This window comes from Streptomyces sp. NPDC107522, from assembly GCF_055657525.1.
This window is the reverse complement of the sequence record NZ_JBVKAU010000010.1, coordinates 53,245-108,918: the sequence shown is the minus strand read 5'-3', so window position 1 is coordinate 108,918 and position 55,674 is coordinate 53,245. Positions and strand designations below refer to the sequence as shown.

The window sequence follows — 55,674 nt, the reverse complement described above, 5'->3', positions numbered from 1 at the left end:
TGGTAGACGTCGCCGGTCAGGGGCAGGGCGTCCCAGACGGCCGCGCAGGTGAGCGGGGCGCGGTCGTCCAGGAGTTTGGCCGTGCAGTGGATTCCCCGCTTGACCAGCGACACCTCGATGAACCGATCAGTCATGCATTCCAGGGTGCATACATCGCATGGTCTCGGGTAGCCGCGCCGCCATGGCTCCACCACTGGAACATGTCGAAACACATGTCGGACACAGATCGGGCACCCCTACACGCCGGTCGCTGCTCGCGGGGGTGGCGGCGCTCGGCGCGCTGGGCGCGGCGGGCTGCTCCCGCGTGGCCACGGCCTCCACGAAGGAGGGTGGCGAGCTGCTCGACCGGCTGCGCGCCGCCGGTGTCGTACGGCTCGGGATCGCCGGTGAGATTCCCTTCGGGTACATCGACAAGAACGGTGAACTCACCGGTGAGGCGCCCGAACTCGCCAAGGTCGTCTTCAAACGCCTCGGGGTGGACCGGGTGCAGCCCGTGCCCACCGAGTTCGGGTCGCTGATACCCGGCCTGAACTCCCAGCAGTTCGACGTCGTCGCCGCCGGGATGTACGTCAATCCCGAGCGCTGTGAGCAGGTCATCTTCTCCGACCCCGACTACCAGATGCTCGACTCCTTCATCGTGCGCAAGGGGAACCCGAAGGGGCTGCACGACTACAAGGACGTCGTCGAGAAGAAGGCCAAGTTCGCCACCGGGACCGGCTATGCGGAGATCCAGTACGCCGTCGAGGCGGGGTACAAGGAGAGCGACATCCTCATCGTGCCGGACCAGGTCGCGGGGCTGAACGCGGTCGAGGCGGGGCGCGTGGACGTCTTCGCCGGGACGGCGCTCACCACTCGCGAGGTCGTGAAGAAGTCCGCCAAGGCGGAGGCCACGAAGGCCTTCGCGCCCCTCGTCGGCGGCAAACCGCATGTCGACGGCGGCGCCTTCGCCTTCCGGCCGACCGAGACCAGGCTGCGGGACGCCTTCAACGTCGAGCTGCACAAGCTCAAGAAGAGCGGCGAGCTGTTCCGCATCCTCAAGCCCTTCGGCTTCACCGAGGCCGAGATGACCGACCTCACCGCGAAGGAGCTGTGCGGAGGGGGGACAGGCTGATGACCTCGGGACTCTGGGAACTCGTACTGCAAGGAATCTGGATCACCGTCCAGCTGCTGGTGCTGAGCGCACTGGTGGCGGCGGCGGTCGCCTTCGGGGTCGGCATGGCCCGCACCCACCGGCTGTGGATCGTCCGCTTCCTCGCGGGCTTCTACACCGAGGTGTTCCGCGGGACCTCCGCCCTGATCATGATCTTCTGGGTGTTCTTCGTGCTGCCGGTCGCCTTCGGCTGGCAACTGGTCCCGCTGTGGGCCGGCACGCTCGCGCTCGGACTGACCTACGGGGCGTACGGCGCCGAGATCGTGCGCGGCGCCCTGAACTCCGTCGACCCGGCGCAGCGCGAGGGCGGGATCGCGCTCAGCTTCACGCCGTGGCAGCGGATGCGGCTGATCCTGCTGCCGCAGGCGGTGCCGGAGATGATCCCCTCCTTCACCAACCTCCTGGTGGAGCTGCTCAAGGGCACGGCGCTGGTGTCCGTCATGGGCATGGGCGACCTGGCCTTCAGCGCCAACCTGGTGCGGCTCGCGCTGCAGGAGAGCGCGGAGATCTACACCTACGTCCTGCTGATCTACTTCGTCATCGCCTTCCTCCTCACGCGGGGAATGCGTGGACTGGAACGCAAGCTCAAGGCCGGTGTCGGCAAGTCCGTCGGGCGCACGCCCGAGCAGGAGCTGCGCCGCCCTGAGACGACCGGCGTGGGCGCGGGAGGTGCTCTCGGATGACCTGGGACTGGGGCGCTGTCGCCGACTTCATGCCACGCTTCTGGGACGGGCTGCTGCTCACCCTGCAGATCCTGGCCCTCGGCTCGCTGATCTCGTTCGCGCTGGGCCTGGTGTGGGCGCTGCTGATGCGGACGCCGACGCGCTGGGTGCGCTGGCCGGTCGGGGTGGTCACGGAGTTCATCCGCAACACCCCGCTGCTGGTGCAGCTGTTCTTCCTCTTCTACGTGCTGCCCGAGTGGGGCGTCACGGCCTCGGCACTGACCACCGGCGTCTTCGCGATCGGGCTGCACTACTCGACGTACACGATGCAGGTCTACCGCGCCGGCATCGAGGCGGTGCCGGCCGGCCAGTGGGAGGCCGCGACGGCACTGAACCTGCCGGTCACCAGGACCTGGCGGGTGGTGATCCTGCCGCAGGCGATCCGCCGGGTCGTGCCGGCGCTCGGCAACTACGTCATCGCGATGCTCAAGGACACCCCGATCCTGATGACGATCACGGTCATGGAGATGCTCGGCGAGGCGCGGCTGTTCGCGCAGGAGAACTTCCAGTTCACCGAGCCCCTGACGGTCATCGGCGTGGCCTTCGTCTTCATCGCCTATCCGGCCTCCCTTCTCGTACGAGCCCTGGAGCGACGCCTTGTCAGCTGACACCCCTCTGATGAAAGAACCCGACGCGAGCGCCAACCCTCCGGTGGACGGCGGCGAACTGATCCGCTTCGACAACGTCACCAAGCGCTTCGGATCCAACACGGTGCTCGACCGGCTCGACTTCTCCGTCGCGTCCGGCAAGCACGTCACCCTGATCGGCCCGTCCGGCTCCGGCAAGACGACGATCCTGCGGCTTCTGATGACCCTGGCCAAGCCCGACGAGGGCACGATCACGGTCGCCGGGGAGCAGCTCTTCCCCGCCCCGGAGAAGCAGGTGCGTGAGGTCCGTAAGAAGATCGGGATGGTGTTCCAGCAGTTCAACCTGTTCCCGAACATGACCGTGCTGCGCAACATCACCGAGGCCCCGGTCACCGTCCTCGGGCTGTCCAAGGACGAGGCGGACGCGCGCGCCCGTGAACTGCTGGAGATGGTGGGCCTCGCCGACAAGTGCGACGCCCGCCCGACCCAGCTGTCCGGCGGCCAGCAGCAGCGGGTGGCGATCGCCCGGGCACTGGCCATGCGGCCGCAGGTGCTGCTGCTCGACGAGGTGACCTCGGCCCTGGACCCCGAGCTGGTCGCGGGCGTCCTGGACGTGCTGCGGGACATCGCCCGCAGCACCGACATCACCATGCTCTGTGTGACCCACGAGATGAACTTCGCCCGGGACATCTCGGACCAGGTCCTGATGTTCGACTCCGGGCGGGTCATCGAGGCCGGCTCGCCGGAGAAGATCTTCAACGACCCCGAGAACGACCGCACCCGGGAGTTTCTCAGCGCGGTGCTGTGACGACCCCTCCCGGAGCATGCTCCTGGCATATGCCAGAGTGCTAGAACCGCAGTTGAGGGCGTCGCAATCTCGTCAACAACCGCTCACTACAAGCCTCTTGCCGGTTATGGTGAAGGGGATTGGCTGACTGCAATCCGGCACTGGAGCGACCGCAGGGGGAACCGTGGCGCTGAAGCACGAGCCGACCGCGCCGTACCACTCGGCCCAGGACGCCCTGCGCGTCCTGGAGACCGTGGTGCGGCACAGCACAGGAATCACCGACGCCGAGCTCGCCCGGCACACCCGCATCGGCCCGGAGCGCCTGACCAGCCTCCTGCGGATGCTGCGCCGCGAGGGCTACGTCGAGCAGGTCGCCGACGGGGCGTACGTCACCGGCGACGCCCTGAACCGACTCGGTTCCGCGCAGGGCCGCGAGCAGGCCCTGCGCGAGAACCTCCAGCGCACCCTGGACCGGCTGCGCGACTCGGTCGGCGCCGCCGTCTACATCAGCCGGTACGTCGACGGAGAGGTCAGGATCGACCAGTACGCGGCCGGCCCGGCCACACCCGTGGTCAACGAGTGGGTCGACTTCCGCTACTCCGCCCACGCCACCGCGATAGGCAAGAGCCTGCTCGGCCAGCTCGACCACAACGGGCGGCGCGACCATCTCTCCCGTCACAAGATGGCCCGCCTCACCTCGCGCACGATCACCAGCGACAGGGTCCTGCTCTCCCGCCTGGAGTCCCAGCCGCCGACCGTCCCCCACCTCGACCTCCAGGAGTACGCGGTGGGCACGGTGTGCGCGGCGGTCCCGATCACGGCCGGATCCTCGGTGGGCTGCCTGGCCCTGTCACTCCCGGTCGAGCACGCCCACCGGCTGCGCCAGGCGGCGGACACCCTGAACCGGAACGCCGCGCCGGTGCTGCTGTCGCTGGCGATCTAGGCACTGACCGAGCTGCTTCTGATCACCGAGCACCGGTGGTCAGAAGCACCCGTCGGGACCAGGTAGTATTTTCTCTGTCGCCAGCCGCGAGAGCACGAACGCGCGGTCGGCGGGAGTCATGCGCCGCTAGCTCAGTTGGTTAGAGCAGCTGACTCTTAATCAGCGGGTCCGGGGTTCGAGTCCCTGGCGGCGCACAGACAGCGAAGGCCTCTCGTGGGAGCGAGGGGCCTTCGCTTTTCGAGCTGAGTCGTGCAGGGGCGGCTGGGGGTCCGGGGGTTATCCCCCGGGAGATGCAGCATCAGCGGGTCCGGGGTTCGAGTCCCTGGCGGCGCACCATGGCGATGGCGAGGCATGTTCGCAGAAAGCGCGAACCACCTCGCCATCTCTGTTATTGCGCGGCTTCGCCGCGCGTTGTGGGGGCTCCGCCACCCACACCCCCGGCGGAAGGGCCTCTCGTGGGAGCGAGGGGCCCTTCGGCATGCGCCTGGACGTCCGCCTCGGTCAGCCTCCGGTACGTCCGCTCCCCCCGTGGCCGCCACCACACCGGATCGGCACACCGCAGTCCCTCCCGCCTGAGCCCCGCCCGGTGGATCTTGTTCGTGGCCGTCACCGGCATCCGCTCCACCACCCGCACGAACCGCGGCGCCATCTTCGTCCCCAGATCGGGCTGGGCGGCCAGAAAGCCGGCGAAGGACAGCGGGTCGAAGGTGCCCGCGATCGTCGCCATGACCTGGTCCCCGGTCACCGGATCCGGCACCGCGTACACGGCGACGGCGGCCGCGCCCTCGTAACGGGCGAGGATGTTCTCGATCATCGCGGCGGACAGGTTCTCGCCGTCCACCCGGAGCCGGTCGTCGCCGCGCCCGGCGAAGTACAGATAGCCGTCGGCGTCCCGGCAGAACAGGTCCCCCGTCCAGTACCAGCCCTCCCGCCGCCGCTCCGCCTCCGCCTCCGGGTTGCGCCAGTACCCCTCGAAGGGGCTCGGCCCCCGGTTGACCAGCTCCCCGATGGCCTCGTCCCCGTTGACCAGCCGCCCGTCCGCGTCGAAGACGGCCGGCGGACACTCCGCACAGGTCTCCGGATCGAGTACGACGAGCCCGGGCGCTCCCCGCCCCACGGCCCCCGCCGGCGTCCCCGGCGACCACTGCACGGCGGCCCCGCCCTCGGACGACCCGTACCCCTCCACCAGCCGCACCCCGAACCGCCGCTCGAAGGCGGCGGCGTCCACTGAGCCCGCCTCCGTGCCGAAGCCGAGCCGCAGCGTGTGGTCCCGGTCGTCGGGGCGCGGCTCGGTGGCGAGGAGGTACTGGATCGCGCGGCCCACGTAGGTGAAGTACGTCGCCCGGTACCGCCGCACGTCCGCCAGGAACCCCGACGCCGAGAACCGCCGCCGCAGCGCCACGCCCGCACCGGCCGCGAGGGCGGGCGCCCAGTCGGCGATGACCGCGTTGCCGTGGAACATCGGCATGCAGACGTAGTGCACGTCGTCGGGGCGGACCAGGAACTGGTCGGCCAGGGAGCGCCCGGCAGCCGCCAGCCGCCCCTGGGTGCAGATGGCGGCCTTGGGGGCGCCGGTCGAGCCGGAGGTGAAGTGAGGAGGAGGCGGTCGTGCGGGGCGGCGCGGGAGGCGTCGGGCACCGTGTCCGCGTACGGCGCGAGCAGGTCGTCGTACTCCGGTGTGCCGGTCAGCAGCAGCCGTACTCCGGGCAGGTCCAGGCCGTCGAGCAGGGGCAGGTGGGACCGTTCGGTGACGAGGATCCGGCACTCGGTGTGCAGGATGTCGCGGGCGAGTTCGGCTCCCCGCCGGGTGGGGTTGATCCCGGCGACGGCGGCCCCCGCGAGGGCGGCCGCGCCCAACCACATCGGGTACTCGGGGGTGTTGTCGAGGAGCACGCCGATGTGCGGCTCGGCGCCGGGTGGCAGCAGGTCGGCCAGCAGCGCCGCCCGGGCAGCGGCCCCGGCCGCCACGTCGTGCTGCGTGCGCGCCCGCCCCTCGAACCACAGCCCCGGCCGGTGGTCGCCCCACCGCGCCGCCACGAGTTCCGCGACCGTGCGCCCCGTAGTGGACTCCATGGAGGCGCACGGTAGTTGACGTACCGTCAGATGTGGAGTGCCGGAGCCCTACGGCTGCAGGAAGTCGTCCGCCGTGGAGAACATCGCGTGCGTCACCACCATGAAGGCGATGGCGCCGAGGATGAACACGCCCAGGAAGGCCAGCACGCACCCCGTGCCCGCCGCGAGCTTCCCGGGCGCCGGGGGCTTGGCCGTGGCCGTCTCCGGGTCGTCCGGCACGTAGTGCACGGTGACGATGTCACCCTCGACGATCGTCCCCGGCCCGCCCCCCTCCTCGAACCGGACGCCACGGCCGTCGCGCGTGGTGAACTCGTACACGTGGTACAGGGTCGTGTGCACCGAACTGTCACCACCGCCGCCGCTCGTCCTGGTGTACGCCCGCAAACAGCGCGCCTCGGCGGTCATACCGCTCTCCCAGGCGCGGCTGACCCGCAGGGAGCGGCGGATCACCGTGACCGCCGCCAGGGAGGCGATCGCGATCATGATGGCGGGCACGATGTAGAAGAAGGCTTCCATGAGGTCCCCCGAAGGCCGTGCACGGCCTTCGTTCGGCCGGCGTGGGAGGAACGTACCCACGCCGGCCGGGGCGCTGACTCAAGGGAACCTCAGAACGTGACGTCCGAGCACGCGTAGAACGCGTTGCCCGTGTCCGCGATCGTCCAGACGGCGAGGATCACGTGGTGGCCGCTCAGCCCGGACGGCAGCCTGCCGCTGTGGGAGAGGGTGGCCGGTGGCCGCTGACCGTTGTAAGGGACGGTCAGGAACGGGGTGAGGTTGAGGTCGGAGCGGGCCAGGTTGTGGTTCTGGTTCCAGCCCGGCTTGGTGACGTAGTACTTGAAGTCGGTCGTGGCGTGCATGGCCGTGAACTGCCAGCGGAACGTATAGCTCTGGCCGCCCGTCACCCGGGTGGTGGGCCAGGCCCCGCCGGACGGCGTCCTCGGGGCGCTGAGCTGGGCGAACTGACCCAGTCCCGCGTTGCATATCTGTCCGTCGGCCGGGCCGGAGCCGGGGAAGCCCTTCGGGCCCTCGACGCTCTGCGGCTCCCACTGGATGGGGCCACAGTTGGTCACGGTGCCGTTCTGGCAGAGCTTCTGCCGGCTGATGGGGAGGTCGGTGTAGCCGTGGCTGCTCGCGCCTCCGGCGGAGAGCACGAGGGCGCCGGCCGTGGTGAGTCCGAGTGCGGCGGCGTACCACTTGGTCTTTCTGCGCATGCTGCTGCTCCTGGGAACGTGGGGGAGGTTCAGTGAGCTTGCAGGTCTAGACCAAGTCCCAGATTATTGCTGACTGTTGAACATGTCCATACCAATCGACGAACACGTTCGACGGGCCGTCAGGCGCCCGTCGGACGCCCGTCAGGTGCCCGCCTCGCCCCGCCCCACACAGAACGCCACCGTCAAGTCCTTGACCAGCGCCTTGCGTTCGTAGTCGTCCAGCTCGACCAGACCCCGCATGGTCAGCCGCGTCACCGTGTCCTCCACCGAGTCCACGACCGAGGTGAGCACGGACGCCCGCTGCTGCGCGTCCAGCGCGGCGATCCGGCGACGGTGCATGGCGGCGGCGAACTCGGGGGCGTACTCCACCCGCACCGGCCGCACCGAGTACACCTCGAGCCCGACCGCCTCCGCGTCCCGCCCCACCAGCCGCGTCAGCGTCTCCCCGGCCGCCTCGACGGCTCCCCGCGAGGTCCCCGGCATCTCCACCGGCACCCGGGCCAGCGCCGCCTCGACACACTCGCGCAGATACGTCTCGTGGTCCTCCACCCCGAGCAGCGCCCGCGCGGTGTCCCGCACCCGCCACACCACGAGTACGACCACCCGCAGCGCGACCCCGCCGGCATCGGCCGCCGCCATCGGCTCGCTCCGCCAGTGCCGCAGCCGTACGTCGACCCGGCGGCGCAGCACCAACGGGTTGACCCACAGCAGGCCGGTGCGCCGCACCGTCCCCCGGTAGCGGCCGAACAGCCCGAGCACCCAGGCCCGCCCGGTCCGCCCCCGCGCCAGCCCGCCGAGGCCGAACAGCCCCAGCGCCCCGGCCCCCGTGTACGCCGCCCACTGCACCGGCCCCAGCCCCGCCCCCGCGGACGCCGGCAGCGCCAGCACCTCCACCGCCGGCGGCGGCAGCACCCCCGCCCACCACGAGGTGGCCAGGCACCCGGCCACCCCGCACGCCCCGGCGAGCACACCCACCGCCCCGGGCAGCACCCGCGCGGGCCGCTCCACCAGGTCGCGGTCCATCTCCGGCACGGAACGCGGCGCCGGCTGCACCGGCTGACGCAGGCGCGGCTGCTCGCCCGTGCCCTGCCGGCGTGCCACGACCGTCGGCCTCAGCGGCACGGAGACCGGGTCGGGGCCGTCGCGGAACAGCAGATGGACGGGGATCTCGGTGGTCGCCTCGTTCTGGATCAGCCGCGGCGGGCGAGGCGCCGCCCCCGAGTCCGGGACGCCCTCCGACTCGGGCGGGTGAGAAGTGGTCGTGGTCAAGGGGTGCCTCCAGCCTCCGCACCGGGGGTGCCGGGTGACGAGAAGAGCCGTCGCCAGGTCTCCGGCCCCGGATAGCCGTCCGCCGCGCCGCCCCGCCAGCCCTGGGCGCGCTGGAAGGCCTCGACGTTTCGCCGGTCCGCCTCGCCCCAGCGCGGCCCCGGCCCGGTCCTGTAGTGCTTGCCGTATCCCTTCTTCACCAGTTGCCTGCCGAGCTGGGTGACGTACTCGTTGCCGGCGCCCGGCCGGAACATCGCCCGCCCCGGATATCCCGGCACCCCGTGCGACGACGGCTGCCCGGCGGCACCCGCCCCGGCCGCCTTCACGTCGTTGCCCTTGCCCGTCACCAGCAGCTCCCACGTCCGCGGTCCCGGCAGCCCGTCCGCGTCCCGTCCCCGCCAGCCCTGCGCCAGCTGGAACGCGCGCGTGGCCCTGCGGTCCGCGTCCGTCCAGCGGGGGCCCGGGCCGGAGGAGTAGTGCCGGCCGGCACCGCGCTCGACGAGCATCCGGCCCAGCTGGGTGACGTACTTGTTGTTGGCTCCGGGGCCGAAATACGCCCGTCCCGGGTACGGCGTCCCGGGCTCGGGGTCCTTGGGCTCGGCGGTGTCCGACTGACCCGTGTCCGACAGGCCGGTGCCCGGTTTCGACCCCTTCGCGCCGCTCACCAGCCCCTTGTAGCGGTACGCGAGGTAGTGGTCGGAGTGGGTCCAGTAGGCGTACGGGGTGACCAGTCGGCGGGCGTGCGGGCGGATCGACTCGTAGGCGACGTAGTAGGTGTGCGTGTGGTCCGTCCAGCCGCCGAAAATGACGACGTGCGAGCCATTCTGGGGGTCCGCCGGATTGTGGAACAGAAGAATGTCGCCGGGCTGCAGATCCTCCTTGGCGATGCGTACGCCGTACTGGTCGAGGCTTCCGGTCCATTCGTTTCCGGGCAGACTCCAGGCCATCGAGACGAAACCCGAGCAGTCCTGCCGGTATCCGTCCGACCAGTACCTGTACATGCTGTACGGCACCTTCTCGGCGACCCATTTCTTGGCCCGTCTGATGATCTCCGCGCGGGTGGTCGTGGGCGTCTTGAGCGTGCCCGGCTTGGCCGGCCGGCCGCCCGGGCCGTGCAGCGGGGCCTTGCCGCCCTGGGGCGACGCGGGCTCGTCACCTGCGGGAACGCCGGGTTGATCGGGAGGATGGGGGGCGGCGAGGGCCGGGGCCGTGTGGCCGACGGCGAGGGTGGCGGAGGCGGCTGCGGCGACGATCAGTGCCCGGTGCAGGGCGGGGTGGCGGGCGGTCGTGGAATGCGGCAGGACGCGTCGCCAGTGAACACATCCGGGGCAGTCGCAGTCACTCTCCGGATCGAATTCCTCGAATACCGGAGTCCGAGTCTCCATGCGATTCCCCTCACACTCCAGATAGAAATGTCCACGCCTGTACACACCGTCAGTTTCACAACTGTCTTCCGGACTCGCATGTTGACGGTCCGAATGGTTTACGGCGGCCCCGAGGGCCTCGCCCACCCCCTTGCCCACGGTCAGGAGCACCCTCGAAGGTCATGTAGAGTTACGCCGTCAGCAGGCGCCGCTAGCTCAGTTGGTTAGAGCAGCTGACTCTTAATCAGCGGGTCCGGGGTTCGAGTCCCTGGCGGCGCACAGACGGTGAAGGCCCCTCGCTAGTGCGGGGGGCCTTCGCTTTTGGGCCGGCCCCCCGGGTCCTGCAGGGGCGGCTGGGGGCCCGGGGGTCATCCCCCGGGAAATGCAGCATCAGCGGGTCCGGGGTTCGAGTCCCTGGCGGCGCACAGACGGTGAAGGCCCCTCGCCAGTGCGGGGGGCCTTCGCTTTTGGGCCGGCCCCCCGGGTCCTGCAGGGGCGGCTGGGGGTCCGGGGGTTACCCCCCGGGAAATGCAGCATCAGCGGGTCCGGGGTTCGAGTCCCTGGCGGCGCACAGACGGTGAAGGCCCCTCGTGCAAGCGAGGGGCTGTTCTCGTGTTTGGCCGGATACCCTCTGGCCATGGCAGCGCGTGACCTTCAGGAGCGGATCAAGAGGCTCATCATCGACCGTCGGCTGCCCTCGGGGGCCCCGCTGCCGACGGAGCCCGAGCTGATGGCGCTTCTGGGTGCCAGCCGGAACTCCGTGCGCGAGGCGCTCAAGGGGCTGCAGGCCATGGGCATCGTCGAGATCCGGCACGGGTTCGGGACCTACGTCGGCTCGATGTCCCTGGCGCCGATGATCGAGGGCCTCGCCTTCCGCACGGTCGCCGGGCACTACCGCGGCGAGGACACCCTGCTCCAGCTGCTGCAGCTTCGGGAGGCCGTGGAGACGGGGCTGGTGTCGCGGCTCGCGGGGCGGGTTCCGGACGCCGACCTCGTTGAACTGGACGCGCTCGTGGACCGTATGGAAGAGCAGGCGGCGCGGGGCGGCGACGGCATCGCCGAGACCGACCGGGCGTTTCACGCCACCCTTTACCGGGGGCTGGACAACGCGCTGCTGGGCGAGGTCATGGAGGCGTTCTGGGACGCCTTCCACCGCGTCCACACCGACCTCGGCGGCGCCCCGCAGGATCCGCTGGTCACCTGCCGGCAGCACCGGGAGATCGTGGACGCGGTGCGGTCGGGCGACGCAATACGGGCGGAGGAGGCCATAAGCGAGCACTTCGGCAACATCCGCGCCCGCGTGTCCACAACGGGTACACAACACCCCCACAGGTGCCACAATGAGCGCGTATGACCGGTAAACACCTCGTTTCGCATCTTGCGATCATGTGAGACGACGTAGAACCTGGTGATTGGTTTTTCAAGATGCTGCGGATTCGCGGCAGTTGGGGGGCAAGGAGCCGGTTGCCGGTTTTTGCCGGGGAGTAGGGGGCCCCGTTCATGACCGCATGCCGAGGGGGGCATGATGCAACCGGAAGGTCGCTGTTCCATGTCTATGGTGGAGAAGATGTGGTGACTGCGGCCCGCCACTGATACGCCTGTGACGGTCGAGGGGGATCGACACAGTCGTAAACGGAACCGAGAGACACGCGGTGACCTGCGTGTGGGGGGATGACTCATGACGTCGACGCCGACGGGCGCCCGGCAGAACTTCGACCCGTCTCAGACCACCCAACTCAGGGTGCCTACGCATCGGACGGGAACGTTCCGCCGGATCAAGAAGACGCTGCCCAAGTACGACTACGAGCACTACAGCCGGCTGGCCGGTCCCCTCACCCAGCCCGACCCGAACAAGCCGTACCGGGTCCAGTACCGCTCGCTGATCTCGCAGGAACCGCACCGGATCAGAGTCGCGCTGATGCTGGCCGCGGCCCCGGTGCTCTCCCTGGTCCTGCTGTTCTGGCTGCTGCAGCCCGAGCACTGGACCGAACGGGACTATCCCGCCTTCGACTTCCTGCCGGCGCTCGACATAGTCATGCTCGTCTCGATCGGCCTGATCGAGTTCTTCCGCTGCATGAACGTGCTGTCCAACGCGCACGCCACCCTGGTCGCCCGCGACCCGATCCCGGTGGTGCCGGAGACCGGCACGAGAGTGGCCTTCCTCACCTCCTTCGTGCCCGGCAAGGAGCCGCTGGAGATGGTGACGAAGACCCTGGAGGCGGCCGTCAAGCTGCGCCACCGGGGTCTGCTGCACGTCTGGCTCCTCGACGAGGGCGACGACCCGGAGGTCAAGGAGGTCTGCGCCCGGCTCGGCGTGCACCACTTCTCCCGCAAGGGCGTCGCGAAGTGGAACCAGGCCAAGGGCCCGCACCGCGCCAAGACCAAGCACGGCAACTACAACGCCTGGCTCGACGCCCACGGCGACGACTACGACTTCTTCGCCTCCGTCGACACCGACCACGTGCCGCTGCCGAACTACCTGGAGCGGATGCTCGGCTTCTTCCGCGACCCGAACGTCGGCTTCGTCATCGGCCCGCAGGTGTACGGCAACTACGACAACTTCGTCACCAAGGCCGCCGAGTCGCAGCAGTTCCTCTTCCACGCCCTCATCCAGCGCGCGGGCAACCGCTACGGCGGGCCGATGTTCGTGGGTACGTCGAACGCCGTACGCATCAAGGCGCTCAAGCAGATCGGCGGTCTGTACGACTCGATCACCGAGGACATGGCGACCGGCTTCGAGATCCACCGCCACAAGAACCCGGCCACGGGCAAGAAGTGGCAGTCGGTCTACACGCCGGACGTGCTCGCCGTCGGTGAGGGCCCGAGCGCCTGGACGGACTTCTTCACCCAGCAGATGCGCTGGTCGCGAGGGACGTACGAGACGATCCTCAAGCAGTACTGGAAGGGCTGGTACTCGCTGCCGCCGAGCAAGCTCTTCAACTACACGATGATGATCATCTTCTACCCGATGTCCGCGCTCAACTGGATCCTGGCCGCGCTGAGCTGCGCGCTGTTCCTGGGCCTGGGCGCCTCGGGTGTGAACATCGACCCGACGATCTGGCTGATGCTCTACGGCAACGCCTCCGCGCTCCAGATCGGCCTGTACGTCTGGAACCGCCGCCACAACGTCTCCCCGCACGAGCCCGAGGGCTCCGGCGGTGTGGCCGGCATGGTGATGTCCGCGCTGTCGGCACCGCTGTACGCGAAGGCGCTGATCGACTCGGTGCTGCGCAAGAAGAGCAAGTTCGTGGTGACGCCGAAGGGCGACTCGGCCAGCCCCGACCGGTGGTTCGGGACCTTCCGGTACCACTGGTACTTCATCGTGATCTTCGGCGCGTCGATCGCCGCCGGATTCGTGTACGGGCACTCGCACCCCGCGATGATCATCTGGGCGACCTTCGCCATGCTGATCACCGCGACACCGATCTTCGCCTGGCGCTACATGCTGCGGCAGGAGAAGAAGAAGCCCGCCGCGCCGGTGCCGGCCCAGCCCGCGCCGTACCAGCCGGAGCCGCAACCGCTGCCCGCGCAGCACGCGTCCCATGCTCCGCACGGGTCCCATGCTCCGCACACGGGGCATGCCCCGCACGCGCCGCAGCACAAGCCGAGTTGGGCCGCGTCCGGCAGTGGTGGTAACGATCAGACGATGCAGATCGCCCTTGGTGGACTTGGGGGACGTAAGGAATGAACGACCGTGCAGGCCGCCGCCGCGCCCGTCGACTCGCGATAGGTACGGCGGTGGTACTCGCGCTGGCCGGGATGAACGGGCCGTGGCTCTATCGCGTCGGCACCGAGAAATACCACCAGTACCAGATCAACAAACCCGAGTACAAAGCCGAGAACGGCAAGTGGGAGATCGTCGAGTTTCCCGAGGAGTACCGCCAGAACACCATCCACGCGGCGCTGTTGCACACCGGCAAGGTGCTGCTGATCGCGGGTTCGGGCAACAATCAGGACAACTTCGACGCGAAGAAGTACGACACCCGGATCTGGGACCCGGTCAAGGGCACGATCAAGAAGGTGCCGACGCCGAACGACCTGTTCTGCACCGGCCACACCCAGCTGGCCAACGGCAACCTGCTGATCGCGGGCGGTACGAAGCGGTACGAGAAGCTCAAGGGTGACGTCACCAAGGCCGGCGGCCTGATGATCGTCCACAACGAGAACCCGGACGAGCCGATCACGCTGCCCGCGGGCACCAAGTTCACCGGCAAGGAGAACGGCAAGACGTTCGTCTCCAAGGACCCGGTGCTGGTGCCGCGCGCGAAGAAGGTCTTCGACAAGGCGACCGGCAAGTTCCTGCGCAACGACCCCGGTCTCGGCCGTATCTACGTCGAGGCGCAGAAGAAGGGCGCCAAATACGAGACCGGCACCCAGGACAACTACCGCATCCAGGGTCTGACCGGCGCCGACGCGCGTAACACTTACGGCATCGCGCAGAAGCTCGCCCTCGACAAGAAGGACTTCCAGGGCATCCGGGACAGCTATGAGTTCGACCCGGTCGCCGAGAAGTACATCAAGGTCGACCCGATGCACGAGGCCCGCTGGTACCCGACGCTCACCACCCTGGGCAACGGCAAGATCCTCAGCGTCTCCGGCCTCGACGACATCGGCCAGCTGGTGCCGGGCAAGAACGAGCTGTACGACCCGAAGACCAAGAAGTGGACGTACACGTCGAAGATCCGGCAGTTCCCGACGTACCCGGCGCTGTTCCCGCTGGAGAACGGCAAGGTCTTCTACTCGGGTTCGAACGCGGGCTACGGCCCCGACGACGTGGGCCGTGATCCGGGCATCTGGGACGTGGCCACCAACAAGTTCACCAAGCTGCCCGGGCTGAGCGACCCCAAGCTGATGGAGACCTCCGGCACGGTGCTGCTGCCGCCGGCGCAGGACGAGAAGTACATGGTGATCGGCGGCGGTGGCGTCGGCGAGTCCAAGGAGTCCAGCAACAAGACGCGGATCATCGATCTCAAGGCGGACGACCCGAAGTTCGTGGACGGGCCGTCGCTGGAGAAGGGCACGCGTTATCCGCAGGCCTCGGTCCTGCCCGACGACACCGTGCTGGTGTCCGGCGGCTCCGAGGACTACCGGGGCCGCGGCGACTCCAACATCCTCCAGGCGCGGATCTACCACCCGGACAAGGGCACCCTGGACCGGGTCGCCGACCCGCTGGTGGGCCGTAACTACCACTCGGGGTCGATCCTGCTGCCCGACGGCCGCGTGATGTTCTTCGGTTCGGACTCGCTGTACGCCGACAAGGCCAACACCAAGCCGGGCAAGTTCGAGCAGCGGATCGAGATCTACACGCCGCCGTATCTGTACCGGGACGCGCAGCCGTCGCTGTCCGGTGGCCCGCAGACCATCAGGCGCGGCGGGACGGGCACGTTCACCTCGCAGCACGCCTCGTCCATCCAGAACGTACGGCTGATCCGGCCGAGCGCGTCCACCCACGTCACGGACGTCGACCAGCGGTCGGTCGCGCTGGACTTCGAGAAGTCCGGGGACAAGATCACGGTGACCGTGCCGACGAACCGGAACCTGGTTCCGTCGGGCTGGTACATGCTGTTCGTGACCGACGACCAGGGGACGCCCAGCAAGGCGCAGTGGGTCAAGGTCCCGTAGCCGTGGATGACTTGGGGGCGCCCTCCGTGACGGAGGGCGCCCCCAAGCTACGTACAAGAAGCTATTCGCTGGCCTTGGCCAGCTTCAGGGCGTACTCCGCCCACCACTCGCCCGCCTTCGGGCCGCCCTTGCACTCGCCGTCCGACTCGCCCGGGCGCTTGACCCACACATACGCGTCCACCAGCGGGTCCGCCGTCTTCGTCGTCGGCGTCTCGCCCAGCGCGCGGCCCGGCGGGTTGCACCAGCGCTCGTCCGGGTCGCCCTCGGTGTAGGGGCCGTTGCCGTTGCGGCTGGTGTCGATCACGAAGGGCTTGTTGCCCACCTTGGCGGAGAGCTCCTTGCCGTACGCGATCGAGTCCTTGGTCGTGTAGAAGTTGGAGACGTTGACCGAGAAGCCGTCGGCCTGGTCGATGCCCGCCCACTTCAGGGGCTCGAAGATCTGGTCGGGGTGACCCCAGCCGGCGTTGCCCGCGTCCACGTAGACCTTGGTGTTCTTCAGGGACTTGAGCTTGGTGATGGCGCCCTTGAGGAGGTCGTAGCGCTCCTCGTGGTACTCGTCCGGAGTGCAGCCGTCGACCAGGTGCAGGAGCGCGTCCGGCTCCAGGATCACCGTCGCGGACCGGTCGCCGATGCCCTTGGCCACCCCGTCGATCCAGGCCCGGTAGGCGTTGCCGTCGGCGGCACCGCCCTGGGAGTACTGGCCGCAGTCGCGGTGCGGGATGTTGTAGAGGACGAGCAGCGCCGTACGGCCCGCCTTGTCGGCGGCCTCCGTGAAACCGCGCGCCTCGTCCTGAGGGTTCTCCGGGCTGATCCACTCGCCCGTCGGCTGCTGCGCGATCTTGCGGATCTGCTCGGCGTCCTCCTTCTTGCCGTCCTTCTGGTAGGCCACGACCTGCTGCGCCGCGTTCCCGTCCGGGTTCACCCAGAACGGGTCGGTGTCCTTGGGCTGCTGGCTGATCCCGGCGTCCGCCTGCGGCTCCTCGCCGTCCCCGGAGGACGAACATCCCGCGACCAGCAGTGCCGCCCCCAGCACCATCGCGGACGTCCGCACTCCGACCCCCCTCTTCGGGTACATCCAACTCCCCCTCGGGTGCACTGTTCCAAGCCTCAATCCTGACATACGCGGCGTGAGGCACACGAGGCCGCCCGAGGCTTGTCGGGGAGCTGTTACAGCCACTGCCGCGACGCCGATGACCGGGGTGGACGCACGCCTGCAAGGGGGCGGGCGACAGGGGAAGGGGAGTACGCGCTCATGCACCCATCCACCCGGGAGATCCGGCTGGCGCAGGCACTGGTGGAGGCGGCGGACACCCTCACCGACGGGTTCGAGTCCGCGCACTACTTACGCCGGGTCGCCGACCACTGTGTGCACTTACTGTCCGCGCGGGCCGCCGGGATCATGCTGATCGAGAACGACCGGGCGGTGTCGCTGACCGCGAGCAGCGCACACGAGGAGATCGCGACCGAGCTGCTTCAGGCCCAGCGCGGCGGCGGACCCTGCCTGGACAGCTACAGCACCGGCCGGCCGGTACCGCCGGTCTCGATCCGCGCGGCCCGCGCGGCCGCCCGTTGGCCGGAGTTCACCGAGCGGGCGCTGGCCCACGACATCGAGGCCGCCCTCGCCGTCCCCCTGCGCCGCCGGCAGCGGCTGCTCGGCGCGCTCAGCGTCTTCTTCCCCACGCTCCCCGACGCCTCCACCGACACCTCCCCCGGCAACTCCGCCGAGCTGCGCCTCGCCCAGGTCATCGCCGACTGCGCGGCCCTCGGACTGCAGAACAACACGACGTACGCCCAATGCCGCACCCTCGCCGGTCAGTTGCAGCAGGCGCTGTCCAGCAGGGTGCGCATCGAGCAGGCCAAGGGCATGCTCGCCGAGCGCTGGGGCGCCCCCGCCGACCACGCCTTCGTCGCCCTGCGCCAGTACGCACGCCGCCACCAACTGCCCCTGGACCGGGTCGCGCAGACGGTCATCGACAGGGTCGCGGACGACGCCGGGCTGCGCCGCGAGGCGGGGCGGGCGGACGACGGGGGACGCGCGTAGCACCCCGCCCCTCCGCTTGTGCGCCCCGGGCCACCTGGCCCTAGGCCCCGGCCGTGTTCCGCTCTACAGTCTTCCCGTACGGCCCCAGCCCCCGGTCGGACAATCCCCCACTGATCACCCAGACCTCCCGCGCCGGTCGCCGGGTTACTCCCGCAGCCCGTGCGCCCGCGGTTGAGGGCCGGCCCGGTCGACGGCTCAGGGGGAGCGGCCGTCGACCGGGCCAGGTGGCAGCGCCGTCCGGAGGTTGGGGCCTGCGCCGCGCGGCCCCGAAGGTGCGGACCGGGGCGGCCGGGCAGGCACCTACAGGCCCGTCCCCGTGAGATACGCCGACACGATCACGTTCGCCGTGTAGCTGCGGGTCGTCCGGTCGAAGGTGCCGCCGCAGGTGATCAGGCGCAGTTCGGCGCGGCCCGAGCGGTGGGTTCCGTAGGCCTGCCGGGCGTCGAAGCGGTCGCGGGTGACGACGTGCACGTCCTCCACGGTGAACTCGGCGACCCTGCCGTCGTCGCGGAGCACCCGCACGGTCGCGCCGGGCCGCAGCGCGCGGAGCCGGTGGAAGACGGCGGGCCGGGTCGCGGTGTCGGCATGCCCCACCATCACCGCGGCACCGGCGGCGCCCGGCTTCACCCCGGCCGCGTACCAGCCGACGGCGCCGGCCTGGCCGTAGGGCGGCGGATCGACCGCGCCCTGCCGATCGAGCCCCCGGGCGACGACCGGTGCCTGCACGTCGAGCCCAGGGATGTCGAGGCGCTGCGGCAATGCGTCCCCCAACGGCCGTACCGCGGGAGGAAGTTGTACCCTCTGGGGCCGTCCGACCGCGGCGACGTCGCCCGACACCGGCGCGGACACGGCCTGCCGGATGTCGGTGACCTCCCGCCCCCACAGCCACAGCCCGAGCAGCAGCACGGCCCAGGCGACGCCCATGAGGAGGCGGCCGCCGTGCGGGGAGCGTTCGTGGTCCGCCATGGTCAGCGCTGCCGTCGGCTCCGACGGCTGCTCCGCAGCGCCACCGCGGTCGCGGCGACGCCCGCGAGGACCAGCCCGGTCACGGTGTGCGCCGTGCCGGGACCGGCCGCGCGGGCGTCCACGACGGCGAGCTGTGCGGCGCCACCGCCGCCGGCCCGGACGGGGGCCACCGGAGAGGCGGGGACCGAAGGCTCCGCCCCGTGCCCCACGGACCGGTCCGCCCCCTGCCGTACGACGGTGACGGCGCCCGTGCCGGACGCGGCGCCGCAGGCGACCTTCACGTCGTACGTCCCCGCCCGGAGCGTCGAGCGGACGCGGCTCTCGCCGACGAGGGTGCCGTCGGCGCCGACGGTGAGGCGTGCGTCGGTGACGAACGCCGGGGAGACTGCCTTGGCGGTCTTCTCCGGGCATCCGCTCACCCGCACCGCGACATCGCTGCCGGGGCGGGCGGACGACGGGCTGACCGAGACACCCCCGTCCGCCGCGTGTGCCGCGTGTGCCGCCGCCGGTGTGACGGCCACCGTCCCGAGGGCGGCGATCGCGCAGAGAGTGACTCGCAGTGATCCCATCGTGAACCTCCAGTTACCTGGAGGCTCCCCCCGGAGCACCGGCCCCGCATCCTCAATGGGGGCCGGACTGCTCCGTACGGGTCGTATTGCGGGTGTACGGGGTTTCGGACGCGCGGTTCTGATGCGCGGTGCCGGATCCGCGGTATCGGATCCGCTGTGTCGGCCCCGCGCTGTCAGACCCGCTCGACGAGGTCCGCGATCGAGTCGACGACCTTCGACGGCCGGTACGGGAAGTTCTCCACGTGCTCGGGCCGGGTCAGGCCGGTGAGCACCAGGAAGGTCTGCATGCCGGCCTCCATACCGGCCAGCACGTCGGTGTCCATGCGGTCGCCGATCATGGCGCTGGTCTCGGAGTGGGCGCCGATGGCGTTCAGGCCGGTGCGCATCATCAGCGGGTTCGGCTTGCCCGCGAAGTACGGCTGCTTGCCGGTCGCCTTGGTGATCAGCGCGGCCACCGCACCGGTCGCGGGGAGCGGGCCCTCGGCGGAGGGGCCGGTCTCGTCTGGGTTGGTGCAGATGAAGCGGGCGCCGTCGTTGATGAGGCGGACCGCCTTGGTCATGGCCTCGAAGGAGTAGGTGCGGGTCTCGCCGAGGACGACGTAGTCCGGCTCGTGGTCGGTGAGGATGTAGCCGATGTCGTGCAGCGCGGTCGTCAGGCCCGCCTCGCCGATGACGTACGCCGAGCCGCCGGGGCGCTGGTCGTCGAGGAACTGCGCGGTGGCCAGCGCCGACGTCCAGATGTTCTCGATCGGCACCTCCAGGCCCATGCGGTTCAGCCGGGCGTGCAGGTCGCGGGGGGTGTAGATCGAGTTGTTGGTGAGGACGAGGAAGGGCTTGCCGGACTCACGCAGCTTCTTGATGAAGGCGTCGGCACCGGGGATCGGGATGCCCTCGTGGATGAGCACACCGTCCATGTCGGTGAGCCATGACTCGATGGGCTTGCGGTCTGCCATGTGCGCGATCTCCTGCCGCCGTGCGTGCTGCGTGCTGCGTGCGCCCCAGCGTAAGCACAGGCCCGATCTTCAGGGAACGGTCGTGCGACCTCAGCGCCGCCTCCGGGCGAACAACAGCCCCGCGCCGACCAGCAGGAGCGCCGCGGTGGCCGCGAGGGCGGCGCCGGAGGAGGAGGTCAGGCCGGTGCGGGCGAGCTCGTCGGCGAGGGTGAGCTGGTTGCGGGAGGTGCCGGGGGTGGCCGAGGCGGTGGGGTCGGGCGGGCGGGCGGAGGCGGCCTGGTCGGCGGGGTGGGTCGGGGCGGCGGTGTGGGTGCCGGTGTCGGGGTCGGCGTCGATGGTGAAGCGGTAGTCGTTGGACTGGCCGACCCAGTCGCCGTCGCCGTCATGGCGTTGGACGACGGCCGCGTTGGCGGTGACCTCGTTCGGCACGGCGTCCGAGGTGATGGCCAGCCGGACCTTCACGGTGAGGGTCGCGCGGGGGCCGACGGTGAAGCCGGGGAAGCCGTCGAAGGCGCCGACGAGTTCTTCCTCGTCGGTGGTCTCGAAGCGGACGGGGCGGGGGCGGGTGGCGTCCGGGCCGCCGGTCGGGGTCGCGTCCGGCGTCGTGCCCGGGGTGCCGTCCCGGTTTCCGCTCGGGCTGCCGTAGAACTCCAGGCGGGGCTGGGACGGCTTGAGGGCGCGTTTGCCGTCGACGAGTACGACGACGGGGTGGATGCCGGTGCAGGTCCGCCCGGTGGTGTTGGTGAGTTCCAGGTACCAGGTGCCGAATCCGCCGCCGGCCGTGTAGGAACCCGGGCCGCCGTGGAGGCGGGTGGTGAGGGGGAAGTCCTGGTCGTCGGTGGCGCAGCTGGGCAGCTCGGCGGGGGATTCCGCGTGCACCGGGGGCGCTGCGGCGAGGAGGGCGGCTGCTGCGAGGCAGAACGGGGCGGGTGTGTGCAGTCGCATAATCAGATGACCATGCCGGGTGGGAGCGGCTTCCCGGCGGTGCCATTCCGTACGGCTCCGCAAGTCCCCTCGATCAGCGCACGTGCACGATCCCCGTCCGCGCGCCCACCCGAGCCGGCCTCACCCGTCGGCCCTCCCGAACAACGGCGCCAGCAGCAGCTGGGCCGCTCCTTCGGCGACCTCGCGCTCACCGTGTCCCGCGCGTTCCCCCCGCTCCCCGCCGGAGGCGACCCGCACCGGCACCGCGTCCCCGCCCGCACGCCGGGCGCGTTCGTCGAGGACGTCGGCGACTCCCCGTACGAAGGTCTCCGGCGCCGCGGCGACCGTGCGGCCGCCCAGCAGGACGAGGTCGACGTCGAGCAGCGCGACCAGGTTGCCGGCCGCGGTACCGAGCACCCGGGCCGCCTCCGTCAGGTCACCGCGCGCCACGGCGGCCAGGCACAGCGCCTCGACGCAGCCACGGTTGCCGCACCCGCAGGGCGGGCCGTCCAGCTGGACGACCTGGTGCCCGAACTCCCCGGCTCCCGTACGGGAACCCCGGTGCACCGCTCCCCCGATCACGAGCCCCCCGCCCAGCCCCGCCCCGAAGTGCAGGTAGGCGAAGGACGTGCCGGACGCGGCCTCGCCGCCGACGGCGAGCCCGAGGGCGGCGGCGTTGGTGTCCTTGTCGACCACGACCGGCAGCGAGAGCCGCCGCGCGAGCACGTCCCGCAGCGGGAAGCCGTTCCACTCCGGGAACCCGGTGACCCGGTGCAGCACACCGCGCCGATGGTCGAGCGGCCCGGGCAGCGCAACGCCCACACCGAGCACGGCACCCGGCCGGCCGCCCCCGGCCACCAGCTCCCCCACCTCCCGCACGGCCCGCTCGATGACCGTCTGCGCACCGGCCCCCAGATCCAGCGGGGCCCGGCGCTGAGCGACCACGGCTCCCGTCAGATCACAGAGCACGGCCGTCAGCTCGTCCCGGTCCAGATGCACGCCCACCGCATGCCCGGCCTCCGGCACGAGCCGCAGCACCGTACGCGGCTTGCCCCCGGTCGACGCCCGGCGCCCGGCCTCCGCCGCGAGCCCGTCCTCGCGCAGCCGGGCGGTGATCTTGCTGACGGCCTGCGGGGTGAGGCCGGTGCGCTCGGCGAGTTCGAGCCGGCTGATGCCCGCCCCTCCTGCCGTACGCAACAGGTCCAGCACCAGCGCGGCGTTGTGGCTGCGCAGGGCGAGCAGATTGGCGCCGCCGTTCGTCCTGTTCACGCCGTCCATTCTCCCTGGCGCTTGCACTTTGGCAACAGCGTTGCGAAAGTGGGTTTCATGAGTGCTACTCCCCTCCGTGTGGGCCTCGTCGGCTACGGCCTGGCCGGCTCCGTCTTCCACGCCCCGCTGATCGCCGCCACCGAGGGCCTCGCCCTGGACACGGTGGTCACGTCGAACCCCGAGCGGCAGCGGCAGGCCCGCGCCGAGCACCCGGACGTCCGCGTCGCCGCCACGCCCGACGACCTGCTCGCCCGCGCCGACGAGCTCGACCTGGTCGTCATCGCGTCCCCCAACAAGACGCACGTCCCGCTCGCCACCGCCGCCCTGAAGGCGGGCCTGCCGGTCGTCGTCGACAAGCCGATCGCGGGTAGGGCGGCCGAGGCGCGCGAGCTGGCGGCGCTGGCCGAGGAGCGCGGACTGCTCCTGTCCGTCTTCCAGAACCGCCGCTGGGACAACGACTTCCTGACGCTCCGCCGGCTCCTGGCCGACGGCGAGCTGGGCGACGTATGGCGCTTCGAGTCCCGCTTCGAACGCTGGCGGCCGCAGACCAAGGGCGGCTGGCGGGAGTCCGGCGACCCGACAGAGATCGGAGGTTTGCTGTACGACCTCGGCAGTCATGTCGTCGACCAGGCGCTGGTCCTCTTCGGCCCGGTCACGCAGGTGTACGCCGAGGCCGACATCCGCCGCCCCGGCGCCGAGACGGACGACGACACCTTCATCGCCCTCACGCACGCGAGCGGCGTCCGCTCCCACCTCTACGTCTCCGCGACGACCGCCCAACTCGGCCCCCGCTTCCGGGTGCTGGGCTCGAAGGCGGGATACGTCAAGTACGGGCTGGATCCGCAGGAGGCGGCGCTGCGGGAGGGGCAGCGCCCGGACACGACTGCCGACTGGGGCACGGAACCCGAGTCGATGTGGGGCCGAGTGGGCTCCGGAGAGTCCCCCCTGACGGGCGGCGGCCGCGTCGAACCCACCCTCCCCGGCGACTACCCCGCCTACTATGCGGCCGTGGCAAAGGCTCTGCTGGACGGCGGCCCCAACCCGGCGACGGCCCTGGAGGCGGCATCCGCCCTCGACGTCCTGGAGGCGGCCCGCCGTTCGGCCCGTGACGGAGTGGTGGTGGCACTGTGACGCACAACCAGTCGCATCAGACGCACAACCCGGAGATCACCCCGAGGTTCCATCCGGAGCTCACCCCGCCCCTGGAGGAGCTGGAGGCCCAGGAACGCCGCCTGGTCTTCCGCCATTTCACGTACGACGACGCCTGGGCCCTCGGCTCCCTGCTGGTCGAGATGGCCCGCGAGCGCCAGGCCCCGGTCGCCATCGACATCCACCGCGCCGGCCAGCAGCTCTTCCACGCGGCCCTGCCCGGCTCCACCCCCGACAACGACGCCTGGATCGCCCGCAAACGCCGGGTGGTGGAGCGCTACGGCGCCTCGTCCTACGTCGTCGGCGCCCGCTTCCGGGCCAAGGGCACGACGTTCGAGGACTCCTCTCGCCTGGACCCCGACACCTACGCGGCACACGGGGGCTCGTTCCCGATCAACGTCGAGGGCGTCGGAGTCATCGGGTCGGTGACGGTGAGCGGGTTGCCGCAGCTCGAGGACCACCGTTTCGTGGTGGAGGCGCTGGAGGAGTTCCTGAGCAAGCAGTAAGGGCAACGCCCCTGATCTTTTAGGGGCGCGGGGAACTGCGCGACCAGCCACACGTACCACCCGCGGCTGACGAACTACCCGCAGTTCCCCGGCTCTCCCAGCGGAGCGCTTACGCGTCTTTGAACTCTTGGCGCTGTCGCCCGAGCCCCTCGATCTCCAGCTCGACAACATCCCCGGCCCGAAGGAACGGCTTCGGCTCAGGCTGCCCCAGAGCCACCCCCGCCGGCGTCCCGGTATTGATCACGTCACCGGGATACAGCGTCATGAACTGGCTGACGTACCGCACGACCTCCGCCACCGAGAAGATCTGCTCGGCCGTCGTCCCGTCCTGCTTCAGCTCACCGTTGACCCACAGCTTCAGCGACAGATTCTGCGGATCCGGCACCTCGTCCGCCGTCACCAGCCAGGGCCCGAGCGGATTGAACGTCTCGCAGTTCTTCCCCTTGTCCCAGGTCCCGCCCCGCTCGATCTGGAACTCCCGCTCGGACACGTCGTGCGCCACCGCGTACCCGGCGACATGCGCGAGCGCCTCCTCGGCCGAGTCCAGATACCGGGCCGTACGCCCGATGACGACCGCGAGCTCGACCTCCCAATCGGTCTTCGTCGACTTACGGGGGACCAGCACCGTGTCGTGAGGACCGACGACCGTGTCCGCGGCCTTGAAGAAGATGACCGGCTCGGCGGGCGGCTCGGCGCCGGTCTCGCGGGCGTGGTCGTGGTAGTTCAGCCCGATGCACACGACCTTGCCGATTCGCGCGAGAGGCGGCCCGACCCGGAGCCCGGTCGCGTCCAGCGCAGGCAGCTCCCCGGCGTCCGCGGCCGTACGGATCCGCTCCAGCGCCGCATCATCGGCAAGCAGCGCTCCGTCGATGTCCGGCACGACACCGGAGAGGTCCCGCAGAACCCCCTCGGCGTCGAGCAGCGCGGGCGTCTCCGCTCCCGCCGTACCGACTCGCAGCAGCTTCATGATCACAATCTCCCTCGATCGCGGGCGCCCGCCGACGGGTGCAGCCATCGGAGGACTGGTCGATCCTCCAAGGTCCACGGCCGCTCCGCAATACCTGGTTCACGTACTGGACCATAAGCGCCTAGCGGTACAGCACTGCCCGCTCCACCGCGCTCCACGTCGTGCTGGTCACCACGTACAGCGCGGCCGCCAGCGGCACCACCGCCACGGTGAAGAGCGTGAAGAAGGACATGAACGGCATGACCTTGCTGACGGCCCCCATCCCCGGCACCGGCTCACCGCCGGCCACCGGCACCGCCGGATTCGCGGCCATCATCCGCTTCGTACGGCGGTAGTTGAACGCCGCGACGCCGGTGACGACCACGAACAACCCGACGTAGACGAGCCCCGCGCCCCCGAAGACGCCCCCGTCGCCGAGCGCGTCCGCCCAGCGGTCGCCGAGGGGCGCGGCGAACAGATGGTGCGTGAGCAGTTCGTTGGCCTCGCCGCCGATCGTCGTGTTCGAGAACAGGTGGTAGAGCAGGAAGAACGCGGGCAGCTGGAACAGGCTGGGCAGGCACCCGGACAGCGGCGACACCTTTTCCTCGGCGTGCAGCTCCAGTACGGCCCGCTGGAGCCTCTCGGGGTTCTTGCCGTGCTTCTTCCTCAGCTCGGCGATCTTCGGCTGAAGCTCGGCCCGCGCCTTCTGCCCGCGCGCGGCCGCCCGGGACAGCGGATGCACGAGCAGCCGTACCAACGCGGTGAACAGGACGATCGCGGCGGCGGCCGCGGAGGCGCCGAACAGCGGGTGGAGCAGGTCGGCGAGTTGCTGAACGAGGTCAGCGAAAACGGACATGGGTGAGCCCTCCGAGGGTCTCGTCGTGCCGGAGTGAGGGGAAATGCCGGGAAGTCGGCATGGCGGCATGACGAACCGGGCGAGGGCAGGCCCGTGGTGCGGTGCGGTGCGGGTGCCCTACGCGACGGTCGCCGGGAGGGCGTGCCCAGGAGCCCGGGGCCGTGGCCGGCCCGAGGCGTCGGGGTCGCGTTGGGGCAGGAAGGCCGTACGGCGGGCCCGGTCACGGATGGCCGTACGCACCCGGGTGGGCGCCACGGCGGGCGCGGCTCGCGAGGCGAGCAGGGAGCAGACGGCGAACGCGGAGCTCGCGGCGGCGGTCGCGGCGAGCGCGACGGTCGCGGAGAGGCTGCCGGTGTCGAGCAGGGCGATCTCGAGGAAGAGCACCACCATCGCGGCGGCGGGCCGCAGACTCGCCCAGCTCCGCATCATCGGCGCCCCTCCCCTCGTACGGCTCGCATCCCGGTCATCGGCCTTTATACAGGCTGCAGCAGCCGCTTGGGGTTGAGCAGTGCCCTGCTGACCGGATCCGCCGGGTCCGGATCGAGTCCGGGTCCCGGCTCCATGAGGACGTCCTCGACCGGTACGACGGTTCCGCACGCCGCGCATTCGCCGTACGGCCCGAGTTCCGTGCCGCACTCGGCGTGCCGGAAGTACCGCAGCCGAGGGCCGCCGAAGTGTTCACGACCCCACAGGGCGAGCGACCGCACCGTGGGCCACAGGGCGATGCCGCGGTCGGTGAGGACGTACTCGTCACGCGGCGGCGACTGCTGGTACCGGCGCTTTTCGAGGATCCCCTCCGTGGTGAGCGTCTGGAGGCGGGCGGCCAGGACGGCGCGCGGGATGCCGAGGTGGACGAGGAAGTCGTTGTAGCGCCGGACGCCGTAGAAGGCGTCGCGGACGACGAGCAGCGTCCACCGCTCGCCGACGATCTCGAGCGCCCGGGCGATCGTGCACTCCTGTGACGCGTAGTCCTTGCCCAGTGCCATGGCGTCCACTGTAGCCCCTTTTCACCTTCATGGTTCAGTGAACGAACTTACCGTGTTACGGTGGCGCACATGCCAAGGTTCAATGAACGAACTCTCGCCGCCGGTCCTCCCACCGCCGGCACGGAGGCCGCCCCCCAGGCCACCCCCGGCACCACCCCCGCCCCGCAGCCGCCCTCACACCCGCGCGCCACCCTCGCCCTCACCAGCGCCGCCACCGCCGTGGCCCTGATGACGTACACCGCGCCGATGGTCACGCTCCCCCAGACCGCCGCCGCCCTGCACACCCCGCTCTCCGCCCAGGCCTGGCTCCTCAACGGCACCCCGCTCGGCCTCGCCGCCCTCCTCCTGGTGGCCGGCAGCCTCGCCGACGACTACGGCCGCCGCCGGATCTTCGTCGCCGGCACCCTCGCGCTGGGCATCACCACCGCCCTGGGCGCCCTGACGACCACGACCTGGCTGTTCACGCTGGCCCGCATCGCCCAGGGCGCGGCCAGCGCGGCCCTCCTCGCCAGCAGCCTCGGCCTGATCGCCCACGCCTTCCCGGACCCGCGGGGCCGACTGCGCGCGACCGGCGTGTGGGGCGCCTTCGTGAGCGGCGGCATCGCCGTGGGCCCGGTCCTCGCCGGCGCGATACCGAGCTGGCGGGTCTCGTACGGCGTCCTGGGCGCGGCCGCGCTGATCGTGGCGGGCCTGTCCGCGCGCAGCACCCTCGCGGAGTCCCGGGCCCCGCGCGGCGGCCGCCCCGACCTCGCCGGGGCGATCACCTTCGGACTGGCCCTGGTCGCCCTGGTGGCGGCGCTGACCCTGGGACGGGACGGCTGGCTGCGGGCTCCCGTGGGCCTGCTGCTCCTGGCGGCCGTAGCCCTGCTCGGGCTCTTCGTCGTGGTGGAGCGGCGCACCACGAAACCGATGATCGACCTGACCCTGCTCCGCCGGCGCCGTTTCCTCGCGTCCTCCTCCGGCGGGCTGTTCACGGGCCTCGCGGTGATCGGGCTGTTCAGCTTCCTGCCTGCGCTGCTCCAGCAGACGCTCGGACTGTCCGCGATGGACACGGCGTGGCTGTTCCTGCTGTGGTCCGGGCTGTCCTTCGCGGTGGCTCTGCAGGCCCGCAGACTGGCGGGCCGGCTGTCGCCGCGTCTCCAGCTCGCCCTCGGTTTCGTGCTCCACGCGGGCGGCGCCCTGGCGATGCTGGGCGCGGTCGACGCGGGTTCCTGGCCCCGGCTGCTGCCCGGCCTGCTGCTGGCCGGCGTGGGCAGCGGCCTGCTGAACGCCGCGCTGCCGCTGCTCGCGGTGGAATCCGTACCGGCCCAGCGGACCGCCATGGGCTCGGGCGCCCAGCAGACGTTCCGGTACATCGGCTCGAGCGCCGGCGTGGCCCTGACCATCGCCCTCGCCACCTCGACGAACGGCGGGCTCGCCCACGGCGCGGACATCGCGATGGTGGTCTCGGCGGGGCTCGCGCTGCTGGCGGCGGTGAGCGTGGTGGTGCTGCGGGAGCGGGGCTGACGCCAGGGCCTGCTGACGCCAGGGCCCGGCTGACGACAGGACCTAGCGGGGCCGCATGGACACCAGCTTGGCCCACACCACCAGCCGGTACCTCGACGTGTACTCCGGTGTGCAGGTGGTGAGGGTGAGGTAGTAGCCGGGGTCCGTGTAGCCGTAGCCCCGCTTGACCGAGGAACGCGGGATCGGCCGGATGACGCTCCCGTCATGGGCGGCGGTCTGCGGCAGGGTCCGGTCGACGGCGTACGTGTACGTCCCGCTCCGCGTCTCGACCCTCACGACGTCCTTGGGCGCGAGCCGGTTGATGTACCGGAAGGGCTCGCCGTGGGTGTTGCGATGCCCGGCGAGGGCGAAGTTGCCCGCCTGGCCCGGCTGTTGGGTGCCCGGGTAGTGGCCGACGTAGCCCTTGTTGAGGACGCCGCTCTTGCTGACGCCCTCGGCGACGGGGACGCGGAGGTGGAGGCGGGGGATGGTGAGGATGGCGTAGGCCCGGGACCAGTCGGGCGCGGGGGCGGCGGCCGGCTGTCGCCGGGTGCCGTCGGACCGCTCGGGTTCGGGCGGGCCGTCGGACGCGGCCGGGGGTGGGGCCGACGCCGCCGGTACGGCCGTACGGGAGCCGCCGTCCGAGCCGTCCCACGCCCGCTCCAGCGCCCGGACCTCCCGCTCGGCGCCCTCCCTGGCCTCCCGGTTGGTCCACCACACCTGATGAACGACCAGCAGCAGAAGCACGACCCCGACGGTGACGAGCACCTCCCCGCCGGCCCACAGCACCCGCCGCCGCCGGGCACGCCGCCGAAGACCGCTGTGCCGCACGACGCGAACCCGCACCATCCGTGAGCCTCCTTCGCCGGGGCCGCCCGCACGATAGGGGCCGTAGCGCGAGGTCTCCAGACCCGTGCGCGCCCGGTGGGTGTCCGCGAGGCGTCCGACCCCCCGAACACTTCCTCCACAGGTTTGAGAAAGGGCTGTCGGAACCCTCGACAACCTCACACGCCACACCCGATGCTTCCTGTCGGCATGAACGGGACGGGCCACGACGCCGGTTCGACGATCGACGTCGACCGACCGTTGACCGACCACTGACCGGCCACCGACCGGCCATTGACCCGACGTTGATCAAAGATGATCGAAGCGGAGAAGTCATGATCCGACGCAGAACACTGCTGGCGGCGACAGGCGGCGCACTCTTCGGCAGCGCCCTGGCGACGGGCACCGCACACGCGGACGCGACGATCGCCGTCAACCCCGGCACGTCGTACGGCACCTGGGAGGGCTGGGGCACCTCCCTCGCCTGGTGGGCCAACGTGTTCGGCGCCCGGGACGACTTCGCCGACCTCTTCTTCACCACCAAGTCGGTGACCTACAACGGCACGGCACTGCCGGGCCTGGGCCTGAACATCGCCCGCTACAACCTCGGCGCCTGCAGCTGGAACACGGTGAACGGCGAGTCGATGGTCAAGTCGCCCAACATCCCCGCCTTCAAGCAGATCGAGGGCTTCTGGCAGGACTGGAACAACGAGGACCCCACCTCCTCGGCCTGGAAATGGACGGCGGACGCCAACCAGCGCGCGATGCTGGTGAAGGCGACGCAGCGGGGCGCGACGACGGAACTGTTCGCCAACTCCCCGATGTGGTGGATGTGCAACAACCACAACCCGTCCGGCGCGGCGGACGGCGGCAACAACCTCCAGACCTGGAACTACCGCCAGCACGCGTCCCACCTGGCCGCGACGGCGTTGTACGCCAGGAACAACTGGGGCGTGAACTTCGCGACGGTCGACCCCTTCAACGAGCCGGCCTCCACCTGGTGGACCGCCACCGGCACCCAGGAGGGCTGCCACATGGACCCGGCGGTCCAGGCGGCCGTACTCCCGTACATGCGCAGCGAGTTGGACAAGCGCGGCCTGACGGGCATCCGCATCTCGGCATCCGACGAGACGAACTACGACACGGCCCGCTCGACGTGGTCGTCCTTCAACTCCTCCACCAAAGCCCTGGTCAGCCAGGTGAACGTGCACGGCTACCAGGGCTCCGGCGGCCGCCGCGACCTCCTCTACACGGACGTGGTGACAACCTCCGGCAAGAAGCTGTGGAACTCGGAGACGGGCGACGGCGACGGCACGGGCCTCACCCTGGCCTCCAACCTCTGCTACGACTTCCGCTGGCTGCACCCGACGGCCTGGTGCTACTGGCAGGTCATGGACCCGACGGCGGGCTGGGCGATGATCGCCTACGACGCGAACACCCTCCAGCCGACCACAGTCCAGACCAAGCACTACGTCATGGCCCAGTTCAGCCGCCACATCCGCCCCGGCATGCGGATCCTCGACACGGGCGTCAGCTACGCGGCGGCGGCCTACGACGCGTCGGCCCGCCGCCTGGTGATCGTCGCCGTGAACACGAGCACCTCCGCCCAGACCTTCACCTTCGACCTGTCCCGTTTCACGACGGTGTCCGGCGGCTCCGGCGGCCTGGTCCCGCGCTGGAACACGGTGACGACGGGCGGGGACCAGTACAAGGCGTACTCGGACCGGTACCTGAGCGGGAAGTCGGTGGCGGTGCCGTTCGCGGCGAAGGCGGTGCAGACGCTGCAGATCGACGGAGTGGTGATCTGACGCAACCGGGGGCAGACCGGGAACGTCCTCCGGCACATGGCGAAATCGGTCGGGCAGGCGAAATCGGTCGGGCAGGCGGAATCAGTCGCAGAGGCGGAATCAGCCGTACAGACGGAAGAAGATGAGCGCGGGCGCCGGCGTGGCCTTCTGGCCCCCGCGCTGGCGAACCTGGCCCTCGGGGTGCCCGCGATCATCCCGCTCTACCTGACGTACTGGCTGCTGACCGACTACATACCCTCGGACTGCGACGCCTTCGCGGCCAGACCGGAACTGTCGAACTGCGACTACCACACGCTCGAAGACGCGCCCATGCTGATGTTCCTGCTGGCAGTGACCGGGGCGATGCTGCTGGCCGCACTGGTGGCGGTGGACGTCCTGCGCCCCCTCCGCCGCGCCACCGACAGCCCCCGCAGATGGCTGGCGACGGCGACACTGATCCCGGTCCCCTTCCTGGTGCTGCCGTGCCTGGCCAAGGCGTGAGACACCGGGCACGCGTCGGCCTCGCCTCGACCTCGCCTCGACCAGGCAATATCTGCGCCAATATCTGCGTCCTCTTCTTCCCTCTGTTCTCTCCTCGGTCAGCCGTGGGCAGTACGGTGTCCCCCATGCGCCCCGACACGCCTGCCGAAAACGTCGACCACACCGCCGAGGCGGCACGCCTGGAGCGAACCGCCGGCCTCTACCCCGAGGACGCCGAGGCCCTGCTCCTGAGGGCCGCGGCCCACCTGGAACTGTCCGGCGACCGCCCCGCCGCGACAGCGCTCTACGACCGCCTGCTCTCCTCGTCCGTCACCTTGGACAACCCGTACCTGGTACGAGCCCTCAAGGCGTCGAACCTGTGGGAGTACGGCCACGAGGCCGAGGCAAGGGCGATCATCGACGGCGTCCGAGCCGCCGCCCCGAGGGACCCGGCCCCCTGGGTGATCGTCGCGGAGGCCTTGGAGGCACACGACGAGCTGGAACAGGCGCAGCAGACCTTCACGGAGGGAGCCCGCCTCCTCCTGACGGACGTGGCGGAGCCGCCGTACTCCACCCACCCCCTGCTCTTCGGCCGCCACAGGGTGAGACGCATGCTGGGCGTCGCCCACGACGAGTGGGACGCCCTGGCGGACACCCTCCACTCGATGCCGGTCTCCCTGGACGAACTCCACGACCCGAAGCGCGTGTGGTCCCTGGGCTCGGACAACCCGGCGGAACTGGAGGCGGAGATCTCCCGCCTCCGAGCAGAACTCGGCGCATACCGCGAGGCCCTGTCCCGCCCCTTCCCCGTAGCGGTCCTCCACTGGACAGCGACCGAGCTGACGGAACTGGTGGCCGCGTACCCGTCCCTCGCCCTGGAGTACCCCTCCCACGAGGAACACCTGGCGACGATAGAGGCCTCGCTGCGGGAACTGTCATCCTCGGGCACCCCGAACCTGGGCATCGTGACGGGCACGGTCCCGTCGTACGAGGCCTTCGCAGCGTCGGAGGGCGCCTCCCCGGAGGACGCGACGCTGCTGCCGCAGTATGCGACGACGCTGGCGGCGAGGGGGCGGGCTGTGGCTTGGCCGCCGCAGCGGGGGGCGGGATGCTGGTGCGGTTCGGGGCAGCCGTACGGCGACTGCCACGGCGCGGAGCGACAGGGCTGACGGAGCCGACGCAGCAGCCGACTGCCTTCACGCGACCCCCAGCCTGGCGGCACTAAGCCCATGCCTGTCAGCCGAGGGGGCGGTTGCCGCTCGGCTCGGCTGCACAGGCGCTGGGCAGTACGCAACTGGCTGGCTCACTCCCGGTAGACGGGTGGCGTGTTGGTGTACGTATGCCCGGTGGGCGCGGTCCAGGTGCTGGTGCCGGTGTGCGCATCCCGGGTGACCTTCCAGCCGGGATGGTGGGTCTTGAGCCGATGATGTCGTCGGCACAGCGGCTGCAGGTTGTCGGGAACGGTCGGCCCACCCCGCTCCGGACGCCGATGATCGAACGGCCGCACATGGTCAAGATCGCAACGGTGCGCAGGCATCCGACAGCTGGGGAAGGCGCAGTACTGATCCCGAGCGATCACATACCGCTCGGTCTCAGCGGTCGGCCGATAGGTGGTGGGGTCGGTCTTGATGAGCAGCCCCGTCTCGGGAGCGGTGAGCAACCGCCGCCAGACGGTACCCGGCGCAAAGGCAAGCGCCCGGGCCTGCGATGCGGTGATGGTCCCGTAGCCCTTCAGCTCGGCGGGCCCGTCCTCGTCCCCGATGAGAATGTCGAAGGGCACGGTCACCTGCACGACAACGCCCGACCGCCCCGCTGTCCCACTCATCCCACCCGTTCCCGCACCGGAACTGCCGAACGCACCGGGCTGGTTGACGACGAGGTCGAAGAGCGCATCGACCCGCTTCTGCTCCAGAGTGCGTCCGTCCTCGACATAGACCCGGGCCCGGCTGTCAACGGCCTGCTCCATGAGCGCGGCCTGCTGCGCGGGCAGCACAGCCCCGAACAGGGCCATGCCGTCTTCCTGCGGATAGCGCTTGATCTCACGCTCCCGCACCCGCTGCTGATGCCGTCGCTCAGCCCCGCCGGGATCGGCTCGCTGAACCTCCTGCCGCAACGCGGCCCGGGTCTGCCCCGCCGCCTGCTTGGGCATCTTCACCGCCATGACCTGCTCAATCTGAGCGGCAACGCTGTCATCAACAACGCGCAGCTGCTCGGCAAGCGTCTACGCCTGGATGTAGCCGCCCAAGCCTCCGCCCGCCGACAGAATGCCGCCGAGCTGCCCCGGCATGCCCCCCATGCGCCCGCCCCCCCACCCACCGACCGCATGCCGCTTAGCTCACCCGGCGTGCCCCCAATACGGGCCCGCGCCCCCAACCCCGGCCACCACACAGCCGACCTCACCGCTACCGACCCAGGCCACCCGCCTTCCCCGGGCCGCCCGCTCGCTTCTCCCCCGTGCTGGAGCGGGCCGGGTCAAGGGTGGCCCGAAGGGCCATCGGCGCAGCCGACGCGGAACGCAGCGCAGCGGAGTGAAGCGCCCTTGACGCGGCCTGCGGAAGCACGACACTGCCAAAGAAGCGGGCGGCCCCAACAGTGAGGGTGAACTCCGCCATCTCTACCCGCTGGCAGAATGCCTTCGTGGCTGGTGCCGTTCCGTCCTCCCCCTCTGTCTCTGCCCGCATCAGCCGGCAAAACTCTCGTGACACGGCCCCCGAGGTCGCTGTCCGAAGACTCCTCTATGCCGCTGGCCTGCGTTACCGGGTGAACATGCTGGTCCCCAGCGTGCCCCGTCGCACAATCGACGTTGCCTTCACCAACGCTAAGGTCGCTGTGTTCCTCGACGGCTGCTTCTGGTACGGACGCCCGGAGCATGCAACCCACCCCAAGGCGAATGTCGACTGGTGGCGTGCGAGGCTGGACAAGAACATGGCACGGGACCGTGAGACCGCTCTCCACCTTGAGGGAGCAGGCTGGACAGTGCTGCGCTTCTGGGAACACCAAGAACCGAACGCGATTGCAGAGAAGGTCAGCGCCACTGTTTCACGGCAGTAGGTCAGCAAGCTCCTCGCTCCTCCCACCACTCACGGTGGTATCGGATGTAGTCCGGATGCACTCGATGCCAGCCCTTGGTCTTGAGCTTCGGCAACAGCACCTCCCCGAACATCGCCGCGCGCACGATGATGGACCAGTCCTCGTCCACCACTACAGCTCCAACGTCCAGCCGCACATGGCAGTTGGGGCAAACGCAGAGGATGTTCTGTTCGACATCAGGGCCGTTGTGAGGCTTACCCAAGGGCCTTATGTGGGCGCCCTGGCTGTGCGCCTCGCCATCTGGGCCGAGCAATCGACGGCCACAGAGTTGGCATTCGCCGCCGTAGAGCTTCTTGACCCGCCGTGAGGTTGCCACGCTTCGTATGAGGCGCTGAACCGGCATGGTTCGTACCGCTGGATACCTCTCCTCACCTTGCAGCTCGTACTGCTCTTCCAGCTCTTCGAGGGCTTCAGCGACATGGGATTCGACGACCGTGTGTCCCTGCTGAGACTCGGGGAGACGCTCCAGGTCGAACTGACATATCTTAATCTCGGTGCCATCGGGCGCAGACAGCTTGGAGCGAGTCGTGCGAACGGCCGTAACCCGATACAAGCCGTCGTACCTGTAGCCCTTGGTCGGCGAGTAGCGCTCATCGCCCTCGTAACCGCGAATGACGCGAATCGGATAGCGCCGCTCGTAGCTTCGCTTGAGGGCGGCGTTGTCGACGTAGGACCAAGATTGGCTGCGAAGGAGCCGGCCACTGTTGGAGTCTCGCTCGTTGCCCTTCGAGGCTCCGGTGTACCGCATCCAGGTCCACTGATCGTCATCATCGATGTACCCGCCGTTCAGCACGATCGCGTCGGCGACCGGCAGATCGTCCTTCTCATCCTTGAGCCAGGAGATGCCCTTCTGGTTGGTCTGATGCAGCTTGGCTGCCAGTACAGCCATCCGGCTGTCGAAGTGGTCCCCCACTGCAACACCGTCGATGTGACCGATAGTGCGTTCGATCCCCATGGGTCCATACTGGATCGAATTCGATCAACCTTGTCAACAAGTAATCGATTGTGGGCGGTTCAAGCGCGAGGCTCGGCTACCCCTGCCCCTCAAGCCCCGGTGTCAGTGCCCTCTGTTACATATGAGGCAGTGGTCCGAGCGAGCGGGGGGATGCGGCATGGCCGGGTCGGAAGAGTTGTCGCAGCCCTTCGCAGGCCTGTACGAGCAGCTGATCACTCTGCGCTTCCAGGAGCAACTGAAGGAGCTCGCCGGACTCGGCTGGCACCCCGTGAGCGATGCAGTGGCGCCGGAGTCAGCGCCTCACGTCCTAGCAAGGCACGTGGCGGGAACTGTCCGGCGTGTCCTGGAGAACCTTCCAGCCGAGGAGCGGGTCTACGCGGCGAACCACATCCTGGAGTCCATCAGCACCCTGGAAGGTGCACAGGAATGGGTCGATCTTGTAGCCGAGGGGCCTCGCCAACTCCTCGCACTAACATGTCAAGAGGCCCCGGGCGTCTTCGCTGTCAGGCCCGGCATCCCCCTATCGGACACCGCCCTCATCACCAACGCACCAGAAGATCCGAGCCTCGGTTTTGAGCTACGCGCCGAACTAGCCACAGCTGACCGCGTCGATCTGCTCTGCGCATTTGTGAAATGGCACGGCCTGAGGATCATCGAGCAGTCACTGAAGGCGGCCTACGAACGGAACGTGCCCATAAGGGTCATCACAACGACGTACATCGGCGCCACCGAGCGCCGCGCTCTGGACCGATTGGTTCAGGAGTTCAACGCCCAGGTCAAGGTCAACTACGAGACCCGATCAACACGGCTACACGCGAAGGCATGGCTCTTCCGCCGCAAGAGCGGATACAACACCGCCTATGTCGGCAGCTCCAATCTCTCCAAAGCCGCGCTCCTCGATGGCCTGGAGTGGAATGTCCGTCTGTCGTCCGTGGCCACTCCCGATGTCCTGCGAAAGTTCGACGCCACCTTTGAGGCGTACTGGAACGACCCCTCATTCGAAACGTACAACCCAGAAGCTCACGGTGGACGCCTCCAAGAGGCTCTGGCCATTGCTGGCGGCACATCGTCCATCAGCGCTGTCGAGCGCAGGATCACCCTGTCAGGTCTTGAGGTGCGCCCGTATCCTCATCAGCGCGACATGTTGGAGCGGCTGGAGGTCGAGCGAGAGATTCATGACCGGCATCGGAATCTACTCGTGGCCGCCACCGGCACAGGCAAGACCGTAATGGCAGCCCTGGACTACAAACAGTTGAAGAAGAAGTACGGCCGTGACCTGAGGCTTCTGTTTGTAGCTCATCGCAAGGAAATCCTCCAACAGTCTCTGCGGACCTACCAGGACGTGTTGGTCGATCCCAACTTTGGTGAACCCTTCCATAGCGGTGGAATCCCGGACCGCTGGACTCATGTGTTCGCGAGCGTGCAGTCATTGAACGCCAGGGCACTCGATCGACTCTCCCCTGATCACTTCGACGCGATTGTGATCGACGAGTTCCATCACGGAACGTCACCGACGTATCGGAAGATCATCGATCACTTCGAACCTTTTGAGCTGCTAGGCCTCACAGCAACACCCGAGCGCATGGATGGAAAGAACGTCCAAGACGAGTTCTTCGATGGCCGTATCGCGGCCGAGTTGCGCTTGTGGGAGGCTCTCGAAAATGAGCTGCTCAGCCCCTTCCACTACTTCGGAATCAGCGATAACACCGACCTGACCACCATTGAGTGGAGGCGCGGAGCTTACGAACCGAGTTCCTTGAGTAACGCCCTATCGAGCGACGGAAGACGTGCGCGACTGGTCGTGAAGGCCGTCAAAGAGAAGGTCGCTGAGCCAGGCTTGATGCGAGCCTTGGGCTTCTGTGTCTCGGTCGCGCACGCGCACTTCATGGCAGAGGTGTTTCGCACGGCCGGCCTCAACGCCGTCGCGTTGTCCGGCGAGACCCCGGCCGAGCAACGCAAGCAGGCGCTAGCGGATCTTCGGTCCGGAGCACTTCAAGTGATCTTCTCGGTCGACCTCTTCAATGAGGGCCTCGACATCCCCGACGTAGACACCCTGCTCCTGCTCCGCCCAACGTCTAGCGCCACCGTCTTTCTTCAACAGCTCGGCCGGGGCCTGCGTCGCACAGAGGACAAGGCTGTACTTACGGTCCTCGACTTCATCGGACAGCACCGAAAGGAGTTCCGCTTCGAGAATCAGTTTCGGGCTCTGACGAACCTGACCCGGAAGCGGCTGCTGGACAACATTGAGAGCGACTTCCCGCAGCTGCCGTCCGGCTGCCAAATCATCTTGGAGGAGAAGGCAAGGAGAACCATCATCGCCAACATTAGGCAACAAATCGACGTTAACGTCACAGCACTGGCCCGCGAGGTTGCCGACTACGCCGAGCCTAAGCTCAGTCGCTACTTGGAAGAGAGTGGCCGTGAGCTCAAAGAGCTCTACCGCGGCAATGGCAACTCTTGGACCGGGCTGCTCCGCCGCTCTGGGCTCCTTAAGGGCGAAGCACCTGAAGGTGAAGCGGCCCTCCTCAAGCGCGTCTCGTCCTTCCTCCATGTAGACGACCCGCTACGGGTATCCGCTTACACCAGGCTGCTTGAGGACGACGCACCCGATTACGACGCTCTCGATGAGCAAGGGCAAGCCTATGCCCGAATGCTCTTCTTCCAGCTGTGGCCGCTTGGCGGCGTCGTCCGCAAGGGGTTTATAAGTTACGACGACGGGTTCGCCACACTGCGCAAGCAGCACGCGGTGCGGCGCGAGCTGCGTCAGGTGTTGGAGTGCAACCTTGCCCGCACCGAACATTTACCGATCCCCCTTCTTGGCATCGGCGGCGAGGCGGGGATCGCATTGACGGTGCACGCCTCCTACACCCGCGAGGAAATCCTGCCCGCCCTTGGCCAGTCGGCCATCGGTGGCTTCATGCCAGGTGACTTCCGCGAGGGCGTGAAGTGGTGCGAGTCAATCAAGACCGATGCCCTACTGATCACGCTGGAGAAGGATGAGAAGGACTTCTCCCCACAGACCCGCTATCACGACTACGCACAGAGCGAGACCCAATTCCACTGGGAGTCCCAGAACCAAACGTCAGAGACGTCTCCCACTGGCCTGCGCTACCAGAATCACGCCGCTCAGGGCAGCCACGTACTTCTCTTCGTTCGACGCTACAAGAGCACCGACATCGGTGGGGCACAGCCGTGGATGCTGCTTGGTCCCGCTGAGTACGACGGACACACCGGGAGCCGGCCGATGGCGATCACATGGCGGCTGAAGCACAAGGTTCCTGCCGATGTGTGGGCGTACTCCGCCATCGCGGCTGGATGATAGGTCACGGCGATTCGCCGCACAGGCTCAACGTCGATGCAACTCTGGCCAGGTAAGCCGCAGCAACGCCGACGTCGCGATCAGAATCACTCAATTCGGAGTGTTAGCACGTCGTACAGCGGAGCATCAGAAAACGGCAGCACCTCGCCGAACCACTCGTACCCCCACGATTCGTAGAGCGCACGGACCTTGGGATGGTCCCGCTCGACCAGGAGCGTGACGCGTTCCTCCATCCGATCTTGCAGCAGAGCATCGTGAATCTGCCGGGCGACGCCGGTGCCACGGACCTTCGTAAGGACCATGAGCTCCGAGAGCGCGAACGTGCGCGCGCCAGTCTCCGTGGTGGCGCCGTCGGGCACCGGAGTGCGGAGGCCGTTCCACCAACGTGTCGTCGGCTGAAGTGTGCAGCCGTACGCGTAGCCGACAGGAGTGTCGTCGATGTAGCCCACGACTGCTGCAAACCCCGGTACTTCGGTGTTCCAGCCGAGCCGTTCGTCGAACCGCTCGACACTGTGGAACTCCTCGTTCAACCGGTCCGCATAGATCTCTGCGTAGACGTCGAGAAGTTGCTGTCGGATGTCGCCGAGACCGGCCGCATCCCTGCGTTCCACCCGCAACCCTTGCACTCTCATGCTCCCGTCTGTCGGGTCTGCTCCAGGAAGTCCGCGGCTGCCGGAACGTGCACGAATCGCTGGAGGTGCTGTCGGAGGTCGCCGAGCTTGCCCTGGATGCGGTCGCTCTGGACGCGTCCTGCCATGGCGACGGCTTGCCAGGCTTGAGCAGCGGCGTGCTCGATCTCCTCGCCGTCGAGGAGAGCCTGCGCATGTTGGATCGTGTAGTAGACGCGGTTTCGTTCGAAGCGCGGTTCGAGCATCTGGAGAGCAGAGGCTGTGAACTGCTCGGCTCGTTGGTGTTGCCCGAGGGCCTGGTGCGCTGCGCCCGCCAAACCCATCAGCTCTGCAGGCGTGAGAAACGACAGCCAGGCTGCGGGCTGGCCTTGCGTGCGGTCGTAGGCAGTCTCGGCACGGACGAGGGAGCGCTGGGCATGCGTGCGGTCTCCGGTCCTTGCGTGACCGACGGCCTGACGGCAGTGCAGTAGCGCCATCAGCCATGGATCGCTCTTCGCCTGACGTGTTTCGACGGCCGCACGGCCGATGCGGAGGGCCTCCCTGTCGCGGTTGAGGAGGCGAGCCTGCATCGCGAGGTTGGACCAGACCCGGGCCTGCAGCATCCCGTCCCTGGAGAGCATGCCTGCTTGTAGAGCCTCGTTGTACAGCTCCGTAGCGTCTCGCTGTCGTCCCGCGTCGTACGCGAACCATCCGGCGGAGGCGGCAAGATCTCCCATCGCCGAGTACAGGAGACGCTCGACGCGATCCCCATAGGTGCAGTGGTTCAGGGCATGCTGCACGCGCCGAAGCGCTTGCGTGGCCGCGTCGTGCAGGGCACCGCCACCCAAGGAGTGGTCGTACTTGTACAGCGTAGGAGCGATGGCCCGAATACGCTCGACATCGCTGGCGCCGAGACGGCCGAGGGATGGAATACGGTCGAGGCCCAGAGTCACGACGACACCGGCCGCAATGAACTCGCGGCGGGGTACAGCGCGTTGGGCTTCTTGACCTTCCGCGCGAGCGGGCCTACGAGGGGGAGGCGGAACACGTGATGACTGGCGCGGCGTGAATCCCATGTCATCCGGGGTTCGACCGAAGATGTGCTGAAGGGGCAACAGATAGCGCTGCCAGGGCCACTGCACATCACCTGCGATCCACCGGCGTACATGGCGATCGGTGCAGTTGGCAGGCCTGCCCAACAGCTCCTCCGCCGTCCTGTTCACTTCTTCCGCAAGTTGTTCATGGGTGTAGCCGAACTCGGCTAACAGGGCTTCGAGCCGAGTGTTTCTCCTGTTGCCCACTGCCGCCCCCTCGCACGCGTGGTCTCTCGACGTTAGTCCTACCGACGTCCTTCGCTGGGTAAAACTGTCCGGGCAGCGGCGAGTAACTCTCCAAGATCTGTCCTGATGGCGGACAGGTCACTTCCGGTTTCCTCATGAGCGTGAACAGCGCACTCAACCGAGGAGCTACCGTGCTGACGCCGACCAACATGGACAGACTGATCTCCGAGTGGCTGGCCCAGGCACACGCGGTACCACAACGGGCGTGGTCGGAATGGACACGCCAGAGCGTTGCATTACTGCCGCTCGGCAAGTCGTTCGCCGCGATTCGCATGCCCGGTGAACTCGTGCACGCCGCTGTCGGCAGCGAGAACTCGGAGCAGATTGCCGACGCCATGAGGATGTGGCTGCGCGGCCCCGTCATCCACGACCACCGCACCGCAGGCCCGACGTATTACGCCCTCATCCAGTGGCATGCCGGCCTCGTCTGGGATTACGGCGAAGCCGCGCCGTGTCTGCACGGCGACACGTACCTGGGAGTCCCGCATATCGACCGTCGGGAGCCTCCCGGCACCTACTGGGTTGTTCCGCCGCGCTATGTGGGCAACCTGTGCAGGCCTCAAGCGGTGCGTGAGCTGATCGACACCGGGCGCGGACAGTTGATCGAGGAGCACGAAGCCCTGCCCGGATCGACCGAATCCTCCAGCCCGGCCCAGTCCATCGGCAACAGCGCCGTCATGAAGGGGGCAACTCGATGACCACAACCACCGTTGATATCGCCCCCCGCACCGGCCGTTCCCTGGTCACCGAAGCCGACTTCGTCATGCTCGCCGCGTTCTGCGCCAACGAGTACCACTTGGAGCGGCGGGTCGCCGACCGCGTCATCGACCAAGCGCTCGCCCTGGTTTACGTCATGGGCTCCACAGGCGACGGCGCCGCTATGGCGCCCTCCCAGCAGGTCGACCCCGGCTGGCACACCCTCATCCTCCACACCGACTGGTACGCCAACTGGTGCCAGAAGCAGTTCGGTTACTTCCTGCATCACCAGCCGAACAGCAAGACGCGTACCCGCGGGCTCATGACAGAGGTTGCCGAAAAGATCCGTACGGCCGGCTTCGAGATCGACCCCAGCCTGTGGGGCACTGCCGCCGACTGCAACCCGCCCGCCTGCTGCGGCGACGGCCCCTGCTGCTGATCCTGCCGGCCATCCCATCCGTCACCCGAGAAGGCGGGCCTGCCTTCCCACGGCCGGTCCGCCCGCCTCGGCATCCCAGAACGGACCCCATCCGTGACCCTCACCGCGCTGACCGCGACCAGCCGTGTGACTCTCTTCCCCCTCGAAGACCTCTCCGTCGCCTACACCACCCAATCCAGCGATCAGCGCGGCCTGGGCGACATCGGCCTCGTCGCCGTCGTCGACGACGAGCACAGCGAGGGGGAGGAGTTGTGGCGGCTGGCCCGCGATCTGGGTGGGCGTACCGGCGATGGTGACCAGGCGCGCTGGATCCTCACCCAGGCCGGTCGCGCCCGCATGGTCAACGCGTATACCAACCTGCCCGACGCGACATGGACGGCGTACATCCGCCGTCGTCTCGAACTCGACGCGCTCTTCGTCAACCACGACGTTCTGCTGACCGGCCGGATTGCCCTGTCGGGCCTGCGGGCAGTGTCGGCTGTGGGAATGACAGCTCGGAGGGGGAAGCCGTGACCAGTCCGCTGCCGGCGCACACCTCGACCGGCTTGTAGCTGCCGCCCGGGGACAGTGAACCGCTCCGGGATCGGTGGAGGCTCGGGCCTGGCCCGGGCTGCGTGGGGTCGGGACAGTTGATTCGGGCCTGCCGCACCGCCTGCTCGCACCCCTGTCACTCACGTGACCTGTGACGGATTTGTGATGCCGGTGCATCCACGGTGTTGCTCCGGGCACCTTGGATCCAAACTGGACGGCATCTGTGATCTGCCTCAAGGAGGACACGTGGCCGAAGGGCCGAACTCGGGTGAGCGGTTCGACGACTCCGAGCTGCTGGAGATGTCCCAGGGGGACCCGGCGCAGGCGAGACTGCTGCGCAAGTCCCTGGAGACCCTCGCGGCGGGGCACGGTGGCGACGCCCTGAAGGAGATGGCGCAGGAGGTCCTCTCCGGGCGGGCCAGCCTGCGGGAGGCGGCGAACGTGTCCGCGTACGCCGACCAGCTGGTCGAGCAGGCGGCCCCCATGGCGGAGAAGTGGGCCTCGCTGTCCGAGGCCGAGCGCGAGGAGTTGGCGGCCGAGGGCAGGCGCCTGATCGCGGCGGAGCAGGAGCAGATCGACGAGGAACGACGTACAGCGCCCGACAAGGGCGGCAGCCACAAGTCCCGGCATGACGGCCGGGGCTGGTCACTGTACTGACGGGGGCGGAGCAATACCGTGGGTTTTCGAGTAGAACCGGATGCGATCCAGGGCTTCGCCTCGCTCGTGTCGCGTGGCGCCGACGGCGCCACGCAGGCCGTCGAGTACGCGAGCAACAACACGCAGATCGACAAGGCGGTCGGGGGCCAGCTCTGGGATCTCGTCGCAGGGGACCACGACCAGTACGTGGACTCCGCCAAGAAGGCCCTGCGGAAAGTACAGAGCGTCCTCAACTCCTCTCAGACGGAACTGGCCAAGTCCGCCAAGTACTACCGCGAGACGGACACGGATGAAGCCGCGAAGTTGGACGCCACCTACCCGGGCTCCAAGGGCGGCGGGGGCGCAGCGTCCTCAGGCGGCAACGGGAGCGACTTCGCCGATGCGCAGGACGCCTCGGCCGCCCTCAGGAAGCCGGCTGGGGACAGCGACAACCCGCTGGTCAAGTACGCCCAGGGGCACGTCGACGAATACAACATGAACCCGGTCCAGAAGACCCTCGGCACCATCATGGACCTGGGCAGCCCGTCGACCGTGGCCGTGGAGGCGGTGAAGCTGCTCTTCGGCGTCGACATCTTCGGCGAGATCAACAACTGGGTTCTGGGTGACTGGAACAAGTACAAGGACTGTGCCGAAGTCTGGGGGAATCTCGGGTCGTTCTGCGACGCGGTGGCCGCGAACCTGAAGAAGGGCACCCAGAACGTCGGCGTGACCTGGGAGGGCAACGCCTACGACGCCGCGAAGGTCTACTTCGACGAATTCAGCAAGAAACTCGCCGACTTCAAGGAAACCTTCGACTCGCTGAAATCCTGCTACGACGCGGCGGCGCAGGAGGTGTTCCAGCTTGCCGAGATCCTGAAGGCCGGGGTCGTCTTCATCGCCGACATGGCGATCATCTGGATGGCCAACATGGCCGCGGCAACTGCGGTCAACGCCATCCCGATCGGCGGGCAGGCGGCGTCCGTCGCCATGTTTGCCCTGGCCGCGGCGCAGGCCGTCATGATCATTCAGAGGTTCGCCGCTCTGGTGAAGGCGTTCGACGCCACCATGCTGGCCATCACCGGGCTCGGGGCGGCGATGTCCATGGCGGTCAACGGCTTCTCGGCGGCCGACGGCTTCCCCGAGGCCAGCTCCGCCGGTTACGACAACCGGGTGGTCTCCTGAGATGCCCTCCTTTCCTTACTCGGGCGACAGCCTCGAACAATTCCTCTCCCGCGCCCGGATGATGTCGGCGGTAGCCGTCCCCGTCTACCTGGCCCTTCTGCTCTTCCTCACCAAGGAGGAGGGCTGGCACTGGAGCTTCCTGGTGTTCTGCGTCCTGCCGCCCGTCGCCGCGGTGGCGGGCTTCCTGGGGAAGCGGGACATCCGGCCGGGGCTGGCGGTGACGGCGCTGGTCGGGGCGATCGTCCCGCTGCCGCTGATCGGCGGGCTCGAGGCGTTGTTCTAGCAACACGCTCTGGGGGACGGGGCGCACGATTGGCCAAGTGCCGCGCCCCGTTCCCGGCGGAAGCGCTCGGACACCGCGAGGCGCAGGACATGTGAACTCCCTGCCCTGGCGGCCTGCATCACCTGGCAGATCCGCTCAGCACCTTCACCTTGCACGCGCTGATACGCCCTCACTTGTCCCCCGGACTTGGCCGGCTCCCGAAGTAGCCGCCTTATCCCCCTTGGACCCGATTGGACGTCAGGCCCCCCGGATGGCAGCCCCGAAGAGCGCTGCGGGAGATATCGGATTAGCCTCCCAAATGAGCGCGAAGTGGATCTTTGGTGGTGCGCGCTCTACTCAAATCAAGGAGGAGAAATGCGCAAGCTTCAGAAGGCCGCTGTTGCGGCCGCCATGGTCGGGACCCTCAGCCTCATAGCCACCGGCACCGCCACCGCCCAGCCCTCGCATGACCACGGCGGGTGCAAGTCTCACGACCTGAACGTCGACATCCTCGGCCAGGTCGGGATTCTCAACGGCCTGCTGGGCAACGCCATCAACGGCGAGGGCAATGCGGGCGGACAGTGGAACCACACCGGCTCCAGCTGCGGACACTGATCGACTGGGATTGTGTTACGTAGCTCGCTGATATGGGGCTCGGCGCCCGGGCATCACGCCCGGGCGCCGAGAACTGTTTTCGGTGGCCGAGACGGGCCGAGACGACCGGGACGAGCGAGACGACCAAAGTTGCAGGTGCCGTAGACCAACGGACGATGGCGGGGACTGCGGACTGCCTCCAGACTCGGCACGGTTCGGCCCGGTTCGGCAGGGTGTTGATGGATGTCGCGGGGGAAGCGGAAGCGTGGGCGTGGGGGATATGAGGGGTTCGGGGGATCTTTCCAAGAAGGGCAGGCCGTCGGTTGGTGCCGGGGAGGGCGATGGGGCCACCGTGATCGCCGACTCGGCCTGGGTTCTGGTGCTCTTCTGTGTGGGGTGCGGGGGTCTGATCGGCTGGTTGGTTCCGTTGCTCGCGGACTGGCTCGTGAGGCTGCGCTGGGCTCCGTTGAAGGGGCCGGCCGAGCTGGTGAGCTCCATTCCTGAGCCGGGGCGAACCATGGGGGCCGTTGGTGTGGGGGTGGTGCTGGGGGTGGTCGTCGGGCTTCTCGCGGTGCATGAGTCGCTGGCGGTCCGTGTCTCGCGCGGGTGCGTCGTCCTCACCGTCAGGGATACGTCGCAGGAGTTCACGCGGGATGAGATCGACCTCGTGGTGCGCGACGGCAAGCAGCTCGTGCTGCTCGGCCCAGACGGCATGGAGATCGCGCGGGAGGACTGTCATCTGACGTGGCAGCGGCTTTCCGGCGCCTTCGTGGCGCATGGGTACCGCTGGGCGGATGAGGATCCGCACCGGGAGGAGTTCCGGCGCTGGGTTCCCGGTATGCCGGGTCTGCCCCAGGGGGCGGACGCGCTGCTGAGGGCTCGCGCGGCGGTGCGGGAGAAGGGCGAGAACTCCGAGGATGCCCGGGAGCTGCGCCGGGAGCTGCTGAGGCTCGGCGTCGTTGTACGGGATGAGGGGAAGCGGCAGTACTGGCGTGTGCCTCAGCGGTCCTGACGTCGTTGAGGCTGACGGTCTGACAGCGCGCCCAACCCTGACGCTTCGGCACCTGACTCACCAACAGGCTGACGGCCCGACACTCCTCGTTTCAGGCCGCCAATCGACGGGCCGATGCGTTCTCGTCGGCTTCTCGGTCTGTTCTCGCCACACGGACGGACCAGGAGCGCCCGATGGGCTCGCGGGCGGCGCTCACCGGTTCAGGCGAGCAGGTCGCCGACGACCTCACCGAGCTCGACCGGCTGGGGATCAAGTCTTCCGGCGGTGATCGGCCAGGAGAGCGAGCAGATCGAAGTGCCGGCCGGCTCGGCGCGCCTGCGCCGAACGCAACGGTCGCTCCTGAGCGGCGGCGGGAGGCCGGACGCCGCCCTACGGCAGCGCGCTGTCACCCTCGGCCGCGTGGTTGCGGATGCTCTGGCTCCGGTTCCGGGGCTCGTTCCGGTGACTGAGAGGATTGCCGGGCTTCAGAGGCAGAAGAAGGGGGAGTGAGCATGATCGTGCTCGTCTTGGTCGGCGTTCTCGTGCTCGTCGTCGGAGGGTGCGTCTGTGTCGTGTGGGCGTCGCGGGGTGGACCGCGCTGGGTGCGCGGGGTGGCCGCCGTGACCATGGCGCTGGGCGAGTTGGTGGCGTTGGCGGGGCGGGGGTCTGGCCGGGGGTCGCGCTCGGGCTCGAATTCTGACGACTGAATGTGTGACGGCAGGTCGCCCGGCCGTGACGGTGATGGCTCATTGCATGGCCGGGAGGGTGACGGCCGATTGCCCAGCCGTGCGGGTGACAGCCGATCGCCGGGCCGTGACAGTCACGGCCCATCGAGCAGCCGTGACAGTGACGGCCGATCGACCAGCGTGAGGGTGATGCCCAATCACCCGGCCGCAAGGGTGACGGCCGATCGCCCGGCCGTGAGGTGACAGCCGGTCACCCGGCCGTCAAGTGAACGCGGGCCGCACCGAGGGACGTCATCGGCGCGGCCCGCGGGTCGGTCACCCGGTTGTCTTCGCCGGGCTCGCTGTCGCCGTTCCCTCCCCCTTCGTCAGCAACCACTCGCGGTGCAGGGCGCCGAGCGGGATCTTCTTCTGGAAGACGGGCGTACCGAAGATGGTCAGTTGGAGCTGGAGGGAGCCGGTCAGGTCCACGCCGCCGTAGAAGGCGTAGGTCCCGGACACCGAGGCCGTGCCGTCCGAGGAGGCCTCGGCCGAGGCGTCGGCGTGGGCGCGGACGTACGGGGCCAGGTCGGCGGTGACGCCCACGGTGCCGTAGAGGCCGACGGTGGCCTCGGCGCCCAGGGCGGCCTTGACGTCTCCGGCCGCGGTGACGCGGGCCTTCAGGGGCTCGCCCGTCATGTCGGACTCGCTGACGGGCGTCCAGCCCTTGGCCCAGGAGAACGTGCCGCCGACACGGAAGTCGCCCTTGAGGTCCTGTTCGACGTCGACAGTGACCCGGCCGTCCGCGTTCACCTGGATGTAGCAGGTCAGGGCGAGGTTGACGACCACCGGGATCGGGCCGACCTGGATCACCGGGTCGGCGTGCAGTTCGGCGAAGGGGATGCGGATCGGCTGTGCGCCGGTCGAGGCGACCGCGCGACCCTTCAGCGACCACTGGGAGGCCCAGTCGCCGGACAGGCCCAGGAAGGCGCCGCCGGGCGAGGCACCGGCGCCGGAGCCGTCGTAAGAGAACGCGACCTCGGGGGCGAGCTGGACGAAGCCCTCCACGGACGCGGCCGCCGACGCCGGGGCATCCTGCGCGGTGGCGACCGCCGCGCCCACGTCGATACGCAGGCTGCCCAGCGGGAGTTTCGCGCCCTCGGGGCCGAAGTGGAGGTTGCCGGTCTTCGCCCAGGAGACCTTCACGCCCTTGACGAGCGGCTCGACCTCTACGGCCGACGGGTCCACCGGGACCGTGCCCTCGGCCTTGCTCTCGCCGAGCACGGAGTTGAGCTTCGCCGGTTCCGTCTGGACCGTCGTAGCGCCGTCCTTCGTGGCGCCCACAACCTCCGTGACCTCGGCCAGCACGCCGTCGGGGGCGCCGGGGGCGGGGGCACTGGCGATGATGTCGCCGACCGTGACCGGGGGTTGGGGCGAGCGACCGGTCGGAGAACCGGCTGAGGGACTCACCGGGGAGCCGGTCGAGGGTTCGGTGGTCGGTTTCTCCACGGACGGCGCCGAGATGACGGCCCGTCCGCTCTTCCTGTCGTACGAGGCGACCTTGAGGGAGGACTTCTTCGCCCTGCCTCCCTCGCCTCGGTCGGCCACGGCGGTGGGAGTTGCCTTGCCGGACGGGGCCGGTACGACGGCGAGTTGCTCCCGGACCGCGGCGGCCTCGGGGGTCTCGGACGCCGTCGTCGTCGGCGTTGCGGTGGCGGTCGGGGAGGCGGTGGAGCAGCCGGTGGTGAGCAGGGCCGCGATGGCGGCTGCCGACAGTAAGGCATGCCTCTTGAGCCTGGGTCTGTGCACGCGTGTTTCCTCGGGAGCGGTGTATGGGGGTGCGCTGCAGGAGGTGACGGGCGGGGAGCAGGCGTGCCGCGCCGAGGAAGGGCGTGTCGAGGCAGGTCGAGACGGCCGTTCCGGCGCTGCGCGCAGACGGTTGTTACCCCGCAGTAGTCATGCATGAGCATGCCAGCACCGCGGGGACAGCAGCCGCTTTCTATGCGCGTGACTTGGGGTGACGTGAGTCACGTCTACGGCCGTCAGTGGCGGACGGGGCGGACGGGCCTGGGTCGGTTCCGGCGTTCGGCCGGCCGCCGATCAGTGGCCGCAATTGTCGCCGGGGGCCTCGGGTGTTGGCTGGGGGGTGGGAGCGGGGGCCGGATCGGGTGCGGGCTCCGGCTCGGGATCGGTCGTCTCCGGCGGGGTGGGGGCTTCCGGGGCCGCCGGGGTTTCCGGAGCCGCCGGGGCCTCCGGGGCCTCCGGCACTTCCGGCGCCTCCTCAACCGGCCCCGGCTGTACGGGAGTCGGCGTCAACGGGTACGCCGGCTCCTGCCCCGGCACCTCCGGCTGCTCCTCCACCGGATCAGCCGGAGCTGCCGGTTCAGGGGCGGCGGGTGCAGGGGCGGCCGGTTCAGGGGCGGCGGGTTCAGGGGCGGCGGGTTCAGGGGCGACCGGCGCAGGCGCGACCGGATCCTCGTCACCCGGCATCCCTTCGCCCGGCGAGGGCGTGTCCCCCACCGGAGCTTCAGTCACCGGAGCTTCAGCCACCGGCCCGCCACCGGCCGACGCCGGTTCATCGGTCCCGGGCGCCGCCGCCCCCGGCATCTCAGCCCCCGGCACCTCGACCGCCGGTTCCTCGACCGCCGGTTCCTCAACTCCCGGCGCCCCGCCCCCCGGCTCAGCCGCAGCCACCGCCACCGCCACACCCCCGCCCGCGCTCACAGCCGTATCCGAATCACCGGCACCATCCACGCCGGCCGAAGACCCACCCCTGCCGCTCGCCCCGCCACGCTCGTCCTGCCCCCGCTCCCCCGGCACCTCCGTCGCCACGGCAGGCCCCTCCGAAGGCCGTGCCACCGGTGCCTCCACCAACGGCACCCGTGGCGAAGTCGGCGTCGGGGAGGGGTCGTTGGCGCCCAGGGCGATCATCATCGCGAGGGCCGCGCCCGCGACCGTCGCCCCGGCGGCGATCGCCGCCGGCACCTTCGCACCGCCCGCGCCGCCGATCACCGCCTGCCGGGCGGCGTGCAGTGCGCCGCCGAGCTGGCCGCTGAGGGCGGTCGTGGCGCCGACCGATCCCGCGGCCAACGGCAGCAGGAACTTGCCCGCGCCGCCGACGGCGAGGACCAGCAGGGCCGGGCCGACGAGTGCGGGCAGGCGGTCGTTGGCGCGCATGAGGACCGCGAGCCGGCCGCGGCAGTCGTCGCAGGCGTCCACGTGGGCGAGCAGGCGTGCCGACTGGCGGGGCGTCGCGCTGCCGCGGACGTACGCCGGCATGCGCACCCAGTGGACCTCGCACGCCGGGTCGTCGGGGGCGCCGGTCTGGGAGCGCAGGAAGGCCTGGCGCATGCCCTCGCGGGCACGGTGCAGGAGTACGGCCGTCGCACCCTGCTTGGCGCCGATGCGCTGTCCGACCGTCTCCAGCGGCTGGCCCTCCGCCTCCGCCAGCCACAGGGCCTGGACCCAGCGTTCGGGCAGCTGGCCGAGCACCCGTACCAGCAGGTCGACTTCCGAGACCTGTTCGGCGGGGTCCGCCGAGCCCTCCGCGTGGCCGGCGATCTCGGTCCGTTCGGCGGCGGTCCGCGGGTCGTGCGGGGTCTCGCGCGCCTCGCCGCCGGCGGTCGCCGCCAGGTGCCGCACCGTGGTCATCAGGTACGCCGGTACGTTCTCGATCTCGTGCCCGGCCGACAGCCGCCGCCAGACGCGGAAGTGCGCCTCGGCGACCAGGTCCTCGGCGGCCCAGGAGTTGTTGCGGGTGAGCGAGCGTGCGTAGGCGACGAGGCGCGGCTGCTGTTCCTCGTAGACGCGGGCGTACGAGGCGGTGGCGGACGCGGAGGGTGACGCGGGAGGTGACGCCTGGGCAGGCACCTTGGGAGAACCGTCGGACATGGCAGCAACGCTCCAGTTGCCTGCTGGACTGATGGGGCGGACGAGTTTGTCAGGGTAGATGACTTAAAACTCAACTAAATGGTTCGCGTGACTTAGATCACAGCTACGGGGCTCCCGTTTTCCGTAATCAACGGGCCTGCCGCTGAGTCGACAAGGCGCACAGTCACCGAACAACGGAGCAGACCGACCATGCGCCTCGCCCTCGAACAGCCCGTCCGCGCCCGCCTCGTCACCCCCGGCTACGCCGAGCTGCCTATCCGCGCCACCCTTCGCTACGACGCCGCCGAACCCTTCGCCGTGCACGTCGACTTCCCCGCCTGCGTCTCGGTCGACGAGAACGGCGTCACCTGGACGTTCGCCCGTTCACTGCTGGAGGAGGGGCTGGAGGCGGCCGCCGGGATCGGCGACGTACGCATACGGCCGCTCGAGCGGTCCCGGACGGTCATGGAGGTGCACGCGCCGCACGGCATGGCCGCCATCAGATTCGGTACGGCTTCTCTCCGGCGGTTCCTGCAACGGTCGTACGCCGTCGTCGAGCCGGGGAGAGAGGATCTGGGGCCGGAACTCGACCACGGGCTCATGTCGCTGCTCGACGGAGTGTGAGGCTCACTCGGTCTCAAGGGGCGTCAGCACGCGCGTGCCCGTCTGCCGGTAGATCACCGAGCTGCGGAAGCTCACCACCTCGCGGCGGGCGCTGAAGCGGTCCATGAGGAAGGCGTGGAGGTGCTCGATGTCCTGGACGGCCACGTGGACGAGGAAGTCGTCGTCGCCGGAGACCACGAAGACCGAGACGACCTCGGGGAGTTGGGTGAGGTAGGCCTCGAAGTCGTGGATCACCTCGCGGCTCAGAGGGCGCAGGCGGGCGAAGACCAGGGCCTGGAGGGAGCGGCCCAGCAGGCGTGGCTGTACGGCCGCGTGGTAGCCGGTGATCACGCCGCGGGCGCGCAGGGCGCGGACCCGTTCCAGGCAGGTGGAGGGTGCGATGCCGACCTTGCGGGCGAGTTCGCGGTTGGTGAGCCGTGCATCGCGCTGGAGATGGGTGAGGATCGCCGAATCAGTGTCGTCCATGGCCGTCATTCTTCCCGCGGCACCGAATTTCGTTCGGCCGGTCCGCTCAACTCCCGTATCACAGCCTAGATTTCCTTCGTCTGCCGGACCGAAGGGAGCGCTCGTCCCATGACGACCGCCATGCCGACCGCCGCCACCGCCTCCGCTCTCGCCGCGACCGCCGCCGCCGACCAACCCGTCGGCCAGGCCGTCGACCACTACGACCGTTTTCTCGCCGAGCACTACACCTGGATGCTCGGCGGTGATCTCGACGCGCTCGTCGCCGCCCAGCGTGATCTGCTCGCGGGGTGGGGCGTGGTGCCGGGTCCGGGGCCGGTGCCGGGGGACGGGGCGCTCGCCGTGGATCTGGGGTGCGGGCCGGGGCACACCAGCCTCGCCCTGGCCGGTCTGGGCTACGACCCTGTCCTCGCGGTCGATCTGAGCCGGCCGTTGCTGAACGAACTCGCCGCGCACGCCCGTGACGTGCCGGTGGTGCGGCCGGTGCGGGCGGATGTGCGCACCGCTCTGCGGGAGCTGGTGCGGCCGGGCTCGGCGGGGGCCGTCGTATGCCTGGGTGACACGCTGACGCATCTGCCGACCCGAGGTGATGTGGCCGCCCTGTTCGCCGACGTCGCCGCCGCGCTCGCGCCCGGCGGGACGGCCGTGTTCGGCTACCGCGAACTGACGGTGCCGCTCACGGGCACCGACCGCTTCCTCCCCGTCCGGGCCACCGAGGACCGGATCATGACCTGCTTCCTGGAGTACCCGGACGACTACGACGACTACACGGTCGTCGTGCACGACCTGCTCCACACCCGGGACAGCAGCGGCGCCGACGCCGACTGGACCCTCACCGCGCACAGTTACCGCAAGCTGCGGCTCTCCCACGCGTGGGTGCTGGAGCAGCTCCACACGGCCGGGCTGCGCGTCAGGCACGAGGAGAGCGGGCCCGGAGGCATGCGGACCGTGGTACTGGAGCGGGCCTCCGGGCAGCCGGCCTGATCACGGTGTTCCGGCGAGGTCAGGACTCGTACCAGTAGACCCCGTTGAGGCCCTCCTGGGCGATGGTCCTGGTCATGACGTTGCCGTCCTGTGCGTAGCGCCGGTGGACGTCGGTGAGGAAGAAGTCGAAAGCGGCGACCGGCGTCGTGGCGTCGCAGGCCAGGTCGCCGCGGATGCAGAAGCGGGCGACCGGGACGCCCGGGAACTCGGTGGGGCCGGGGCCGGTGGAGGTGAAGCCGAGGGCGCCCAGGCCCTTGGGGACCCTGGCCCACATTCCGGTCCCGGGCTGCTTCGGGTCGGCGTACAGCTTGCCGTCGACCTGCTCGCGCGGGATGTCGGTGCCGCCGTTCGCGATCGTCTCCAGTACGGCGTCGGCGGCCTGGGCGCCCTGGGAGTAGCCGACGATCGTCAGGCGTGCGGTCGGGTCCTTGCGGTGGGTCTCCTCGGCGGCGGCCAGGAGATTCTGGTAGCCCTGCGCGACGCTGCTGTCGTAGCTCTGCGCGGTGAGGTCGGGCTGGTTCTGGCCGTTGAGCCAGGGGCCGGCGCTGGCCGGGTAGCAGACGGGGACGACCTCGGCGCCCGGCTCCAGGTGCTGGTTGGCGTAGCCGAACGTCCGGGTGCAGTCGGGCGCGGGCAGCGCGGAGCCGGTGCCGCCGAGCTCGATGTAGTAGTGGCGAGGGGCGTCGTCGGCCTGCGCGACGGTGGGTGTGAGGGCGGCGGCGGCCGTCATCGCCGCCGTGAGGGCGACCGTCTTGGCGCGGCGCATGAGTCGGTTGGTCGTAGGCATGGGTGTCCCCCTGGTCCTGGTCCGGTGGTGCCGATGGCACAGACAGGTGCTGATGACGCGTCAGCACGTGCTGGCTGACGCGTCCTGGCGACACGTCTTGGCCGGCGCGTTCTGCCTGGCACCTTCTGGCTGGCACCTTCTGGCTGGTGCTGTGGCGCGAGACGCTAGGGAGGAGCGATGAAATCGTCGTGAAGGCCCTCCGGAGCACCGGAGCGGCGATGGCGCTCGGCGAGGTGGTGTTGCAGACGGGCGTGGCGGAACTGGTAGACCGCGCCCGCCTGGCGCAGCACGCCCCGCTGGTAGGCGTCCTCCAGGAAGGTGACCACGGCCCAGGGCAGGCGTCCCGTCAACGGCAGCCAGATCCGGGTGAGGACCAGCCACTGGCCCCAGGCGGTCAGGGTGAGGGCGTAGCCGAGGGCGGCGCCGAGGCCGCTGATGGTGCCGAGCAGGAGGCTGGCTCCGGAGGGCCAGGTGAGCGGGCCGAGCGGGCCGTCCAGGAGGTCGACCGCCACTCCGCTGCCGAGCCCGACGACGGCGCCGAAGGTGGGTGCCCAGACGAGGAGTTGGGTGGTGACAGTGGCGCGGTTGGTGGTCAGGAGGGTGCGCGGGTTGACGGCGGATTCGAGGTCGAGGGGGGTTTCGAGGAGGCCGAGGACGCAGAAGGTCAGTCCGGTGCCGGCGCCGAAGACCAGGCCGTAGACGAGCCCGTCGACGAACCCGATGTGCAGCATGGTCGGGGTGTCGGTCCAGGCGTACGACTTCACCAGGCCGACGAGGAATCCGTACGCGAATCCGAACATCGCCCCGCCGAGCGTGCCGATCACCAGGCGGGGCCCGGCCGTCCAGACGGTGGTCCTCGGCCGGCCGCGGATCTGCAGGCGTACGGCGGACGGCATGACGTGTTTGCCCTTGGCCGTGTACGTCAGCCAGTGCACGAGCCCGAACATGAGGCCGGCGAGGAGCCCGACGACCGTCCCGTCCACGAGGGGGCCCGTGAGCGTGCCGTGGTAGGCGGCGCTGACGGCGCCGTCGACGAGGCCGATGGCGAGCCCCGTGACGAGGGCGGTGACGAGGGTGCGCGTGGAGCGGCGCAGTCCGTTGCCGAGCCGCCACCACGCGAGGTCGGGGGTCTTCTGCCGGGTCAGGTGGTGGGCGAGGTGGCCCAGCCAGCGGCGGGCGCGGTCCGGGTCGCAGTCGAGCGGTCCGTTCCGGGGGCGGTGGCGGTAGACGGTGGGGAGGAAGTTGTCGAGGAGGTGGTCCTCCAGCTCCTCGGGGGTGCCGAAGCGCTCGGTGTCGAGGAGGTCGGCCGGGTTGTGGTCGGGGGTGTCGCTGTAGACGGTGCGGGCGAGCGACACCATCAGGGGGGTCGTCAGGACCGTGGCGAGCGGGGGTATGAGCCCGTCCGGCTGGGGTGCGGGCCCGTCCGGCTGGGGTGCGGGCCCGTCCGGCTGGGGTGTGGGCCCGTCCGGCTGGGGTGCGGGCCCGTCCGGCTGGGGTGTGGGCCCGTGGGTTGTGGGCCCGTCCGGCTCCGACTGCTGCTGTCGCAGTGTTCGCAGGGTTCTCAGTACGGGGTCCCAGGCGCCCTCCGCGGGGTTCGCGGGGTTGGGCTTGCGGGTGGTGCGGGGCAGGTAGGCGGCCAGGTCGTCGAGGGTGAGGTCGGTGACCTCGATCGCCGCGGCGGCGGTCAGTACGTCGGTCTCGGCTACCGCGGCGGCGTATTCGCCGGGGCGGCTGGTGAGCAGGAGGGGCAGCGTGGTGGCGTTGAGGGCCTCCAGTGCGGGGCGGCGCAGGCCGTCGGCGATCTCGTCGAAGCCGTCCAGGACCGGGAGCACGCGGCCGGAGTCGACCAGCGCGGCGGCAAGGCTGGCCCGGCCGGGACTCCGGGCGGCCGTACCGGGGTGATCGCGCATCAGCTGTTCCGTCAGCCAGTCGCGCAGGGTGAGGGTGGTGGGGTTCCAGGAACCGATGCTGAAGATCACCGGGACGGGTTCCCCGGGGGCGCGCGTCTTCAGGTGGTCGAGGACGAAGCGCAGCGTCAGGATCGTCTTCCCGGAGCCGGATCTGCCGAGGACCACCAGCCGTCCGGACGGGATGTCCCGGTAGATCTTCGCGATGTGCTCCAGCCGCCCGCTCAGGTCGAGGGGGTCGTTCGCGGCTCCCGGTGGGAGGCGGCGG

53 protein-coding genes, 2 tRNA genes and 1 pseudogene (2 of these 56 cut by a window edge) are annotated in these 55,674 nt (G+C 69.5%); 30 read left to right on the top strand and 26 right to left on the bottom strand.

The window, feature by feature from the left end; genetic code table 11:
- Positions 1-134, bottom strand: the start of a protein-coding gene (locus ACZ7L6_RS28770) for a DUF3830 family protein (RefSeq protein ID WP_471928801.1). The gene continues 361 nt to the left of window position 1, outside the view; the window shows 134 of its 495 coding nt (coding positions 1-134); it begins with the start codon at positions 132-134; its stop codon lies off the left edge, out of view.
- Positions 135-181: 47 nt separating this feature from the next.
- On the opposite strand from ACZ7L6_RS28770, the gene ehuB reads away from it, so the two are divergent.
- The 6 genes from ehuB (at position 182) to ACZ7L6_RS28740 (ending at position 4,383) form a co-directional block, all read left to right on the top strand.
- Positions 182-1,111 (top strand): ectoine/hydroxyectoine ABC transporter substrate-binding protein EhuB, encoded by a 930-nt coding sequence (gene ehuB, locus ACZ7L6_RS28765; protein ID WP_471928799.1) that lies wholly within the window; start codon positions 182-184, stop codon positions 1,109-1,111.
- The gene (gene ehuC, locus ACZ7L6_RS28760; RefSeq protein ID WP_471928797.1) at positions 1,111-1,833 is read left to right on the top strand and encodes an ectoine/hydroxyectoine ABC transporter permease subunit EhuC; all 723 of its coding nucleotides are present in this window, start codon (positions 1,111-1,113) and stop codon (positions 1,831-1,833) included. The genes ehuB and ehuC overlap by 1 nt, the downstream gene beginning before the upstream one ends.
- A complete protein-coding gene (gene ehuD, locus ACZ7L6_RS28755; RefSeq protein ID WP_471928795.1) occupies positions 1,830-2,480 on the top strand; it encodes an ectoine/hydroxyectoine ABC transporter permease subunit EhuD in 651 nt (216 codons plus the stop codon). The genes ehuC and ehuD overlap by 4 nt, the downstream gene beginning before the upstream one ends.
- Before the next feature lie 10 nt (positions 2,481-2,490).
- Complete coding sequence (gene ehuA / locus ACZ7L6_RS28750; protein ID WP_471928793.1) at positions 2,491-3,267, top strand: ectoine/hydroxyectoine ABC transporter ATP-binding protein EhuA; 777 nt, start codon at positions 2,491-2,493, stop codon at positions 3,265-3,267.
- A 163-nt stretch (positions 3,268-3,430) separates the two neighbouring features.
- Entirely contained in the window at positions 3,431-4,189 is a 759-nt protein-coding gene (locus tag ACZ7L6_RS28745) for an IclR family transcriptional regulator (RefSeq protein WP_471928791.1), read from the top strand.
- A gap of 120 nt (positions 4,190-4,309) precedes the next feature.
- Positions 4,310-4,383: transfer RNA gene (locus tag ACZ7L6_RS28740), tRNA-Lys, on the top strand.
- Positions 4,384-4,577: 194 nt separating this feature from the next.
- Here ACZ7L6_RS28740 and ACZ7L6_RS28735 read toward each other — a convergent pair.
- From ACZ7L6_RS28735 to ACZ7L6_RS28715, 5 genes and pseudogenes are all read right to left on the bottom strand, one after another.
- Positions 4,578-6,262 (bottom strand): annotated as a pseudogene (locus tag ACZ7L6_RS28735) (AMP-binding protein).
- A gap of 48 nt (positions 6,263-6,310) precedes the next feature.
- A complete protein-coding gene (locus ACZ7L6_RS28730) occupies positions 6,311-6,778 on the bottom strand; it encodes a DUF3592 domain-containing protein (protein WP_471928789.1) in 468 nt (155 codons plus the stop codon).
- Between the two features lie 89 nt (positions 6,779-6,867).
- The gene (locus ACZ7L6_RS28725) at positions 6,868-7,473 is read right to left on the bottom strand and encodes a lytic polysaccharide monooxygenase auxiliary activity family 9 protein (RefSeq protein ID WP_471928787.1); all 606 of its coding nucleotides are present in this window, start codon (positions 7,471-7,473) and stop codon (positions 6,868-6,870) included.
- A gap of 141 nt (positions 7,474-7,614) precedes the next feature.
- On the bottom strand, positions 7,615-8,742 hold the full coding sequence (locus ACZ7L6_RS28720; RefSeq protein ID WP_471928785.1) for an SPFH domain-containing protein: 1,128 nt from the start codon (positions 8,740-8,742) through the stop codon (positions 7,615-7,617).
- The gene (locus ACZ7L6_RS28715; RefSeq protein ID WP_471928783.1) at positions 8,739-10,124 is read right to left on the bottom strand and encodes a peptidoglycan-binding protein; all 1,386 of its coding nucleotides are present in this window, start codon (positions 10,122-10,124) and stop codon (positions 8,739-8,741) included. Before ACZ7L6_RS28715 ends, ACZ7L6_RS28720 begins: the two co-directional genes overlap by 4 nt.
- A 184-nt stretch (positions 10,125-10,308) precedes the next feature.
- Here ACZ7L6_RS28715 and ACZ7L6_RS28710 point away from each other — a divergent pair.
- The 4 genes from ACZ7L6_RS28710 to glxA all read left to right on the top strand — a co-directional run bounded on the left by ACZ7L6_RS28710 (position 10,309) and on the right by glxA (position 15,725).
- Positions 10,309-10,382, top strand: a tRNA-Lys gene (locus tag ACZ7L6_RS28710).
- Positions 10,383-10,740: 358 nt separating this feature from the next.
- Complete coding sequence (locus ACZ7L6_RS28705) at positions 10,741-11,457, top strand: FadR/GntR family transcriptional regulator (protein ID WP_471928781.1); 717 nt, start codon at positions 10,741-10,743, stop codon at positions 11,455-11,457.
- A 324-nt stretch (positions 11,458-11,781) separates the two neighbouring features.
- On the top strand, positions 11,782-13,791 hold the full coding sequence (locus ACZ7L6_RS28700; protein ID WP_471928779.1) for a glycosyltransferase family 2 protein: 2,010 nt from the start codon (positions 11,782-11,784) through the stop codon (positions 13,789-13,791).
- Positions 13,788-15,725, top strand: coding sequence for a radical copper oxidase GlxA (gene glxA, locus ACZ7L6_RS28695; RefSeq protein ID WP_471928777.1), 1,938 nt, complete (start codon positions 13,788-13,790; stop codon positions 15,723-15,725). The genes ACZ7L6_RS28700 and glxA overlap by 4 nt, the downstream gene beginning before the upstream one ends.
- 61 nt (positions 15,726-15,786) lie before the next feature.
- Here glxA and ACZ7L6_RS28690 read toward each other — a convergent pair whose 3' ends face one another.
- Positions 15,787-16,800 (bottom strand): glycoside hydrolase family 6 protein, encoded by a 1,014-nt coding sequence (locus ACZ7L6_RS28690; RefSeq protein WP_471928775.1) that lies wholly within the window; start codon positions 16,798-16,800, stop codon positions 15,787-15,789.
- 177 nt (positions 16,801-16,977) lie between these two features.
- Here ACZ7L6_RS28690 and ACZ7L6_RS28685 point away from each other — a divergent pair, with 177 nt between their 5' ends.
- Positions 16,978-17,766 (top strand): GAF and ANTAR domain-containing protein, encoded by a 789-nt coding sequence (locus ACZ7L6_RS28685; protein ID WP_471928773.1) that lies wholly within the window; start codon positions 16,978-16,980, stop codon positions 17,764-17,766.
- 300 nt (positions 17,767-18,066) lie between these two features.
- On the opposite strand, the gene ACZ7L6_RS28680 is transcribed toward ACZ7L6_RS28685, so the two are convergent.
- The 5 genes from ACZ7L6_RS28680 to ACZ7L6_RS28660 all read right to left on the bottom strand — a co-directional run bounded on the left by ACZ7L6_RS28680 (position 18,067) and on the right by ACZ7L6_RS28660 (position 22,456).
- On the bottom strand, positions 18,067-18,732 hold the full coding sequence (locus ACZ7L6_RS28680; RefSeq protein WP_471928771.1) for a class F sortase: 666 nt from the start codon (positions 18,730-18,732) through the stop codon (positions 18,067-18,069).
- A gap of 2 nt (positions 18,733-18,734) precedes the next feature.
- Entirely contained in the window at positions 18,735-19,301 is a 567-nt protein-coding gene (locus ACZ7L6_RS28675) for a hypothetical protein (RefSeq protein ID WP_471928769.1), read from the bottom strand.
- A 173-nt stretch (positions 19,302-19,474) separates the two neighbouring features.
- Positions 19,475-20,254, bottom strand: coding sequence for an HAD-IIA family hydrolase (locus tag ACZ7L6_RS28670; RefSeq protein ID WP_471928767.1), 780 nt, complete (start codon positions 20,252-20,254; stop codon positions 19,475-19,477).
- A 90-nt stretch (positions 20,255-20,344) separates the two neighbouring features.
- Positions 20,345-21,199 carry an LPXTG cell wall anchor domain-containing protein gene (locus ACZ7L6_RS28665; protein WP_471928765.1) on the bottom strand — a complete coding sequence of 285 codons (855 nt, stop codon included), beginning with the start codon at positions 21,197-21,199 and terminating at the stop codon, positions 20,345-20,347.
- A 120-nt stretch (positions 21,200-21,319) separates the two neighbouring features.
- Positions 21,320-22,456, bottom strand: a complete 1,137-nt coding sequence (locus ACZ7L6_RS28660; protein WP_471928763.1) for an ROK family transcriptional regulator — start codon at positions 22,454-22,456, stop codon at positions 21,320-21,322.
- Positions 22,457-22,504: 48 nt separating this feature from the next.
- On the opposite strand from ACZ7L6_RS28660, the gene ACZ7L6_RS28655 reads away from it, so the two are divergent.
- On the top strand, positions 22,505-23,578 hold the full coding sequence (locus ACZ7L6_RS28655; RefSeq protein ID WP_471928761.1) for a Gfo/Idh/MocA family protein: 1,074 nt from the start codon (positions 22,505-22,507) through the stop codon (positions 23,576-23,578).
- Positions 23,575-24,102, top strand: a complete 528-nt coding sequence (locus tag ACZ7L6_RS28650; RefSeq protein WP_471928759.1) for a heme-degrading domain-containing protein — start codon at positions 23,575-23,577, stop codon at positions 24,100-24,102. The genes ACZ7L6_RS28655 and ACZ7L6_RS28650 overlap by 4 nt, the downstream gene beginning before the upstream one ends.
- A gap of 109 nt (positions 24,103-24,211) precedes the next feature.
- On the opposite strand, the gene ACZ7L6_RS28645 is transcribed toward ACZ7L6_RS28650, so the two are convergent.
- The 4 genes from ACZ7L6_RS28645 to ACZ7L6_RS28630 form a co-directional block, all read right to left on the bottom strand.
- A complete protein-coding gene (locus tag ACZ7L6_RS28645; RefSeq protein ID WP_471928757.1) occupies positions 24,212-25,069 on the bottom strand; it encodes a fumarylacetoacetate hydrolase family protein in 858 nt (285 codons plus the stop codon).
- A 121-nt stretch (positions 25,070-25,190) separates the two neighbouring features.
- Positions 25,191-25,904, bottom strand: coding sequence for a YidC/Oxa1 family membrane protein insertase (locus ACZ7L6_RS28640; RefSeq protein ID WP_471928755.1), 714 nt, complete (start codon positions 25,902-25,904; stop codon positions 25,191-25,193).
- A gap of 117 nt (positions 25,905-26,021) precedes the next feature.
- Positions 26,022-26,333 (bottom strand): DUF6412 domain-containing protein, encoded by a 312-nt coding sequence (locus ACZ7L6_RS28635; RefSeq protein ID WP_471928753.1) that lies wholly within the window; start codon positions 26,331-26,333, stop codon positions 26,022-26,024.
- Positions 26,334-26,377: 44 nt separating this feature from the next.
- Positions 26,378-26,890 carry a winged helix-turn-helix transcriptional regulator gene (locus ACZ7L6_RS28630; RefSeq protein WP_471928751.1) on the bottom strand — a complete coding sequence of 171 codons (513 nt, stop codon included), beginning with the start codon at positions 26,888-26,890 and terminating at the stop codon, positions 26,378-26,380.
- Between the two features lie 69 nt (positions 26,891-26,959).
- Between ACZ7L6_RS28630 and ACZ7L6_RS28625 the strand changes: the two genes are divergently transcribed.
- Entirely contained in the window at positions 26,960-28,396 is a 1,437-nt protein-coding gene (locus tag ACZ7L6_RS28625) for an MFS transporter (RefSeq protein ID WP_471928749.1), read from the top strand.
- A gap of 42 nt (positions 28,397-28,438) precedes the next feature.
- Here the strand turns inward: ACZ7L6_RS28625 and ACZ7L6_RS28620 are convergent, their stop codons facing one another.
- Complete coding sequence (locus ACZ7L6_RS28620) at positions 28,439-29,224, bottom strand: class E sortase (RefSeq protein WP_471928747.1); 786 nt, start codon at positions 29,222-29,224, stop codon at positions 28,439-28,441.
- A gap of 311 nt (positions 29,225-29,535) precedes the next feature.
- Here ACZ7L6_RS28620 and ACZ7L6_RS28615 point away from each other — a divergent pair, with 311 nt between their 5' ends.
- The 3 genes from ACZ7L6_RS28615 (at position 29,536) to ACZ7L6_RS28605 (ending at position 32,636) form a co-directional block, all read left to right on the top strand.
- Positions 29,536-31,008 (top strand): glycoside hydrolase, encoded by a 1,473-nt coding sequence (locus ACZ7L6_RS28615; protein ID WP_471928745.1) that lies wholly within the window; start codon positions 29,536-29,538, stop codon positions 31,006-31,008.
- A gap of 180 nt (positions 31,009-31,188) precedes the next feature.
- Positions 31,189-31,488 (top strand): hypothetical protein, encoded by a 300-nt coding sequence (locus ACZ7L6_RS28610; RefSeq protein ID WP_471928743.1) that lies wholly within the window; start codon positions 31,189-31,191, stop codon positions 31,486-31,488.
- A 125-nt stretch (positions 31,489-31,613) separates the two neighbouring features.
- On the top strand, positions 31,614-32,636 hold the full coding sequence (locus ACZ7L6_RS28605) for an SEC-C metal-binding domain-containing protein (RefSeq protein WP_471928741.1): 1,023 nt from the start codon (positions 31,614-31,616) through the stop codon (positions 32,634-32,636).
- 134 nt (positions 32,637-32,770) lie between these two features.
- On the opposite strand, the gene ACZ7L6_RS28600 is transcribed toward ACZ7L6_RS28605, so the two are convergent.
- Positions 32,771-33,673, bottom strand: a complete 903-nt coding sequence (locus ACZ7L6_RS28600; protein WP_471929063.1) for an HNH endonuclease signature motif containing protein — start codon at positions 33,671-33,673, stop codon at positions 32,771-32,773.
- A gap of 431 nt (positions 33,674-34,104) precedes the next feature.
- Here ACZ7L6_RS28600 and ACZ7L6_RS28595 point away from each other — a divergent pair, with 431 nt between their 5' ends.
- Positions 34,105-34,518: a very short patch repair endonuclease gene (locus tag ACZ7L6_RS28595; protein ID WP_471929061.1), complete on the top strand. Its 414-nt coding sequence runs from the start codon at positions 34,105-34,107 to the stop codon at positions 34,516-34,518.
- Position 34,519: 1 nt separating this feature from the next.
- Here ACZ7L6_RS28595 and ACZ7L6_RS28590 read toward each other — a convergent pair whose 3' ends face one another.
- Complete coding sequence (locus ACZ7L6_RS28590) at positions 34,520-35,512, bottom strand: YDG/SRA domain-containing protein (RefSeq protein WP_471928739.1); 993 nt, start codon at positions 35,510-35,512, stop codon at positions 34,520-34,522.
- A gap of 157 nt (positions 35,513-35,669) precedes the next feature.
- Here ACZ7L6_RS28590 and ACZ7L6_RS28585 point away from each other — a divergent pair, with 157 nt between their 5' ends.
- Positions 35,670-38,831, top strand: coding sequence for a DEAD/DEAH box helicase (locus tag ACZ7L6_RS28585; protein WP_471928737.1), 3,162 nt, complete (start codon positions 35,670-35,672; stop codon positions 38,829-38,831).
- Positions 38,832-38,917: 86 nt separating this feature from the next.
- Here the strand turns inward: ACZ7L6_RS28585 and ACZ7L6_RS28580 are convergent, their stop codons facing one another.
- The gene (locus ACZ7L6_RS28580) at positions 38,918-39,442 is read right to left on the bottom strand and encodes a GNAT family N-acetyltransferase (protein ID WP_471928735.1); all 525 of its coding nucleotides are present in this window, start codon (positions 39,440-39,442) and stop codon (positions 38,918-38,920) included.
- 17 nt (positions 39,443-39,459) lie between these two features.
- Positions 39,460-40,740, bottom strand: coding sequence for a hypothetical protein (locus tag ACZ7L6_RS28575; protein ID WP_471928733.1), 1,281 nt, complete (start codon positions 40,738-40,740; stop codon positions 39,460-39,462).
- Between the two features lie 170 nt (positions 40,741-40,910).
- Between ACZ7L6_RS28575 and ACZ7L6_RS28570 the strand changes: the two genes are divergently transcribed.
- From ACZ7L6_RS28570 to ACZ7L6_RS28530, 9 genes are all read left to right on the top strand, one after another.
- Positions 40,911-41,477 carry a hypothetical protein gene (locus tag ACZ7L6_RS28570; RefSeq protein ID WP_471928731.1) on the top strand — a complete coding sequence of 189 codons (567 nt, stop codon included), beginning with the start codon at positions 40,911-40,913 and terminating at the stop codon, positions 41,475-41,477.
- Entirely contained in the window at positions 41,474-41,914 is a 441-nt protein-coding gene (locus tag ACZ7L6_RS28565; RefSeq protein WP_471928729.1) for a glycine-rich domain-containing protein, read from the top strand. The genes ACZ7L6_RS28570 and ACZ7L6_RS28565 overlap by 4 nt, the downstream gene beginning before the upstream one ends.
- Positions 41,915-42,007: 93 nt before the next feature.
- A complete protein-coding gene (locus ACZ7L6_RS28560) occupies positions 42,008-42,427 on the top strand; it encodes a hypothetical protein (RefSeq protein ID WP_471928727.1) in 420 nt (139 codons plus the stop codon).
- Between the two features lie 264 nt (positions 42,428-42,691).
- Positions 42,692-43,102: a hypothetical protein gene (locus tag ACZ7L6_RS28555; protein WP_471928725.1), complete on the top strand. Its 411-nt coding sequence runs from the start codon at positions 42,692-42,694 to the stop codon at positions 43,100-43,102.
- A gap of 18 nt (positions 43,103-43,120) precedes the next feature.
- A complete protein-coding gene (locus ACZ7L6_RS28550; RefSeq protein ID WP_471928723.1) occupies positions 43,121-44,263 on the top strand; it encodes a hypothetical protein in 1,143 nt (380 codons plus the stop codon).
- Position 44,264: 1 nt separating this feature from the next.
- Positions 44,265-44,546: a hypothetical protein gene (locus ACZ7L6_RS28545; RefSeq protein ID WP_471928721.1), complete on the top strand. Its 282-nt coding sequence runs from the start codon at positions 44,265-44,267 to the stop codon at positions 44,544-44,546.
- 354 nt (positions 44,547-44,900) lie between these two features.
- Positions 44,901-45,140: a hypothetical protein gene (locus tag ACZ7L6_RS28540; RefSeq protein ID WP_471928719.1), complete on the top strand. Its 240-nt coding sequence runs from the start codon at positions 44,901-44,903 to the stop codon at positions 45,138-45,140.
- Between the two features lie 331 nt (positions 45,141-45,471).
- Positions 45,472-46,131, top strand: coding sequence for a YqeB family protein (locus tag ACZ7L6_RS28535; protein WP_471928717.1), 660 nt, complete (start codon positions 45,472-45,474; stop codon positions 46,129-46,131).
- Positions 46,132-46,622: 491 nt separating this feature from the next.
- A complete protein-coding gene (locus ACZ7L6_RS28530; RefSeq protein WP_471928715.1) occupies positions 46,623-46,817 on the top strand; it encodes a hypothetical protein in 195 nt (64 codons plus the stop codon).
- A 294-nt stretch (positions 46,818-47,111) separates the two neighbouring features.
- Here the strand turns inward: ACZ7L6_RS28530 and ACZ7L6_RS28525 are convergent, their stop codons facing one another.
- Both ACZ7L6_RS28525 and ACZ7L6_RS28520 read right to left on the bottom strand, forming a co-directional pair.
- Positions 47,112-48,581, bottom strand: a complete 1,470-nt coding sequence (locus tag ACZ7L6_RS28525; RefSeq protein ID WP_471928713.1) for a hypothetical protein — start codon at positions 48,579-48,581, stop codon at positions 47,112-47,114.
- 291 nt (positions 48,582-48,872) lie between these two features.
- Positions 48,873-50,663 carry a sigma-70 family RNA polymerase sigma factor gene (locus tag ACZ7L6_RS28520; RefSeq protein ID WP_471928711.1) on the bottom strand — a complete coding sequence of 597 codons (1,791 nt, stop codon included), beginning with the start codon at positions 50,661-50,663 and terminating at the stop codon, positions 48,873-48,875.
- A gap of 189 nt (positions 50,664-50,852) precedes the next feature.
- Here ACZ7L6_RS28520 and ACZ7L6_RS28515 point away from each other — a divergent pair, with 189 nt between their 5' ends.
- Positions 50,853-51,266 (top strand): SsgA family sporulation/cell division regulator, encoded by a 414-nt coding sequence (locus ACZ7L6_RS28515; RefSeq protein ID WP_471928709.1) that lies wholly within the window; start codon positions 50,853-50,855, stop codon positions 51,264-51,266.
- A gap of 3 nt (positions 51,267-51,269) precedes the next feature.
- Here the strand turns inward: ACZ7L6_RS28515 and ACZ7L6_RS28510 are convergent, their stop codons facing one another.
- A complete protein-coding gene (locus ACZ7L6_RS28510) occupies positions 51,270-51,731 on the bottom strand; it encodes an Lrp/AsnC family transcriptional regulator (RefSeq protein WP_471928707.1) in 462 nt (153 codons plus the stop codon).
- A gap of 108 nt (positions 51,732-51,839) precedes the next feature.
- Between ACZ7L6_RS28510 and ACZ7L6_RS28505 the strand changes: the two genes are divergently transcribed.
- On the top strand, positions 51,840-52,712 hold the full coding sequence (locus tag ACZ7L6_RS28505) for a class I SAM-dependent methyltransferase (RefSeq protein ID WP_471928705.1): 873 nt from the start codon (positions 51,840-51,842) through the stop codon (positions 52,710-52,712).
- 19 nt (positions 52,713-52,731) lie between these two features.
- Here the strand turns inward: ACZ7L6_RS28505 and ACZ7L6_RS28500 are convergent, their stop codons facing one another.
- Positions 52,732-53,499 (bottom strand): PE-PPE domain-containing protein, encoded by a 768-nt coding sequence (locus ACZ7L6_RS28500; protein ID WP_471928703.1) that lies wholly within the window; start codon positions 53,497-53,499, stop codon positions 52,732-52,734.
- Positions 53,500-53,663: 164 nt separating this feature from the next.
- Positions 53,664-55,674 carry the 3' portion of a helix-turn-helix domain-containing protein gene (locus ACZ7L6_RS28495; RefSeq protein ID WP_471928701.1) on the bottom strand. It continues 485 nt past the right edge of the window, so the window shows 2,011 of its 2,496 coding nt (coding positions 486-2,496); the start codon falls outside the window, past its right edge — the gene reads right to left on this strand; the stop codon is at positions 53,664-53,666.

Excerpts from the sequence above, each read along its gene's own strand:
- ehuB (WP_471928799.1), top strand. The coding sequence starts at position 182 with ATGGCTCCACCACTGGAACATGTCGAAACACATGTCGGACACAGATCG.
- ehuC (WP_471928797.1), top strand. The coding sequence starts at position 1,111 with ATGACCTCGGGACTCTGGGAACTCGTACTGCAAGGAATCTGGATCACC.
- ehuD (WP_471928795.1), top strand. The coding sequence starts at position 1,830 with ATGACCTGGGACTGGGGCGCTGTCGCCGACTTCATGCCACGCTTCTGG.
- ehuA (WP_471928793.1), top strand. The coding sequence starts at position 2,491 with ATGAAAGAACCCGACGCGAGCGCCAACCCTCCGGTGGACGGCGGCGAA.
- ACZ7L6_RS28730 (WP_471928789.1), bottom strand. The coding sequence starts at position 6,778 with ATGGAAGCCTTCTTCTACATCGTGCCCGCCATCATGATCGCGATCGCC.
- ACZ7L6_RS28725 (WP_471928787.1), bottom strand. The coding sequence starts at position 7,473 with ATGCGCAGAAAGACCAAGTGGTACGCCGCCGCACTCGGACTCACCACG.
- ACZ7L6_RS28715 (WP_471928783.1), bottom strand. The coding sequence starts at position 10,124 with ATGGAGACTCGGACTCCGGTATTCGAGGAATTCGATCCGGAGAGTGAC.
- ACZ7L6_RS28705 (WP_471928781.1), top strand. The coding sequence starts at position 10,741 with ATGGCAGCGCGTGACCTTCAGGAGCGGATCAAGAGGCTCATCATCGAC.
- ACZ7L6_RS28700 (WP_471928779.1), top strand. The coding sequence starts at position 11,782 with ATGACGTCGACGCCGACGGGCGCCCGGCAGAACTTCGACCCGTCTCAG.
- glxA (WP_471928777.1), top strand. The coding sequence starts at position 13,788 with ATGAACGACCGTGCAGGCCGCCGCCGCGCCCGTCGACTCGCGATAGGT.
- ACZ7L6_RS28690 (WP_471928775.1), bottom strand. The coding sequence starts at position 16,800 with ATGTACCCGAAGAGGGGGGTCGGAGTGCGGACGTCCGCGATGGTGCTG.
- ACZ7L6_RS28685 (WP_471928773.1), top strand. The coding sequence starts at position 16,978 with ATGCACCCATCCACCCGGGAGATCCGGCTGGCGCAGGCACTGGTGGAG.
- ACZ7L6_RS28680 (WP_471928771.1), bottom strand. The coding sequence starts at position 18,732 with ATGGCGGACCACGAACGCTCCCCGCACGGCGGCCGCCTCCTCATGGGC.
- ACZ7L6_RS28675 (WP_471928769.1), bottom strand. The coding sequence starts at position 19,301 with ATGGGATCACTGCGAGTCACTCTCTGCGCGATCGCCGCCCTCGGGACG.
- ACZ7L6_RS28670 (WP_471928767.1), bottom strand. The coding sequence starts at position 20,254 with ATGGCAGACCGCAAGCCCATCGAGTCATGGCTCACCGACATGGACGGT.
- ACZ7L6_RS28665 (WP_471928765.1), bottom strand. The coding sequence starts at position 21,199 with ATGCGACTGCACACACCCGCCCCGTTCTGCCTCGCAGCAGCCGCCCTC.
- ACZ7L6_RS28660 (WP_471928763.1), bottom strand. The coding sequence starts at position 22,456 with ATGGACGGCGTGAACAGGACGAACGGCGGCGCCAATCTGCTCGCCCTG.
- ACZ7L6_RS28655 (WP_471928761.1), top strand. The coding sequence starts at position 22,505 with ATGAGTGCTACTCCCCTCCGTGTGGGCCTCGTCGGCTACGGCCTGGCC.
- ACZ7L6_RS28645 (WP_471928757.1), bottom strand. The coding sequence starts at position 25,069 with ATGAAGCTGCTGCGAGTCGGTACGGCGGGAGCGGAGACGCCCGCGCTG.
- ACZ7L6_RS28640 (WP_471928755.1), bottom strand. The coding sequence starts at position 25,904 with ATGTCCGTTTTCGCTGACCTCGTTCAGCAACTCGCCGACCTGCTCCAC.
- ACZ7L6_RS28635 (WP_471928753.1), bottom strand. The coding sequence starts at position 26,333 with ATGATGCGGAGCTGGGCGAGTCTGCGGCCCGCCGCCGCGATGGTGGTG.
- ACZ7L6_RS28630 (WP_471928751.1), bottom strand. The coding sequence starts at position 26,890 with ATGGCACTGGGCAAGGACTACGCGTCACAGGAGTGCACGATCGCCCGG.
- ACZ7L6_RS28625 (WP_471928749.1), top strand. The coding sequence starts at position 26,960 with ATGCCAAGGTTCAATGAACGAACTCTCGCCGCCGGTCCTCCCACCGCC.
- ACZ7L6_RS28620 (WP_471928747.1), bottom strand. The coding sequence starts at position 29,224 with ATGGTGCGGGTTCGCGTCGTGCGGCACAGCGGTCTTCGGCGGCGTGCC.
- ACZ7L6_RS28615 (WP_471928745.1), top strand. The coding sequence starts at position 29,536 with ATGATCCGACGCAGAACACTGCTGGCGGCGACAGGCGGCGCACTCTTC.
- ACZ7L6_RS28605 (WP_471928741.1), top strand. The coding sequence starts at position 31,614 with ATGCGCCCCGACACGCCTGCCGAAAACGTCGACCACACCGCCGAGGCG.
- ACZ7L6_RS28590 (WP_471928739.1), bottom strand. The coding sequence starts at position 35,512 with ATGGGGATCGAACGCACTATCGGTCACATCGACGGTGTTGCAGTGGGG.
- ACZ7L6_RS28585 (WP_471928737.1), top strand. The coding sequence starts at position 35,670 with ATGGCCGGGTCGGAAGAGTTGTCGCAGCCCTTCGCAGGCCTGTACGAG.
- ACZ7L6_RS28565 (WP_471928729.1), top strand. The coding sequence starts at position 41,474 with ATGACCACAACCACCGTTGATATCGCCCCCCGCACCGGCCGTTCCCTG.
- ACZ7L6_RS28545 (WP_471928721.1), top strand. The coding sequence starts at position 44,265 with ATGCCCTCCTTTCCTTACTCGGGCGACAGCCTCGAACAATTCCTCTCC.
- ACZ7L6_RS28540 (WP_471928719.1), top strand. The coding sequence starts at position 44,901 with ATGCGCAAGCTTCAGAAGGCCGCTGTTGCGGCCGCCATGGTCGGGACC.
- ACZ7L6_RS28530 (WP_471928715.1), top strand. The coding sequence starts at position 46,623 with ATGATCGTGCTCGTCTTGGTCGGCGTTCTCGTGCTCGTCGTCGGAGGG.
- ACZ7L6_RS28520 (WP_471928711.1), bottom strand. The coding sequence starts at position 50,663 with ATGTCCGACGGTTCTCCCAAGGTGCCTGCCCAGGCGTCACCTCCCGCG.
- ACZ7L6_RS28515 (WP_471928709.1), top strand. The coding sequence starts at position 50,853 with ATGCGCCTCGCCCTCGAACAGCCCGTCCGCGCCCGCCTCGTCACCCCC.
- ACZ7L6_RS28510 (WP_471928707.1), bottom strand. The coding sequence starts at position 51,731 with ATGGACGACACTGATTCGGCGATCCTCACCCATCTCCAGCGCGATGCA.
- ACZ7L6_RS28505 (WP_471928705.1), top strand. The coding sequence starts at position 51,840 with ATGACGACCGCCATGCCGACCGCCGCCACCGCCTCCGCTCTCGCCGCG.
- ACZ7L6_RS28500 (WP_471928703.1), bottom strand. The coding sequence starts at position 53,499 with ATGCCTACGACCAACCGACTCATGCGCCGCGCCAAGACGGTCGCCCTC.